The 54971-nt window shown below is 65.8% G+C and carries 54 protein-coding genes and 1 other RNA gene (2 of these 55 running past the window's edge); 24 read left to right on the top strand and 31 right to left on the bottom strand.

Going from position 1 to position 54971, the window contains the following annotated elements:
- The 8 genes from QF118_RS08425 to QF118_RS08390 all read right to left on the bottom strand — a co-directional run.
- Positions 1–833, bottom strand: the 5' portion of a protein-coding gene (locus QF118_RS08425) for a c-type cytochrome (protein WP_282302181.1). The gene continues 430 nt to the left of window position 1, outside the view; 833 of the gene's 1263 nt are visible here — the first part of the coding sequence; its start codon is at positions 831–833; its stop codon lies off the left edge, out of view.
- Positions 834–836: 3 nt separating this feature from the next.
- Positions 837–2036 (bottom strand): formate dehydrogenase subunit gamma, encoded by a 1200-nt coding sequence (locus QF118_RS08420; RefSeq protein ID WP_282302180.1) that lies wholly within the window; start codon positions 2034–2036, stop codon positions 837–839.
- 109 nt (positions 2037–2145) lie between these two features.
- Positions 2146–2739: a formate dehydrogenase FDH3 subunit beta gene (gene fdh3B / locus QF118_RS08415; RefSeq protein ID WP_282302179.1), complete on the bottom strand. Its 594-nt coding sequence runs from the start codon at positions 2737–2739 to the stop codon at positions 2146–2148.
- Between the two features lie 11 nt (positions 2740–2750).
- Positions 2751–5648: a formate dehydrogenase subunit alpha gene (locus QF118_RS08410; protein WP_282302178.1), complete on the bottom strand. Its 2898-nt coding sequence runs from the start codon at positions 5646–5648 to the stop codon at positions 2751–2753.
- A gap of 129 nt (positions 5649–5777) precedes the next feature.
- Complete coding sequence (locus QF118_RS08405; protein ID WP_282302177.1) at positions 5778–5963, bottom strand: twin-arginine translocation pathway signal protein; 186 nt, start codon at positions 5961–5963, stop codon at positions 5778–5780.
- A 53-nt stretch (positions 5964–6016) separates the two neighbouring features.
- The gene (locus tag QF118_RS08400; RefSeq protein WP_282302176.1) at positions 6017–6625 is read right to left on the bottom strand and encodes a TorD/DmsD family molecular chaperone; all 609 of its coding nucleotides are present in this window, start codon (positions 6623–6625) and stop codon (positions 6017–6019) included.
- 18 nt (positions 6626–6643) lie between these two features.
- Entirely contained in the window at positions 6644–7249 is a 606-nt protein-coding gene (locus QF118_RS08395; protein ID WP_282302175.1) for a DUF3306 domain-containing protein, read from the bottom strand.
- A 10-nt stretch (positions 7250–7259) separates the two neighbouring features.
- Positions 7260–7805, bottom strand: a complete 546-nt coding sequence (locus QF118_RS08390; RefSeq protein ID WP_282302435.1) for a DUF3305 domain-containing protein — start codon at positions 7803–7805, stop codon at positions 7260–7262.
- A 192-nt stretch (positions 7806–7997) separates the two neighbouring features.
- Here QF118_RS08390 and QF118_RS08385 point away from each other — a divergent pair, with 192 nt between their 5' ends.
- Positions 7998–9947, top strand: a complete 1950-nt coding sequence (locus tag QF118_RS08385) for a 4Fe-4S binding protein (protein WP_282302174.1) — start codon at positions 7998–8000, stop codon at positions 9945–9947.
- Between the two features lie 24 nt (positions 9948–9971).
- On the opposite strand, the gene QF118_RS08380 is transcribed toward QF118_RS08385, so the two are convergent.
- Positions 9972–10718: a cytochrome c family protein gene (locus tag QF118_RS08380; RefSeq protein WP_282302173.1), complete on the bottom strand. Its 747-nt coding sequence runs from the start codon at positions 10716–10718 to the stop codon at positions 9972–9974.
- Positions 10719–10777: 59 nt separating this feature from the next.
- Between QF118_RS08380 and QF118_RS08375 the strand changes: the two genes are divergently transcribed.
- The 8 genes from QF118_RS08375 (at position 10778) to QF118_RS08340 (ending at position 16708) form a co-directional block, all read left to right on the top strand.
- Positions 10778–10969, top strand: coding sequence for a DUF6494 family protein (locus QF118_RS08375; RefSeq protein ID WP_282302172.1), 192 nt, complete (start codon positions 10778–10780; stop codon positions 10967–10969).
- A gap of 3 nt (positions 10970–10972) precedes the next feature.
- Positions 10973–12031, top strand: coding sequence for an Mrp/NBP35 family ATP-binding protein (locus QF118_RS08370; RefSeq protein ID WP_282302171.1), 1059 nt, complete (start codon positions 10973–10975; stop codon positions 12029–12031).
- Positions 12032–12034: 3 nt separating this feature from the next.
- Positions 12035–12757 carry a biotin/lipoate--protein ligase family protein gene (locus tag QF118_RS08365; RefSeq protein ID WP_282302170.1) on the top strand — a complete coding sequence of 241 codons (723 nt, stop codon included), beginning with the start codon at positions 12035–12037 and terminating at the stop codon, positions 12755–12757.
- Complete coding sequence (locus QF118_RS08360; RefSeq protein WP_282302169.1) at positions 12754–13242, top strand: DUF6505 family protein; 489 nt, start codon at positions 12754–12756, stop codon at positions 13240–13242. The genes QF118_RS08365 and QF118_RS08360 overlap by 4 nt, the downstream gene beginning before the upstream one ends.
- Positions 13243–13347: 105 nt before the next feature.
- On the top strand, positions 13348–14163 hold the full coding sequence (locus QF118_RS08355; RefSeq protein ID WP_282302168.1) for an ABC transporter substrate-binding protein: 816 nt from the start codon (positions 13348–13350) through the stop codon (positions 14161–14163).
- 90 nt (positions 14164–14253) lie between these two features.
- Positions 14254–15075: an amino acid ABC transporter permease gene (locus tag QF118_RS08350; RefSeq protein WP_282302167.1), complete on the top strand. Its 822-nt coding sequence runs from the start codon at positions 14254–14256 to the stop codon at positions 15073–15075.
- Positions 15075–15803, top strand: a complete 729-nt coding sequence (locus QF118_RS08345; RefSeq protein ID WP_282302166.1) for an amino acid ABC transporter ATP-binding protein — start codon at positions 15075–15077, stop codon at positions 15801–15803. Before QF118_RS08350 ends, QF118_RS08345 begins: the two co-directional genes overlap by 1 nt.
- A 50-nt stretch (positions 15804–15853) precedes the next feature.
- Complete coding sequence (locus QF118_RS08340) at positions 15854–16708, top strand: substrate-binding domain-containing protein (protein ID WP_282302165.1); 855 nt, start codon at positions 15854–15856, stop codon at positions 16706–16708.
- A gap of 93 nt (positions 16709–16801) precedes the next feature.
- On the opposite strand, the gene QF118_RS08335 is transcribed toward QF118_RS08340, so the two are convergent.
- The 3 genes from QF118_RS08335 to QF118_RS08325 are packed head-to-tail and all read right to left on the bottom strand — an operon-like array spanning position 16802 to position 19149.
- The gene (locus tag QF118_RS08335) at positions 16802–17629 is read right to left on the bottom strand and encodes an ABC transporter substrate-binding protein (RefSeq protein WP_282302164.1); all 828 of its coding nucleotides are present in this window, start codon (positions 17627–17629) and stop codon (positions 16802–16804) included.
- A 34-nt stretch (positions 17630–17663) separates the two neighbouring features.
- A complete protein-coding gene (locus QF118_RS08330) occupies positions 17664–18431 on the bottom strand; it encodes an ATP-binding cassette domain-containing protein (protein WP_282302163.1) in 768 nt (255 codons plus the stop codon).
- Between the two features lie 10 nt (positions 18432–18441).
- Complete coding sequence (locus QF118_RS08325) at positions 18442–19149, bottom strand: ABC transporter permease (protein WP_282302162.1); 708 nt, start codon at positions 19147–19149, stop codon at positions 18442–18444.
- Positions 19150–19360: 211 nt separating this feature from the next.
- Here QF118_RS08325 and QF118_RS08320 point away from each other — a divergent pair, with 211 nt between their 5' ends.
- From QF118_RS08320 to QF118_RS08305, 4 genes are read left to right on the top strand one after another with little or no spacing between them, the layout of a single operon-like run.
- Complete coding sequence (locus QF118_RS08320; protein WP_282302161.1) at positions 19361–21565, top strand: SH3 domain-containing protein; 2205 nt, start codon at positions 19361–19363, stop codon at positions 21563–21565.
- A gap of 33 nt (positions 21566–21598) precedes the next feature.
- On the top strand, positions 21599–23986 hold the full coding sequence (locus tag QF118_RS08315) for a DUF4384 domain-containing protein (protein WP_282302160.1): 2388 nt from the start codon (positions 21599–21601) through the stop codon (positions 23984–23986).
- A gap of 11 nt (positions 23987–23997) precedes the next feature.
- Entirely contained in the window at positions 23998–24738 is a 741-nt protein-coding gene (locus QF118_RS08310; protein WP_282302159.1) for an OmpA family protein, read from the top strand.
- Positions 24739–24741: 3 nt separating this feature from the next.
- Positions 24742–24942, top strand: coding sequence for a hypothetical protein (locus QF118_RS08305; RefSeq protein WP_282302158.1), 201 nt, complete (start codon positions 24742–24744; stop codon positions 24940–24942).
- A 208-nt stretch (positions 24943–25150) separates the two neighbouring features.
- On the opposite strand, the gene QF118_RS08300 is transcribed toward QF118_RS08305, so the two are convergent.
- The 4 genes from QF118_RS08300 to nudC all read right to left on the bottom strand — a co-directional run bounded on the left by QF118_RS08300 (position 25151) and on the right by nudC (position 28904).
- The gene (locus tag QF118_RS08300; RefSeq protein ID WP_282302157.1) at positions 25151–26551 is read right to left on the bottom strand and encodes an FAD-binding oxidoreductase; all 1401 of its coding nucleotides are present in this window, start codon (positions 26549–26551) and stop codon (positions 25151–25153) included.
- Complete coding sequence (locus QF118_RS08295; RefSeq protein WP_282302156.1) at positions 26548–27342, bottom strand: DUF4198 domain-containing protein; 795 nt, start codon at positions 27340–27342, stop codon at positions 26548–26550. Before QF118_RS08295 ends, QF118_RS08300 begins: the two co-directional genes overlap by 4 nt.
- Positions 27343–27403: 61 nt before the next feature.
- Complete coding sequence (locus QF118_RS08290; RefSeq protein ID WP_282302155.1) at positions 27404–27874, bottom strand: SRPBCC family protein; 471 nt, start codon at positions 27872–27874, stop codon at positions 27404–27406.
- Positions 27875–27935: 61 nt separating this feature from the next.
- Positions 27936–28904 carry an NAD(+) diphosphatase gene (gene nudC / locus QF118_RS08285; RefSeq protein ID WP_282302154.1) on the bottom strand — a complete coding sequence of 323 codons (969 nt, stop codon included), beginning with the start codon at positions 28902–28904 and terminating at the stop codon, positions 27936–27938.
- A gap of 299 nt (positions 28905–29203) precedes the next feature.
- Here nudC and QF118_RS08280 point away from each other — a divergent pair, with 299 nt between their 5' ends.
- Together QF118_RS08280 and QF118_RS08275 are read left to right on the top strand one after the other, a co-directional pair.
- Positions 29204–29449 carry a hypothetical protein gene (locus tag QF118_RS08280; protein WP_282302153.1) on the top strand — a complete coding sequence of 82 codons (246 nt, stop codon included), beginning with the start codon at positions 29204–29206 and terminating at the stop codon, positions 29447–29449.
- Positions 29430–31034: a bifunctional 2',3'-cyclic-nucleotide 2'-phosphodiesterase/3'-nucleotidase gene (locus tag QF118_RS08275; protein WP_282302152.1), complete on the top strand. Its 1605-nt coding sequence runs from the start codon at positions 29430–29432 to the stop codon at positions 31032–31034. The genes QF118_RS08280 and QF118_RS08275 overlap by 20 nt, the downstream gene beginning before the upstream one ends.
- Before the next feature lie 24 nt (positions 31035–31058).
- Here the strand turns inward: QF118_RS08275 and QF118_RS08270 are convergent, their stop codons facing one another.
- The gene (locus QF118_RS08270) at positions 31059–32165 is read right to left on the bottom strand and encodes a THUMP domain-containing class I SAM-dependent RNA methyltransferase (RefSeq protein ID WP_282302151.1); all 1107 of its coding nucleotides are present in this window, start codon (positions 32163–32165) and stop codon (positions 31059–31061) included.
- Between the two features lie 80 nt (positions 32166–32245).
- Here QF118_RS08270 and ffs point away from each other — a divergent pair.
- Positions 32246–32344, top strand: an RNA gene (gene ffs / locus QF118_RS08265) — signal recognition particle sRNA small type.
- A 134-nt stretch (positions 32345–32478) separates the two neighbouring features.
- On the opposite strand, the gene QF118_RS08260 is transcribed toward ffs, so the two are convergent.
- The 3 genes from QF118_RS08260 to QF118_RS08250 form a co-directional block, all read right to left on the bottom strand.
- Positions 32479–33021, bottom strand: a complete 543-nt coding sequence (locus QF118_RS08260; RefSeq protein ID WP_282302150.1) for a protein-tyrosine phosphatase family protein — start codon at positions 33019–33021, stop codon at positions 32479–32481.
- Complete coding sequence (gene ypfJ, locus QF118_RS08255; RefSeq protein WP_282302149.1) at positions 32993–33826, bottom strand: KPN_02809 family neutral zinc metallopeptidase; 834 nt, start codon at positions 33824–33826, stop codon at positions 32993–32995. The genes QF118_RS08260 and ypfJ overlap by 29 nt, the downstream gene beginning before the upstream one ends.
- Positions 33827–33911: 85 nt before the next feature.
- The gene (locus tag QF118_RS08250; RefSeq protein WP_282302148.1) at positions 33912–35441 is read right to left on the bottom strand and encodes an ankyrin repeat domain-containing protein; all 1530 of its coding nucleotides are present in this window, start codon (positions 35439–35441) and stop codon (positions 33912–33914) included.
- A 232-nt stretch (positions 35442–35673) separates the two neighbouring features.
- Here QF118_RS08250 and QF118_RS08245 point away from each other — a divergent pair, with 232 nt between their 5' ends.
- From QF118_RS08245 to recR, 3 genes are all read left to right on the top strand, one after another.
- Positions 35674–37437 (top strand): DNA polymerase III subunit gamma/tau, encoded by a 1764-nt coding sequence (locus QF118_RS08245; RefSeq protein WP_282302147.1) that lies wholly within the window; start codon positions 35674–35676, stop codon positions 37435–37437.
- Positions 37438–37522: 85 nt separating this feature from the next.
- A complete protein-coding gene (locus QF118_RS08240) occupies positions 37523–37867 on the top strand; it encodes a YbaB/EbfC family nucleoid-associated protein (RefSeq protein WP_282302146.1) in 345 nt (114 codons plus the stop codon).
- A gap of 136 nt (positions 37868–38003) precedes the next feature.
- Positions 38004–38600, top strand: a complete 597-nt coding sequence (gene recR / locus QF118_RS08235) for a recombination mediator RecR (RefSeq protein WP_282302145.1) — start codon at positions 38004–38006, stop codon at positions 38598–38600.
- Positions 38601–38663: 63 nt separating this feature from the next.
- Here recR and QF118_RS08230 read toward each other — a convergent pair whose 3' ends face one another.
- Positions 38664–40034, bottom strand: coding sequence for an alpha,alpha-trehalose-phosphate synthase (UDP-forming) (locus QF118_RS08230; protein ID WP_282302144.1), 1371 nt, complete (start codon positions 40032–40034; stop codon positions 38664–38666).
- A gap of 5 nt (positions 40035–40039) precedes the next feature.
- The gene (gene otsB, locus QF118_RS08225; RefSeq protein WP_282302434.1) at positions 40040–40789 is read right to left on the bottom strand and encodes a trehalose-phosphatase; all 750 of its coding nucleotides are present in this window, start codon (positions 40787–40789) and stop codon (positions 40040–40042) included.
- 161 nt (positions 40790–40950) lie between these two features.
- Between otsB and QF118_RS08220 the strand changes: the two genes are divergently transcribed.
- Positions 40951–41628, top strand: a complete 678-nt coding sequence (locus QF118_RS08220) for a hypothetical protein (RefSeq protein ID WP_282302143.1) — start codon at positions 40951–40953, stop codon at positions 41626–41628.
- A gap of 89 nt (positions 41629–41717) precedes the next feature.
- On the opposite strand, the gene QF118_RS08215 is transcribed toward QF118_RS08220, so the two are convergent.
- Positions 41718–42488, bottom strand: coding sequence for a DUF1013 domain-containing protein (locus QF118_RS08215; protein WP_282302142.1), 771 nt, complete (start codon positions 42486–42488; stop codon positions 41718–41720).
- A 153-nt stretch (positions 42489–42641) separates the two neighbouring features.
- Here QF118_RS08215 and QF118_RS08210 point away from each other — a divergent pair, with 153 nt between their 5' ends.
- Positions 42642–43271 carry a ribonuclease T2 family protein gene (locus tag QF118_RS08210; protein WP_282302141.1) on the top strand — a complete coding sequence of 210 codons (630 nt, stop codon included), beginning with the start codon at positions 42642–42644 and terminating at the stop codon, positions 43269–43271.
- Positions 43272–43567: 296 nt separating this feature from the next.
- On the opposite strand, the gene QF118_RS08205 is transcribed toward QF118_RS08210, so the two are convergent.
- Entirely contained in the window at positions 43568–44215 is a 648-nt protein-coding gene (locus QF118_RS08205) for a sulfotransferase family 2 domain-containing protein (RefSeq protein WP_282302140.1), read from the bottom strand.
- An 84-nt stretch (positions 44216–44299) separates the two neighbouring features.
- Between QF118_RS08205 and QF118_RS08200 the strand changes: the two genes are divergently transcribed.
- Positions 44300–45925, top strand: a complete 1626-nt coding sequence (locus QF118_RS08200) for an AMP-binding protein (RefSeq protein WP_282302139.1) — start codon at positions 44300–44302, stop codon at positions 45923–45925.
- Here the strand turns inward: QF118_RS08200 and QF118_RS08195 are convergent.
- The gene (locus QF118_RS08195; RefSeq protein ID WP_282302138.1) at positions 45922–46476 is read right to left on the bottom strand and encodes a hypothetical protein; all 555 of its coding nucleotides are present in this window, start codon (positions 46474–46476) and stop codon (positions 45922–45924) included. The two genes, QF118_RS08200 and QF118_RS08195, sit on opposite strands and share 4 nt — an antisense overlap.
- A gap of 152 nt (positions 46477–46628) precedes the next feature.
- On the opposite strand from QF118_RS08195, the gene QF118_RS08190 reads away from it, so the two are divergent.
- Positions 46629–47654 carry a hypothetical protein gene (locus QF118_RS08190; RefSeq protein ID WP_282302137.1) on the top strand — a complete coding sequence of 342 codons (1026 nt, stop codon included), beginning with the start codon at positions 46629–46631 and terminating at the stop codon, positions 47652–47654.
- Positions 47655–47755: 101 nt separating this feature from the next.
- Here the strand turns inward: QF118_RS08190 and QF118_RS08185 are convergent, their stop codons facing one another.
- The 6 genes from QF118_RS08185 to QF118_RS08160 all read right to left on the bottom strand — a co-directional run bounded on the left by QF118_RS08185 (position 47756) and on the right by QF118_RS08160 (position 53718).
- Positions 47756–49039, bottom strand: a complete 1284-nt coding sequence (locus QF118_RS08185; protein WP_282302136.1) for an SPOR domain-containing protein — start codon at positions 49037–49039, stop codon at positions 47756–47758.
- Between the two features lie 135 nt (positions 49040–49174).
- Positions 49175–49807, bottom strand: a complete 633-nt coding sequence (upp, locus tag QF118_RS08180) for a uracil phosphoribosyltransferase (protein ID WP_282302135.1) — start codon at positions 49805–49807, stop codon at positions 49175–49177.
- Entirely contained in the window at positions 49804–50832 is a 1029-nt protein-coding gene (locus QF118_RS08175; RefSeq protein WP_282302134.1) for an adenosine deaminase, read from the bottom strand. Before QF118_RS08175 ends, upp begins: the two co-directional genes overlap by 4 nt.
- Positions 50829–52040: a phosphopentomutase gene (locus tag QF118_RS08170; RefSeq protein ID WP_282302133.1), complete on the bottom strand. Its 1212-nt coding sequence runs from the start codon at positions 52038–52040 to the stop codon at positions 50829–50831. The genes QF118_RS08175 and QF118_RS08170 overlap by 4 nt, the downstream gene beginning before the upstream one ends.
- Entirely contained in the window at positions 52037–53329 is a 1293-nt protein-coding gene (locus QF118_RS08165; RefSeq protein WP_282302132.1) for a thymidine phosphorylase, read from the bottom strand. The genes QF118_RS08170 and QF118_RS08165 overlap by 4 nt, the downstream gene beginning before the upstream one ends.
- A complete protein-coding gene (locus QF118_RS08160; RefSeq protein ID WP_282302433.1) occupies positions 53326–53718 on the bottom strand; it encodes a cytidine deaminase in 393 nt (130 codons plus the stop codon). The genes QF118_RS08165 and QF118_RS08160 overlap by 4 nt, the downstream gene beginning before the upstream one ends.
- Positions 53719–53926: 208 nt before the next feature.
- On the opposite strand from QF118_RS08160, the gene QF118_RS08155 reads away from it, so the two are divergent.
- Positions 53927–54971, top strand: partial view of an NADP-dependent malic enzyme gene (locus QF118_RS08155; RefSeq protein WP_282302131.1) — the 5' portion only. Its footprint extends 1232 nt past the window's final position; 1045 of the gene's 2277 nt are visible here — the first part of the coding sequence; the start codon lies at positions 53927–53929; the stop codon falls past the right edge of the window.

Raw genomic sequence — 54971 nt, 5'->3', positions numbered from 1 at the left:
GCCGGCGAGAAGGCCAGCGCCCAGACCGGCCCCTGCCGCGCGGCGCGGAAATCGCGGGTGATCTTCCAGGCGCGGGTGTCGATCATCATGATGTAGCCCTGCCCGTCCCCGACCGCCAGAAGCCCGGCCTGCGGGTGGTGGTCCATGGCCAGGATGGGGCGGCGATCGAGGGTGAAGTCGCGCAGCGCTTCGCCGGTGGCCGCATCGACCACCCGGGTGCCGCCATCGACCGCGCCATAGGCGATCCAGCCGTCGCCCATGGCCAGTTCGTTGATGCCAAAGCCGTGGCGGACCATGGTCAGGGGCGCGCCGCCCTGTGGATCGTAGCGCAGCAGATCGCCGGTCATGGTGGCCACGTAAAGCGCGCCGTCCGGACCAAAAGTCAGATCGTTCACGCCGCCGCCGGGGAACGGCAGATCGCGCGGGGTCCCTGCCTGCAGCGGCCAGAGCCGGACCGAGCCATCCCAGCTGCCCGAGGCCAGCCAGTCGCCCCAGCGCGCCAGCGCCGTGACCTTGCCCTGGTGCTGGCCCAGCACCCGGCTTTGAACATTGTCCCACAGCCGCACCGTGAAATCATCGCTGCCCGAGGCAATGCGCCCGTCCGGCAGCGCCAGCACGACCGTCACCGCCGCCTCGTGCCCTTCGAGCCATTGCGGATCGCGCTGCGTCCACAGCCCCACCGAATTGTCGAAACTGGCCGTCACCACCTGGCCTTCGGGTGTGACGTCGATCGCCATGACCGGCCCGCCGTGGCCCTTGAGCGTGGTGAAGTCCTGCGCCGAAACCGCCTCGGCGCAGGTCAGGGCAAGGGCAAGAAACAGGCCCCGCCGCATGGTCTATTCCGCCGGGGTGGCCGATTCCGGGGCCTTGCCCTCGCGGGCCTTGACCTCGTCCAGCCACAGCGAATGGTGCTGATGCGCCCAGGCCTCGTCGACCTCGCCCGAGCCCATGGCGTCATAGGCGCCCTCCATCCCGACCGAGCCGATGTAGATATGCGCCAGGATGATCGCCATCATCACAAAGGCCACGATGGCGTGCCACAGCTGCGCCAGCTGCATTTCCTCTTGCGGGGCAAGGGCGGTGGGCAGCGGCGCCATGTCGACCCAGCCCGGAACGCCGATGTCGTTCAGGATGGCAAAGGTCTTGGCAAACAGCGGCAGTTCGAACGGGAACAGCAGCGACAGGCCGGACACGGAAAGCGAGGCCCCCAGCAACACGACCGACCAGAAGATGATCTTTTGACCGCCGTTGAACTTCTTGGCGGGGGGGTGGTTCTTGCCGATGATGCCGCCCGCCTGGGCGAACCATTTGATGTCGGTCTTGTCGGGAATGTTGTGCCAGACCCACATCACGAAGACCAGAACCAGCGCCAGCATGAAGCCCCAGGCGACATTGTTGTGGATCAGCTTGGAGGCGGTCAGCAGCGTGGCGTTGAATTCCTTGCCCAGGTAGGGCGCAATGAACATGCGCCCGAAGAGCGTCAGAAGCCCGGTCAACCCCAGCAGGATGAAAGACCCGGCCAAAAGCCAGTGCGAGAACCGTTCGAAAAAGGCAAAGCGCGTGACCGTGCGGCCGGTCATCGGTTCGTCCAGCCGGATCTTGCCGCGCAGCAGGTAGAACAGCACCAGCGCCGCGATGGTGCCCAGCAGCAGGTAACCGCCATAGGTGGCCAGCGGGCCCTGGCGGAATTCGTACCAGCGCATGCCGCCATCCTGGACCAGCACCTTGCCGACCTCGTTGTTGGTGCTGACGCGCACGTCGGCCTTGTTGTAGCGCAGCGCGCGCCACAGTTCAGGGTCCGAGGCGCCGCCCAGCGGGCCAAGCCCCGGCGCGGTGATCGCCTCGCCGCCGATGGCGTCCGAGCGGAAGCTGTCGTCGACCGGCAGCCCCTGCTGGCGGCGCAGGATATCTTCGAGCGTTTGCGCCCCGCCGGTGGCAGAGCGGTCGATTGCGGGGGTCTCTGCCTCCTGCGCCACCGAAAGGGCGGGCGCGGACAGCAGGACACAAGTGAGAACAGCCAAGAAATGGCGCAGCATCGGGTCTCTCCTCGATGAGCAGCAACAGGATCTGCGCGGCAGGCAGCCACGCGTTCCGAAAGCGGAAAGCAGGGCGGGGGTTTTCACCCCGCCCTGCCGTCAGACGGGGTCAGCCGCCTTTCTGGTCATAGGCCGTGCCCCAGCCCCAGGCGCCCGAGCCAAAGCCGCGGGCGACCACGCGTTCGCGGTAGATGGCCGACACGACGTCGCCATCCCCCGCAAGCAGGGCCTTGGTGGAACACATTTCGGCGCAGATGGGCAGCTTGCCCTCGGCGATCCGGTTGCGGCCGTACTTGGAGAACTCCGCGTTGGAATTGTTCTCTTCGGGGCCACCGGCGCAGAAGGTGCATTTGTCCATCTTGCCGCGCGAACCAAAGTTGCCCGCCTGCGGATATTGCGGCGCGCCGAAGGGGCACGCGTAGAAGCAATAGCCGCAGCCGATGCACAGGTCCTTGGAGTGCAGGACGACGCCTTCTTCGTTCTGATAGAAGCAGTCGACCGGGCACACCGCCATGCAGGGCGCATCCGAACAGTGCATGCAGGCCACGGAAATCGAGCGTTCGCCCGGTTTGCCGTCCTGGATCGTCACCACGCGGCGGCGGTTGATCCCCCAGGGCACTTCGTGCTCGTTCTTGCACGCGGTGACGCAGGCGTTGCATTCGATGCAGCGCTCGGCGTCGCAGAGAAATTTTGCTCTAGCCATTCTCTATCTCCTTACGCTGGCATGATCTTGCAGAGAGTCGCTTTGGTCTCCTGCATCTGGGTGACACTGTCGTATCCATAGGTCTGGGCGGTGTTGGTGCTTTCGCCCAGCACATAGGGATCAGCCCCATCGGGATACTTGGACCGCAGGTCCTGACCCTGGAAGTGGCCGCCGAAGTGGAAGGGCATGAAGGCCACGCCTTCGCCCACCCGTTCGGTCACCATCGCCATGACCTTGACCTTGCCGCCTTCGGGACCTTCGACCCAGACCTGCGCGCCGTCACGAACCCCAAGGTTGTTGGCGTCACGCGTGTTGATCTCGACGAACATGTCCTGCTGAAGCTCGGCCAGCCAGGGGTTGGACCGGGTTTCGTCGCCGCCGCCCTCGTATTCGACCAGACGGCCGGAGGTGAGGATGATCGGATAGTCCTTCGAGAAGTCCTGTTTCTGGATCGACGCATACAGCGTCGGCAGACGATAGAACTTGCGGTCCTCGTAGGTCGGATAATCCGCCACCAGGTCGCGCCGGTTGGAATACAGCGGTTCGCGGTGGACGGGGATCGGATCGGGGAATTCCCAGACCACGGTCCGCGCCTTGGCGTTGCCGTAGGGGGCACAGCCATGGGCAATCGCGACGCGCTGGATGCCGCCCGACAGGTCGGTTTTCCAGTTGGTCTTTTCGGCCGCCACGGCGTCGATCGACGCGCGCTCTTCGGCGGTCAGATCGCCATCCCAGCCCAGGTCCATCAGCATCTGCATGGTGAACTCGGGGTACCCGTCCTGGATTTCCGAACCGGGGTTGAACACCCCTTCGGCCAGCAGGTTTTCGCCATTGCGTTCAACACCATAGCGGGCGCGGAAGGGCAGACCGCCCTCGGCCACCGGCTTGGAGATGTCGTACAGGTTGGGCGAACCGGGGTGGTTCATTTCCGGCGTTCCCCAGCACGGCCAGGGCAGACCGTAGAAGTCGCCGTCAGCCGGGCCACCGACCGCGCGCAGCGTGGTCTTGTCGAAGGTGTGCTGGTTGGCCATGTGCAGCTTGAGCCGCTCCGGGCTTTGACCGGTATAGCCGACCGTCCACATGCCGCGGTTGATCTCGCGCAGGACGTCCTCGATGTTCGGGGTCACGCCGTCGTCTTCGATCGCGATGTTGCGGAAGAGACGTTCGTGGAAGCCGAACTTCTTGGCGAACAGGCCGATGATCTCGTGGTCGGTCTTGGACTCGAACAGCGGATCGACGACCTTTTCACGCCACTGGATCGAGCGGTTCGACGCGGTGACCGAGCCGTAGGTCTCGAACTGGGTGGCCGCCGGCAGCAGGTAAACGCCATCGGTGCGGTCGTGCAGCACGGCGGAAACGGTGGGATACGGGTCGATGACGACCAGCATGTCCAGCTTTTCCATCGCGGTCTTCATCTCGACCATGCGGGTCTGAGAGTTCGGCGCGTGGCCCCAAAGCACCATGGCCCGAACCTTGTTCGGCTGGTCCATGTTCTCTGGGTCTTCAAGGACACCGTCGATCCAGCGCGACACCGGGATACCGGTTTCGTACATCAGATCCTTGTCCTTGCCGTCGGCGCCTTTCATCTTGGCGAACTGGCCGTTCAGCCAGTCAAAGTCTTCGCCCCAGACGCGCGACCAGTGCTGCCAGGAGCCCTTGGCCAGGCCGTAATAGCCCGCCAGCGTGTGCGACAGCACACCCAGGTCCGTCGCGCCCTGCACGTTGTCGTGGCCGCGGAAGATGTTGGTGCCACCACCCGAGGTGCCCATGTTGCCCAGCGCAAGCTGAAGCACGCAATAGGCGCGGGTGTTGTTGTTGCCGGTGGTGTGCTGGGTGCCGCCCATGCACCAGATCACGGTGCCCGGACGGTTGTTGGCCAGGGTCAGCGCCACGCGGCGCAGCTGGCTGCCCGGCACGCCGGTCACACGCTCGACCTCTTCGGGGGTCCACTTGGCCACTTCCTCGCGGATCTGGTCCATGCCCCAGACACGGGTGCGGATGAACTCCTTGTCCTCCCAGCCGTTCTCGAAGATGTGGTACAGAATACCCCAGATCAGCGCCACGTCCGAACCGGGACGGAACCGCACGTATTCATCGGCATGGGCCGCGGTGCGGGTAAAGCGCGGATCGCAGACGATCAGCGGCGCGTTGTTCTGTTCCTTGGCCTTCAGCACATGCAGAAGCGACACGGGGTGCGCCTCGGCGGGGTTGCCGCCAATGATGAAGATGGCCTTGGAATTGTGGATGTCGTTGTAGCTGTTGGTCATGGCGCCGTAGCCCCATGTGTTCGCAACACCCGCAACGGTGGTCGAGTGGCAGATACGCGCCTGGTGATCGACGTTGTTGGTGCCCCAATAGCGGGCGAACTTCTGGAACAGGTAGGCCTGTTCGTTGTTATGCTTGGCGCTGCCCAGCCAGTAAACCGAATCCGGGCCGCTTTCGTCGCGGATCGTGTTCATGCCGTCGCCGATCTCGTTGATCGCCTGTTCCCAGCTGATACGCTTCCACTCACCGCCCTCTTTCTTCATCGGGTACTTGAGCCGGCGTTCGCCGTGGGCGTGTTCGCGCACCGCGGCACCCTTGGCGCAATGGGCGCCCAGGTTGAAGGGGCTGTCCCAGCCGGGTTCCTGACCCGTCCAGACGCCATCCTGCACCTCGGCCACCACGGTACAGCCGACCGAACAGTGGGTGCAGACGGATTTGCGCAGCTCGACGGCGCCGGTGGCAGCAGTCTGAGCCGTGGCCTGGGTCACGGTGCCGCCGGTTGCGGCGATGGCCGCAAGGCCCCCGATGGCCAGACCGGACCCGCGCAGGAAAGCGCGGCGATCAACCGAAGCGTTCGCCGCCTCGGAAAGGATACTTGTCCGCTGGGGGCGTCGCGCAACCCCGTTGGTCTTTTTCCTAAGCATGTTGTTTCCTCCCGATACGCACCGTCATGATGCGCTGGACTACGAAAGACCGTGGCAGTCGGGCGTCACGCAACCAGTCGCCTTGGTCATGGATTGGCGTCCGGCAAGGCCGGGCGTCACAGGCGCGTTTCAGAAACGGGCGCTGGCCAGGTAGGCGCGGGTATGCGCGGTATCCTGCATCTTGTCCGAAGACAGGTCGGGCTCGGCGGCCTGGGCCGCTGTGCCGCTGGTGGCAACGGCAACGGCGGCGATGGGCGCCGTGGTTGCTGCCACTTTCAGAAAGTCGCGGCGCGTGGCCCCTTCTTCCTTTTTCATCAGGGTTTCCTCCCGTGATGGGTTCCGACGGTGTCCCGCCGCTCGTTTGCGGATCACTCCGCGCTCATCCGAAAGGCTTCGGCCTCGATCTGCATGAACAGCCGGCCGATGGTGCCGACCGGCGCATAGAAGACCGAGTTCTTCGCCCCTTCGAGATCAGAATAGAAATGCGCGGCCCAGGGGCCGATGTGCTTGTTGAAAAAGGTTTTCTGACGGGCCAGCGGCGCCGGGCCGCCAAAGCGGCCGACGATCATCGCGCCCATCATCTCCATCAGGCTGGCGATGTTGTCTTCGGGTTCGAAGACGTTCGGCGCCCGGGCCAGGCCCTGCGCCGTCATGTCCATCCGCAGCTGCGCCAGCGGCTTTTCGTTCAGGAACCCGGTCAGGTAATAGGACGCATAGGGCAGCAGTTCGCCGCGCCCCAGCCCGATGAACAACCGGTTGTATTCGCTTTCCACCGTCTTGGGCTTGGACAGTTTCGCCAGCTTGGCCAGCGTGGTGATCGCCTGCCCCAGGTCGCTGTCATCGCCGGTCAGGCTGGCGGTCTGGGCCAGCATCATGTCATCCGGAGGCCCCGCAAGCACGACACCCAGATAGTTGTACAGATCGGCGCGAAGACGGTCCTCTTCGGCGATCCGGGGGGTCTGGGCTGTGGCGGTCATGCGGGCATCTTCCTTTGTTCAGCTGGTCGCGGTGTCGTCGAAACGAAACCGCATGCGGCGTGCCGTGGACGGGGCATCGACCGGGTCTTCGTCTTGGGGGTGCGCCTCGGCCTTGGCGGGCTGGGCGACAACAACAGGCTGATCGTGAACGGTGTCCGTTTCGTCCTGCGGCTCTGGGTCCGCTTCGGGCAATCCGGGGTCTTCTCCCTTTGCCTCGTCAGCTTGCCGCGCCTTTTCCTCCAGGTCAAGAATATGTGCCAGCATGCCCTTGCCCACCTGGTAGCTGGTTTTCATGTTCTCGACGACGGTGGCGGCGTCGGAATAGTCCTGACCATAGTCCACCAGCCCGTCGAGATTGGCCAGCACCGGGTTCAGTGTCCAAAGCCGGCGCAGCGCCCGCGCCTTGAGCCGCTGGGGCAGCGCGGCGTTGAGGTATTTCTTGATCTGGTCGGGGTCGGTGACGGTTTCGGGCAGCGGCAGGTCCAGTTCTGCCAGGATGTCCTCGTCCGGGCGTTCGGCCAGCGCGGCCTCCTGGGCCTGGCGGGCGCGGTCTGCCTCGGCGTCCCGCTCAGCCTTCTGCTCGGCCTCGACGGCGGCCTTGCGCCTGTCCCAGAAACTGGTCATCCCCGCGCCCTCACTGCAGCCGCCGTTTCCGGAGCGCCGGTGAGGCATAGATGTCGGCGGGCTTGCCGATGCGCGGATCGCCGATGCCGTCTTCCTTCAGGTCCACCCGCTTCTTGTCGCGCTTGCGCTTGATGAACACTTCGTCCTGATGGAACTCCAATGCAAAGTCGCGCACCCAGGCGGCCAGCCCTTCGGGCATCGGCACCTTTTCCACGATCTCTTCGCCACTGTCGGTGTAATCCTGTGCCTCGTAGGGCGAGGCGGTGACCAGCAGCACGTCCAGCGGGCAATCGTCCTGATCGCCGCCGTCGGTCTTGCGCATCACGACAAAGACGCTGGGCACATCGGCGCTGAGCGCTTGCAGATAGGCCTCGGTCTCGGCGCCATGCAGCTCCAGGGTCAGGGTGGCGGCGTGGTATTCGACCGCCTCGCCTTCGCGGCGCAACACCCGCCATTCCGCCGGGCCCGCCCCCGGCAGGACCGCCGCCGCCGTCCAGGCGTACCGCGCCCAGCGGGTCACGCCGGGCGTGCGCCGCAGAACGATGCCCAGGGGCATGGTCCGATACATGGCGGGGTTGTGGATCACGCGGAGCGCACCTCGGAATATTCCTGAATTCAGCGGGTTGACCATATCCTACAAAACTTACGCAAGTTAAGTTAGCTTAAACGGCCACGGCCCACATGCGACCTTGGTCGCATTGCGCAGGCAGGCAAATACCGCCCCGTTTGGCGGCCAAAAGGGGATGAAATGACCAAACGCATACTCACCTGCAGCTGCGAAGGCTCCATGCGCGTCGATGCCGCCCGACTGGCGGAAATGACCGGTCTGGAGGTGGCGGCGCCCTGTCATGCGCTGTGCACGGACCAGCTTGACAAGGCCGCGGCCGACATTGCCAAGGGCGATCTGGTGATCTGCTGCGGTCAGGAAACCCGCCTGTTCGAATCGCTGGCCGAGGATGTCGGCGCCGATGCGCCCGCCTTTGTCGATCTGCGTGACCGCGCCGGATGGCATACCGAAGAGGCGGATGCGACGCCAAAGATGGCCGCCCTGCTGGCCGAAGGGCTGCTGCCCGCCGCCCCGGGCAAGGCGCTGGATGTGATCAGCGAAGGGCTGTGCCTGATTCTGGGGGCGCCCGACATGGCGCTGGCCGCCGCCGAGCAGCTGAAGGATTTCCTGGGCGTGACCGTCCTGCTGGAACGGGCCGAGGACATGCCCGTGACCCGCGGGTTCGACGTGGTTGTCGGACGGCTGCGCGGGGCAACCGGGGCGCTGGGTGGCTTTTCGCTGCGCATCGACGCGCTGCAACAGATGCAGCCAGGCGGACGCGGCGGGTTTTCCCTTGGGGCGCCGCGCGACGGCGCCGTGACGGACTGCGACATCATCCTGGACCTGCGCGGCGGCACCCCGCTGTTTTCGGCGCATGAAAAGCGCGAAGGCTATCTGCGCCCCGATCCCGGCAATCCCGGCGCGGTCTCGGCGGCGATCCTGGCGGCCTCGCACATGGTCGGGACCTTCGAAAAGCCACTGTACATCAAGCTGGAAACGACGCTTTGCGCCCACAGCCGGGCCGAGCAGACCGGCTGCACCCGCTGTCTGGACCTGTGCCCCACCGGGGCGATCACCCCCATGGGCGATCACGTCAGCGTCGATCCGATGGTCTGCGCGGGCTGCGGCGCCTGTTCGGCTGCCTGCCCGTCTGGCGCCATCAGCTATGACGCCCCGCCCGTGGACCTGATCTTTCGCCGGGTGCAGACATTGGCCAAGGCCTATCTTGAGGCTGGTGGCACCGCTCCGCGCCTGTTGGTGGTGAACAACCACGGCGCCGAGATGATCCGGCTGGCCGCGCGCTTTGGCGATGGTCTGCCGGCGGATGTGATCCCGCTGGAGGTCGCCGCGCTGAACGGCTTTGGCCATGCGGAAATCGTCGCGGCGCTGGGGGCGGGGTTCGCCTCGGTCACGCTGGTGCCGTCGCAGGGCACCGACCGCGACGCGCTGGAGGTGCAACTGGCGCTGGCCACGGCCATCGGCGGCGCAGGCAGCGCGCGGATGCTGGACACCCCGGACCCCGATGCGCTGACCCGGGCGCTGTATGACGAAACCGCCCCTGCCCCGGTGGCCCAGCCGGTGCGCCCCATGGGCACGCGGCGGCAGATCACCCGGCAGGCGGCGCGCGCCCTGCATCCGGGCAAGGACAGCCTGCCCCTGCCCGACGGCGCGCCCTATGGCGCGGTGCTGGTCGATACCGGGGCCTGCACGCTGTGCCTGTCCTGCGTGTCGCTGTGCCCGTCGGGCGCCTTGGGCGACAACCCCGACCTGCCGCAACTGCGGTTTCAGGAAGACGCCTGCCTGCAATGCGGGCTGTGCGCCAACATCTGCCCCGAGGATGCGATCACTTTTGAACCGCGCCTGAACCTGGCGGATGCGGCCCTGTCGCAGGTCATCCTGAACGAGGAAGAACCCTTTGCCTGCATCGAATGCGGATCGCTGTTCGGGGTGAAATCGACCATCGAAAAGATCACCGCCAAGCTGGAAAACCATTCCATGTTCGCCGGCGGGGACAAGCTGCGGATGATCCAGATGTGCGACAATTGCCGGGTCAACGCGCAGTATCATTCGGACAACAACCCCTTCAAGGGCGCCGACCGGCCCAAGGTGCGCACCACCGAGGATTACCTGTCAAAGCGCAAGGACCACTGAGGTCCGGTGCCGCGCATGCTGTTCCTACTGGCTTTGGATCGGTGCGCCCAGATCGGCGGGCGCCAGGCGCTGGACATAGGCCAGCAGGGCCTCGACCTCGGCCAGGGTCATTTCGACGGGGGCGATGGGCGACGGGCGGTCGATCGGGAAAGGGTCGGACACATCGGCAATCTGGGTAAAGGCGGGATGCGGGTTCAGAACATAGAAGACGCTGAACCGTTCGGCCCAGTCGGGAAAGCCGCGCAGCACCATGAAGCTGGGGGTCGAGCCGATCGAATTGAAGCGGTCCTCGGGGCGCACCGCATGGCAGCGCCCGCATTTCAGCTGGGCCTGCCGCTGGCCCAGTTCGGAATCGCCGTCCAGCGTGACCGCCGCCACGGTGGCCGCCCTGGGCTGCGGCTGGGTGAACAGCGGCGTGCCATCTGGTGCAAAGCTGGTGACGGTATTGCGCCCCACCTCCGAGGTCAGCCAGTCGGCGAACCGCTGCGTCGGGGCGTGGCCCTGGGACAGCACCGTCATATGCCAGACCTGCCCGGCGCCTTCGAACAGGGCGCGCCCGGTATCGCCCAGAACCATGTCGGCCGGATCGCCGGGGGCAACGGTGCTGACCCTCACTTGTGTCTTGAGGGAAAAGCGCGGAAGAATATGTTTCAGCAAACCGGACTGGTGCAGCGCCTCGGGGGCGGCAAGCCGGACCAGACGTTCCTCTTGCGCCTGCGCCGTAAAGGGCACAAGCAGGGCCAAACAGATCAGGATCCAGCGCGTCACCATGGGCCAAGCCTAGTGCCCATGCCCGCCCCGGATCAAGAAAAACCGAAAGGGAGCAGACCATGAGCGACGATTTCAACATGTCGATGCGCAAGTTTCTCAAGCAGGTGGGGGTCACCTCGCAGCAAGCCATCGAAGAGGCAATGCGCGGCGCCGACACCGACGGCAAGACCTATGCCGTCAAGGCCGTCATCACCATCGAAGCGCTGGACATGACGCATGAAGTCACCGGCGAAATCAAAGGGCAGGACTGACCCTTGGCCCTGACACGCGATGCCGTTCTCACCCTTCTGAAATCCGTCAACGATCCCGCGGGCGGCGATATCGTCAGCTCGGGGCTGATGCGGGCGCTGAATGTCGGCGACGATGGCGCTGTGCGCTTTGTGATGGAGCTGGCCAGCCCCTCGCCCGCCTATGACGCGGTCAAGGTGCAGGCCGAAACCCTGCTGAAAGAGGCCGGCGCGCCGATGGTGTCCATCGTCATGACCGCCCATCAGGACAAGGCCCCGCCGCAGTTGAAACCATCGAAGCCGGCGGCCCCTGCCGGCCCGCAAAAGGTGCCCGGCGTCGACCGGATCATCGCCATTGCCTCGGGCAAGGGCGGTGTCGGCAAATCGACGGTTTCGGCCAACCTGGCCTGCGCGCTGGCGCAGCAGGGGCGGCGCGTCGGGCTGCTGGACGCCGATGTCTATGGCCCCTCGCAGCCGCGGATGTTGGGGGTGTCGGGACGCCCCGCCAGCCCCGATGGCAAGACCATCCTGCCGCTGCGCAATCACGGCGTCACCATGATGTCGATCGGCCTGATGACCAACGAGGATCAGGCCGTGGTCTGGCGCGGTCCGATGCTGATGGGCGCGCTGCAGCAGATGCTGATGCAGGTGCAATGGGGCGCGCTGGACGTGCTGATCGTCGACCTGCCCCCCGGCACCGGCGATGTGCAGATGACGCTGGCGCAAAAGGCCGATGTCACCGGCGCGATCATCGTCAGCACGCCGCAGGACGTGGCGCTGCTGGATGCGCGCAAGGGCATCGACATGTTCCAGCAGCTCAAGGTGCCGATCCTTGGCATGATCGAGAACATGAGCACCCACATCTGTTCCAACTGCGGCCACGAGGAACACGTCTTTGGCCATGGCGGTGTCGCCGCCGAAGCCAAGCGGCTGGACGTGCCGCTGCTGGCCGAAATCCCGCTGCACCTGGACATCCGGCTGGCCGCCGATGGCGGCGCGCCGATCGTGGTCAGCGCCCCGGACAGTCCGCAGGCCAAGGCCTTTGCCCAGGTGGCGGCGAACCTTGTCACCGACGGTCACGCCTGACCCATGAGCGATCTTGACCGCCAGGATGCCCCCACCTTTCCGCCGCTGATGGCGGGCGAAGAGGTGACGGGCCAGCAGGATCCCTTTGAGATCGCCTGCCTGCGCGCCACCCAGGGGGTGGACGCCGGGCTGGTTCTGTACCGACTGGATGCCACCAGCCTCGAGGCGGCTCTGGTCTTTGCTCCCGAGGTGCCGCTGGCCCGGGCCATGGCCATGCTGCCGCTCTGCGGTGTGGGGTTCCAGAACGCGCTTGGCGCGCTGGCCCCGCCCGAGGTCGCGGTGCACCTGGAATGGAACGGCGCGATCCGCGTCAATGGCGCGCGCTGCGGGCAGCTGCGGGTGATGGCCTCGGACCCCGATCCGCAAGCCGTGCCCGACTGGCTGGTGGTGGCGCTGTCCGTGACCCTGCTGCCCAAAGGCGACGCCCCGGGCCTGACCCCGGACGAAACCTCCCTCTTTGCCGAGGGCTGCGCCGATGTCGCCCCGCCCCGCCTGCTCGAGGCCTGGGCCCGGCACACGCTGAACTGGATCACCCGCTGGGAGGTCGAGGGCGCACAGGCGCTGCACGCCGAATGGCGCGGCCTGGCCCACGGCATGGGCGAAGAGATCACCCAAGGCGACCACAGCGGCACCTTTCTTGGCGTCGACGAGGATTTCGGCATCCTGATCCGCGCCAAGGACACCACCCAACTGATCCCCCTGACCACGCAGCTGGAGGCCCCATGAAACTTGCCCGCGCGATCCACTTCGACGAAAGCGATACCCGCGTCTACGCCTCTCCGGCACGGACCGGGGAATGGTGCATCCCCGGCGGTTTCGAGTTTTCCGACTGGGGCGAGACAGACCTGGAAGGCAAGGCACGGCAGGCCTTTGCCAACGGCTGGTTCGGGCTGGAAACCGGCGGGCGGGTGACCTTTGTCGCCGTCACCCAGGTCGAACCCGCCGAGGCCGAAACGCTGGGCCGGATCCTGGCACAGCACTTCGTCACCTACTACGGCGCCCCCTCGATCGACGCGGCGCTGCCCGTGGCCAGGGCCGAAATCGACCACATGGCCGAGCTGTGCGAAGACCATGATCCCAACACCCTGCTGACCGTCGCGCGCGAGCTGACCGAAGCGGGCGTGCGCGAATCCTTTCGCGTGATCGAAGCGCAGGACGCCGGGATCGAACAATTCGCCATCCACGGATCCCTTGACGATCACCATCACTGAGGGGAACAGATTTTTCGGCGAAAAATCTTCTCTCCCCCGAACCCACTGGACAAGACCCGCGCGCGCGGCAACTCTGAACGCCATCAACCCAAGGGGAACCCCAAGATGAAACTCTGGATCTACACCACCCTCGCGCTGGGCCTTGCCAGCGCCGCCATCGCCCAGAACGACTGCGCGGCAGGCAAGACCATCACCGATGGCACGCTGACCATCGCCACCGGCAACCCTGCCTACTACCCCTGGGTCATGGACGACGCCCCCGAAAGCAAGGCCGGCTTCGAAGCGGCCGTGGCCTATGCGGTGGCGGCCGAAATGGGCTTTGCCGATGACCAGGTGACCTGGGTGCGCACCTCCTTCGACCAGGCCATCCAGCCCGGCGCCAAGGATTTTGACCTGAACCTGCAACAGTTCTCGATCACCGAGGACCGCGAAAAGATGGTCGACTTCTCGCAGCCCTACTACAGCTCGGCCATGGCCGTTCTGACCACCCAAAAGGTCGTCGATGCCGGGGCAACCGCCAGCGCCGACAGCCTCAAATCCCTGATCTGGGGCGCCGACGCAAGCACCACCGCCGTCCCGATGCTCAGCGAATTGATCCAGCCCGAAAAGGCGCCGCTTCTGTACGGCGACAACGCCGATGTGACCGCCGCCCTTCAGGCCGGCCAGATCGACGCCGCCCTTTTCGACCTGCCCACCGCGCTCTACCTCGCCGGCGTCGTCGTCGAAGGCGGCACCCTGCTGGGCCAGTTCCCCGCCGCGCGCAGTGCCAACCCCGACCAGTTCGGCATCCTCATGGAGGAAGGCAGCGCCCTGAAACCCTGCGTCGACGCCGCCCTCGGTGCCCTGAAGGACAGCGGCAGACTGGCCGAAATCGAAGCCGAATGGCTGCAACAGGCCACCGCCGTTCCCGTGATCGAATAATCCCGGCTTCTTCTTGGCAAAAATACTCCGGGGGAGTCGCGCAGCGACGGGGGCAGCGCCCCCTGCCCCCCCCGGAGGCAACAAGGCACCATGACACCGCAACCAACCCGCCGCCAACAGTTCGAGGCCCGGCAACGCCGCCGCGCCACGCTGGTCGCCGCCGCCTCGACAGGGGCGGTGGTGCTGGCGCTTGTCCTGCTGATCCCGCTGGCCCCGGGATGGCAGGCCGTCAAACGCAGCTTTTTCAACGCCGAGGTCTTTGCCAAGACCTTTCCCGGCCTGCTGAACGCCTTTGTGATGGACATCGCCATCTTTGCCTGGTGCGCGCCGCTGATCGCCGCCCTTGGCCTGATCGTGGCCCTGATGCGCGATGTCAAAAGCCCGGCGCTTTATCCCTTGCGGCTGGTGGCGGTCCTGTACACCGACATCTTTCGCGGCCTTCCGGTGATCCTGGTGATCTACCTGATCGGGTTCGGCATTCCCGGGCTTGGCCTGCCGCGGCCGTGGAATTCGCCCTACCTCTGGGGCAGCCTCGCGCTGATCCTCGTCTATGCCGCCTACGTGGCCGAGGTGATCCGATCCGGCATTGAATCAATCCACGCCAGCCAGCGCAACGCCGCCCTGTCGCTGGGTCTGTCGCATTCCGACACCATGCGCTTTGTCGTCCTGCCGCAGGCGCTGCGCCGGGTGGTTCCGGCCAACATGAACCTCTTTGTGGCGCTGCAAAAGGACGTGGCGCTCTTGTCCTTCATCGGCCCGGTCGAGATTTTCCGCCAAGCCGGGGTCTACAAATCCCTGCTGGCCAATTTCACCCCCTACGTGGGCGCAGCGCTGATCTTTCTGGCCATCACCATTCCGGCCACGCGCTATGCGGATTACCTGATGAACAAACAGGCAAGGGCGCGATCCTGATGGCCCGGCTGGAACTGTGCGACATCCGCAAAAGCTTTGGTACGACGCAGGTCCTGCAGGGCATCGACCTGACCATCGAGCCGGGGCAGATGATCTGCCTGATCGGGGCCTCGGGGTCGGGGAAATCGACACTGCTGCGCTGCATGAACCTGCTGGAACCGGTGGACGACGGGCGGATCCTTCTGGATGGCGATGACATTTCAGAGCCGGGCCGCGATCCGCAGCCCGTTCGCCAGCGCATCGGCATGGTGTTCCAAAGCTTCAACCTGTTTCCGCACATGACGGCGGCCGAAAACGTCATGCTGGCACCGCGCCGGATCAAGGGGCTGTCCCGCGCCGCGCTGGCGCCGACCGTCTCTGCGCTGTTCGACCGCTTTGGCCTGGGCCAGCACATGCAGCACTATCCCGACCAGCTGTCCGGCGGCCAGCAGCAGCGTGTCGCGATCATCCGCGCCCTGGCGATGAACCCCGAAATCATGCTGTTCGACGAAATCACCAGCGCGCTGGACCCCGAACTGGTGGGCGAGGTGCTGGACGTGCTGCGCAGCCTGCGCGACGAAGGCATGACCATGGTGCTGGCCACGCATGAAATGAACTTTGCCCGGGAGCTGGCCGATACCGTCTGTTTCCTCGATCAGGGGCGGATCTGCGAGGCGGGCCCGCCGGCGCAGATCTTCAACGACCCGCAGCAGCCCCGCACCAGGGCCTTTCTGTCGCGTGTGCTGTGACCGCCCGGGGGCGATTGCCAAACCGCCCCGACACTTCGTACAAAGAGCGCATGAGCGACACTGGCCCAGCCTTTCTGACCACCAAGGAGGTGGCCGACCTTTTGCGGGTAAAGGAACGCAAGGTCTATGACCTTGCGGGCGAAGGCGAAATCCCGCACCGCCGCATCACCGGCAAACTGCTGTTTCCACGCGCCGAGCTTTTGGCCTGGATCGAGGGGCGCAGCCTGGAGCGGCCAGCGGTTCTGGCCGGATCGCATGACCCCCTGCTGGACTGGGCGGTGCGCGAAAGCGAATGCGGGCTGGCGCTGTTGACCGGGGGCAGCCTGGACGGGCTGGCGCGCTTTGCCAGGGGCGAGGCCGCGCTGGCCGGTCTGCACATCCCCGATCAAGGCGGCTGGAACCTGCAGGCCGTGCAGGCCGAGGGGCTGAGCGACTGCGTCCTGATCCACTGGGCCCGGCGCGCGCGCGGGCTGATCCTGTCCGAGGCCATGGCGCCGCGCGTCGCTGGGCTGGCCGATCTGCGCGGCCGGCGCGTGGCGCTGCGGCAGGCGGCGGCAGGCACCGCGCAGCTGTGGCAGCGGCTGCTGGACGACGCCGGGCTGGACGCGGCCGATTTCACCGTCGCGGGCGTGGCGCGCAGCGAAAGCGACGCGGCGGCGATGGTGGCCGAAGGCCAGGCCGACGCGGCGCTGGGACTGGCGGCGATGGCGCGGCAATTCGGCTGTGATTTCCTGCCGCTGATCGACGAAAGCTTTGACCTGCTGATCGACCGGCGCAGCTATTTCACCGCGCCGGTTCAGCGGCTGTTGGGCATGGCCGGCAAGCCCGCCCTGACCGAAAAAGCCGCCACCATGGGCGGCTATGACCTGAGCGATCTTGGCGCGGTGCGCTGGCTTTCGGCCTGATCATTCAGACCGGCCTGCGCAACGCTGGCGACGCGCCGGGGGTTTTGCACCCCCGGACCCCCGCAGGATATTTGTGGCAATTGGAAGCTGCGATCAGCGCGCCGCGTTGGGGAAGAACAGTTGCTGGCCGTCGATCTGGTAGCCGGCGATGGCGGCCTGGCCTTCGTCAGAGAGGATCCAGTCGATGAAGGCCTGGCCCTGCGCGGGTTTGACGCCCGGATGCTTGTCCGGGTTGACGAGGATGATGCCGTACTGGTTGAACATCCTGTCATCGCCCTGCACCGCGATCGCGGTATCGCCCTTGTTGCCAAAGGCGATCCAGGTGGCGCGGTCGGTCAGCACATAGGCCCCCATGCCAAGCCCCGTGTTCAGCGTCGCGCCCATGCCCGACCCGGTTTCGCGGTACCACCCGCCCGAGGCGGCGGTGACATCGACGCCGGTCTGCGCCCAGAGCGCCAGTTCCGCCTTGTGCGTGCCGCTATCGTCCCCGCGCGAGGCAAAGGGCGCCTGCGCCTCGGCGATCTTTTGCAGCGCCGCCACGACATCGCTGGTGCCTGCCACCCCGGCGGGGTCGGCGGCCGGGCCGACGATGACGAAATCGTTGTACATCACGTCAAAGCGTTTCACCCCGTCGCCTGCCGCGACGAATTTTTCCTCGGCCGGTCTGGCGTGCACGAACAGCACATCGCCATCGCCGTTGGCAGCGTTCTTGATCGCCTGGCCGGTGCCGACGGCAACCACGCGCACCTCGATCCCGGTCTTTTGCCGGAACATCGGCAGGATGTGGTCGAACAGCCCCGAGTTTTGGGTCGAGGTGGTCGATTGCACCACGATGAACCCGTCATCGGCCGCCGCGCCCCCCGCAAGGCCAAGAACCGTTCCGGCGGCCGCAACGAGACCAAGAAAATGACGTCTGAGCATTGGAATTTCCTGTGTTTGGGAGTGTGAAACCTGTCTAGGCGCCGTCCTTTGGCAACCACAGCCGGCCTTCGGTCCATGCCCGCAGCGGCCGCGAGCGGGGATGATCGAGCAGCTGCGATACGGGGCCGGCTTCGGCGATCCTGCCGTCCTGAAGAAAGACCAGGTCGTCGCCGACGCGGCGCGCCTGACCCGCGTCATGGGTGACCATCACGGTGGCGATGCCGGTGGCGTTCGCCTCGGCCATCATGCGTTCGACCGCGTCGGTCGAGGCGGGATCAAGGCTGGCGGTGGGTTCATCCAGCAGCAGCATCCGGGGCCGCCCGGCCAGCGCCACGGCCAGCGCCAGCCGCTGTTGTTCACCGCCCGACAGCACCCGCGCCGGGCTGCGGGCGCGGTCGGTCAGGCGGGCGCGGTCCAGCGCCTCGAGGGCGCGGGCGGCGCGGTCGGCGCGGGGAATGCCGCGCGCCTTGAGGGCAAAACGCAGGTTCGCCAGCACCGAGCGGCGCAACAGCACCGGGCGCTGGAACACCATGGCCTGGTCGCGGCAGGACTGGCCCGACAGGGGCTGGTCGTTCCAGGTGACCCTGCCCTGATCGGGCGCGATCAGCCCGTGCAACAGCCGCAGCAGCAGGCTTTTGCCCGCGCCATTGGGGCCAAGGATCACCGTGCGGCTGCCTGCGCGCAGGGTCAGGTCGACCCCGTCGATCAGGGCGCGCCCGCCAGCGCAAAAGCGCAGCCCGCGCGCCTGCAACAGCACCGGCGGCAGCGGCGCTTCGGCGGCCTGGGGCAGCAGGCCCGGCATGTTGCAACCATCATGCATAGGCAGCCCGCACCGCTGTGCTGCGCAGCCCCATGACCGCAGCGTTCACCGCCACCGCGATCGACAAAAGCACGACCCCCAGCGCCAGCGCCAGTTCCAGGTTGCCCTTGGAGGTTTCCAGCGCGATCGTCGTGGTCATCACGCGGGTGACATGGTTGATGTTGCCGCCGACGATGATGACGGCGCCAACTTCGGCCACGGCCCGGCCAAAACCCGCAAGCGCCACCGTCAGCAGGCTGTAGCGCGCGTCCCAAAGCAGCGCGCCGATCCGGTCCAGCCGGCCCACACCAAGCGAATCGAAATGTTCGGCGTATTCGGCATTGAGGTCTTCGGTCACCTGCCAGGTCAGGGCGGCCACGATGGGCGTCACCAGCACCACCTGCGCGATGATCATCGCCGTCGGGGTATACAGCAGGCCCAGCACGCCCAGCGGCCCCGAGGCGGACAGCATCAGGTACACGCACAGCCCCACCACCACCGGCGGCAGGCCCATCAGCGCATTGAGCAGCACGTTCAGCGCCCCGCGCCCGGCAAAGCGGAAGGCCCCGACCACCGCGCCCAGCGGCAGGCCGATCACGCAGGCGATCACCACCGCGCTGAGGGTCACGCGCAGCGACAGCCCGATGATTTCCCACAGGTCCGCGTCGCCTTGCGCGATCAGGCCCAGTGCGGCGATCAAGACTGACGAAAAATCCTGCATCTTTTGCAAATTCCCCCTGATCTGGGAAATTACGCACAAAAATGCAGGGCCGTCCATCATCCATTGGTCCCATGCCGCGCCTTGCCCCCGGCCAAAGTCCTTGATGAGGCCGGGTCTGGTTTTCCTTCGTTGACAGATGCCCCTCCCAGCCCCGAACATGGCGCTCAGTTTCACAAAGACCATTTTTCCGGGGGGATGACGTTTGCGTATCTTGACAGCATTGGCCATTTGCCTTGCCGGTTTGGGCGCAAGCGCCCCCCGCCTGGCGCAGGCTCAGGAATTCGTCGGCTTTGAACGGGGCAGTTTCGGGCGCGTGGTCCTGAGCCGCAAACAGGCCGCCGGAACCGGGGATATCGAGCTTGAACTCTCGGTCGGCCAGTACAACAACGAGTCGATCCAGAATTATTCGCCGCAAAGCGTCTTTGCCCGGATGGGCCATGCGGTGGGGCGGCTGGACATCCTGACCGACGCGGGGATTTTCCCCTGCACCGCCTTTATCGTGTCGGACAAGCATATCCTGACCAACTATCACTGTGTGCCCGGCATTCTGGACAATGCGCAGGCCGAGGCGACGCGCATCGACGCGGTGCAATTCGTCGCCGGCTATACCCAGCAGGGGGTCGAGGACGGCACACGGACCTTTATCGTGTCGCCCACCCCGATCGAGGCGCACAAGGATCTCGATTATGCGGTGCTCGAAGTGCTGGGCGATCCCAGCGCCGAATACGGCATGCTGGCCCTGTCGAACCAGACCCCGCAGGACGGCGATCCCTATTGGGTGATCGGCCACCCGATGGGCGAGGCGCAGCGCATCAGCCGCGAACAGTGCCGCGCCAACCGCCCCGCCCTGTCGGGGCACCAGTTGCTGCACACCTGTGACACGCTGCCGGGGAACTCCGGCTCTCCGGTCATCGACGCATCCTTGCAGATGGTGGTGGGGCTGCACCATGCCGGGTCCAAGCGCGACAGCGTGAACTTTGCCATCCCGATGCGCGATATCCTTGCCCGGTCCAGCGTGCTTGAGGCGGCGTTGAAGCCCGGCCTTGGCGGGCCAGTCACCGATGCCGCACCGGTGCCGCCCGCTGCCGGAGGCGACCAACCGCTGCCCGGCGGCGACGAGCTGGCCGGCAATGCCGCCATGTGCGACGGCATGTACAAAGAGGCCAAGGAACTGGGCCAGTGCTATGCCTATGACGCCTATCTGACGCAGTGTCAGGGCCATCCCTACGCGGTCTTTGCGCAGGGCTATGTCAACAGCCAGTGCGGCGGTGACGATATGGCGGCCGCGCCGATCGCGCCAAGCCCGCCGCAACCGCCCGCGGTGACGCCCACCCCGACACTGCTGCGCCCCTGGTGCGGCGGAACCCTGAACGCGACCGAAGCGGCGATCTGCGCCGACCCCTATCTTGCGGGCCTCGATGCCGAGATGAGCAGCGCCTATAACGGGCAGAGCCACGTGTCGGCCTCGGATCAGAAAAGCTGGCTGAGCGGCACGCGCAATGCCTGTGGCGGCAATGCCTCTTGCATCGGGCGGGTGGTCGTTGACCGCATCGCCTGGCTGAAAACCCCGCCGGCGCCGTCGCGCCCCGAGGCTGGCACCGGCGGCCCGCAGATCGTGCGCGGCAATTACACGCTGGGCAGTTCGAGTTGCTACATCGTGACCGCCTCGCGCACCTCGATCGCCGAGGCGCAGGGCTTTGTCCAGCAATGGTTCCCCGGGCGCAGCGGCGTGCGGATTTTCCAATCCGACAACGGTTACTACGGCGTTGTTGTCGAAACCCTGTCGCGGTCGCGGTCGGACGCGCGGCTGAGCCAGCTGAAGTCGCAAGGCGCCATTCCCGGCGACAGCTATTGTTCCAGCGGCAACCGCTTTGTCGCCGAGGTGATCTATGGCAGCAGCGGCGGTGGCGGTGGCGGCGCGCCTTCGACGACCACCATGTATGTGGACAACAACAGCGACGGGTCGCTGAACGTGCGCTCTGGCCCTTCGACCAACTACGGGATCATCACCGAGGTGCCCTCGGGCTCGACCGTGCAGGTCTTTGCGCGGCAGGGAAAATGGTCGAACGTGATCCTCCCCGACGGGCGGCGCGGCTGGGTCTACAGCCCCTTGCTGACCTCGAACAAACCCTCGGTGCAGCGGGTGTGCTGGGGCAATGTGATCAACCTTGGCCCGATCAGCACCTACAACACCGCGACCGGGGCCGGCTTCCTGGCCGTGCGCGACCAGCCCAACGCCCGGTCCGGCCGCAAGATATCCGAGCTGTACCTGGGCGACCGGGTCAAGGTTCTGGCGCAAAGCGGTACCTGGGCCAAGGTGCAATGCGTGTCCGGCAACTGCATGTCGCCCTACGCGGGGCGCGGCGGGGCAACCGGATGGTCGTCCAAGAAATACCTGTCCATCAATTGTAATTGAGTGCCCCGGCTTGACGGGTGAAGGAGAGTATTTATGAGCACGAAACACATTCTGGGCGCGGCGGTTCTGGCCGCCTTTGGCTGGGCCGCCCCGGCGCTGGCGAACGACGTGATGCCCCTGCCCGCCGATGCCACCGACATGGAAAAGGAAGCCTATGCGATGCTGGACAAGCATTGCGCGCGCTGCCACCAGGACGGCGCGCTGAAGGAAGGCCTGCCCAAGGCCAAGTCGGGCTTTGGCCATGTTCTGGACATCCGCCGCCTGGCGCAGGACACCAAGTTCGTCATTCAGGGCCAGCCCACCGGGTCCAAGCTGTATGACGTCATCGGCCAGTACAGCTTTCCGGCGATGCCCGACGATTGCACCACCGCCGACTGCTTTCCGACGCAGGCGGAAATGATGGCGGTGTCGACATGGATCACCGAACTGGCCAACCAGGCCCCGCCGCCGCGCGAATTCGTGCCCCTGACCAAGATGTTCGAAATGGCGCAACTGGACCTGGCGAAACAGCCCACCAACCGGCGCGACCGCATCCGGTATTTGTCGCTGCGCCCGCTGCACAACGACACCGATGTGACGACCGAAAACCTCGAAGGTTACAAAAGCGCCGCGGTCAAACTGGTCAACGCGCTGTCATGGAACCCGATCCCCTACAAGTTCGAACCGGTGGACGAATACGGCATCCTGATGCGCATCTACCTGCCCGAAATCGCATGGGAGCCGGAAACCTGGCACCGGCTCGAGGCGCAATATCCCTATGCGGTCGAAAGCGCGACAGACCCGCACCTGACCCAGCTTCAGCACATGTCCGGCACCGCCGTGCCGATCATCCGCGCCGACTGGTTCGCCGCCACCGCCCCGGTGTCGCCGCTGTATTACGACCTGCTGGGCCTGCCCGACACGGTCGCCGGGCTCGAGGATCTGCTGAACCTCGACATGATCGCGAATATCCGCAACCAGCAGGTGATCCGCGCCGGGTTTCAGAACTCGGGCGTGTCCACCAACAACCGGCTGATCGAACGCCACGCGCTCAATAGCGGGTTTTTCTGGACGTCTTATGATTTCGCCGGATCGAAAGGGCGGCAAAGCTTTTTCCAATACCCCCTTGGCCCGAAAGAGGCCTTTGGCGAAACCCACGCCTTTTTGCATGACGGGGGCGAGTCGATCTTTACCCTGCCCAACGGCTTTCACGCCTATTACCTGAACACCGCCGAAGGCGAGCGGCTGGACGTTGGCCCCACCTCGATCGTGCGCGACGACGATTATTCCGATGGCACTGGCGAGGTGGTCAACGGGATTTCCTGCATCTCGTGCCATTCCAAGGGCATCCGCCTGAACGAAGACCGGGTGCGCGACGTGGCGATCAACGATTTCTCGCTGCCCGCCGAGGCGCGTCAGGTGGTCGACCAGATCTATCCCGGTCAGGACGAGGTGGCGAAATACCTCGAGGCCGATACCCAGCAGTTCTTTGGCGCGATGCGCAGCGCCGGGCTGGACCCGGAAATCACCGCCGGCGGGCTGGAACCGATCCGCGGGCTGTTTGTCTATCACGTCGACCGCTTCATCAACTTTGCCCAGGCCGCGAATGAACTGGGCATGAGCGAAGACATGCTGCGTCAGCGCGCCGCCTTTGTCGGGCACGATATGGCCAGCCTGATCATGCGGCTGGATCAATCCCCCATCGCGCGCGACGAATGGACGGCGGCCTATCCCGCGATCCTTGAAAAGGTGACGGAATACCGCCCGCTGGTGCCGCAGCACCGCTTTGCCGCCGATCTCAGCCATTCGGTGCAAAAGGTGCTGGCCGATACGCCCTATGCCGCGCCGCCGCCGCCCGCGCACAAACCCGTTGCCCCGGCGCCCCAGCCCACCAGCTATGCCGATGCGACAAAGGCCCCGGATTACGTTCCGACCCAGCACAGCGCCCCGGCGCAAAGCCATCTGACCGTCTACACCGACAAGCCGTCCTACACGGTGGGCGAAGGCATGAAGATCATCGTCGAGCCGCGCCACGATTGCCGCCTGACCCTGATCAACATCGACGATCAGAAACGGTCCTGCGTGCTTTATCCGCACCCCGCCCTGCCCGACGAGGTGATCCCCGGCGGCTCGCAATATGTCTTTCCGCCGCGCGGCTCGCTGAAAACGCAATATGTGGGCGTCGAAACCATCCTTGCCATCTGTAATGGCGGGCACGAGGCGATCTCCAAAGAGGTGCGCGATACCTCTCAGGTGTCTTGCGACGTCTCGCACAACCAATCGGGCGCGGCGCAATACAAAGAGGTCGTGAACGAGGTGCTGGCGCTTGATCTGGGATCGGACGACAAGGCCACGCTCAGCGGCGCGACCTACCGCGCGGTGTCGACCCACAACCCCACCGTGGCCAAGGCGCAGATCTCGGCCCATGTGACGGCGCATTGAAGGGGATGACCATGATCCGCAAGACACTGATCCTCGGGGCGCTCTGCCTGGGCCTGCCAACCCTGGCCCCGGCCCAGCAGGGCGAGATTTTCATCCCCGGCGCGGGCACCGCAGAACCCGCGCCGCCGCCCGCCCCGCGCAGCGCGCTGGCCGCCTGCCTGGCCAACCCCGATGCAGCCAGCTGCGCGGCGGTCAGCCTGGGCGGCGAAGGCACGGCCTTTGAATCGGCCACCGGGGCGCCGACGGTGCAATTCGAAACGCTGGTGCTGGATCTGGACGATGGCAAGGTCCACGCCCAGCCCGAACCGCCCGCCAAGGCCCCGGATTATGCCGGCGCTGCCCCCGCGCCGACCCATGGCAAGGTCGCCCTGCCCTCGGTCGCCATCACGATCGAGTTCGACTATGACAGCGCGCAGGTCCGCGCCGACCAGATCGGCAAACTCGCCAGCCTGATCGGCGCGCTGCAGGACCCGGCCTTGCAGGGCGCGGCCTATGCGGTGATCGGGCACACCGATGCGGTGGGCTCCTACAGCTACAACTGCGATCTGTCGCGGCGCCGGGCCGCCTCGGTCACCTCGGCACTGACAGGGGGCTATGTTACCCTGCCGCTGTATCCGGTGGGCTTTGGCGAACATGTTCTGAAAAACACCTATGACCCGCGCGCACCGGAAAACCGCCGCGTCACCTTCATGCGGCTGCCCGCACAATACGATCACGTGCTGGCCACCACCGGGGCGGTTTGCGGGTACTGAACCATGACCCTGCTTGACCCCCGCCACCCGTTCTTTCGGCCGCTGTGGCGACGGGTGCTGATTGTCGCGCTCTGCTTTGCTTGGGCGCTTTTCGAACTGGTCACCGGCGCCCCGGTCTGGGCGCTGCTTTTCGCCGCATTGGGCGGCTATTGCGCCTACCTCCTGCTGATCACCTTCGACCCACAGCCCCCGGACGACCGCTGACACCCACGGCCAGCCCCGCCGCCCGACAAAAGCCCCTGCCGCGCAGTTTCCTCTTGCTGCAAATATCCCGGGGGCAGCCGCGCAGCGGCCAGGGGGCAGAGCCCCCACCCCCGAGCCACCCGCGCCAGCGGGAGGCGAGACAAAATGCGCGCCAAAGGCGCCCATTTCAACAAACGCCCGGGGCCAAGACAAGACCCGGGACTTGTGGTCAGGGGATGACCTTGCCGGGGTTCAAAATCCCCTTGGGGTCCATCACCGCCTTGATCCCGCGCATGATCTCCAGCGCGACCGGGTCCTTGAACCGCGCCATGGCCGGGCGTTTCGAAATGCCGATGCCGTGTTCGGCGGAAAACGATCCGCCCAGCGCCAGCGCCTCTTCCTCGACCGCTTCCATGATCTGGTTGCGGCCCGCTGCATCGACCCCGATCCAGACCGAGCAATGCACATTGCCGTCCCCCAGGTGGGCGACCACCATCGGCACCGCCTGCGGGTCCAGCGCCGCCAGGCGGGCCTCGGCCCGCAGCAGGAATTCGGACACCTTGTCCAGCGGCACCGCCACATCCGTCAGGACAACGGGCCGCGATGTGCTGACCTCGGCCGCGGCCTCGCGCCGGGCCCAGAACGCACGGCGCTGCGCCTCTGATCGGGCCACCACCGCGTCCAGAACCGCGCCATCCTCCAGCATTCCGGCCAGGACATCCTCAAGGTAGCGCGCCACCGGCACCTGACCGTCCGGGTCCGGATCGACGTCGCGCGGGGCGGTGGCGCCCAGCTCGATCAGCAGGTTCACATCGTGGCCCTGGTCAAAGGGCGGGCGCGTTTCGGGGTGCAGCTTGCCGTATTCTTCCACAAAGCGGCGCGGCATGTATTCAAAGGCCTCGACCTGCCCGCCCGTCGCCTCTTGCAACCGGTTGAGCAGCACCAGAGCCTGGTCCAGCGACGCCACCGCCACCATGGCAGTGGCATAGGCCCGGGGCGCCGGCACCAATTTGACCACCGCGGCGGTGATCACCCCCAGCACGCCTTCGGACCCGATCATCAGGTGGCGCAGGTTCAGCCCGGTGTTGTCCTTGTGCAATTCGCTCATCAGGTCGATCACCCGGCCATCGGCCAGGACCACCTCGACCCCCAGAACCAGATCGCGGGTATTGCCATGGCGCAGCACATTGGACCCGCCCGCGTTGGTCGCCAGAATACCGCCCAAGGTACACGACCCCCTGGCCCCGAAGGTCATGGGAAAGCTCAGCCCGTGGTCTGCCGCGGCCTCGTGCAGGTTTGACAGGATCACCCCCGCCTCGACCACCGCCAGCCGCGCCTCCGGGCGGATTTCGCGGACCGTGTTCATCCGGTCCAGCGACAGCATCACCGCGCCTTCAGCCATGGTGCCGCCGGACAGCCCGGTGTTGCCGCCCACCGGCACCACCGCCACGCCTGCCTGATGGGCCGCGCTCAGCACCGCCGCGACACCGTCGCGATCCGCAGGGCGCGCCACGCACAGCGGGGTCCAGCGGTACTGCCCGGTCCAGTCCCGTGTCCAGGGCGCCATGTCGCCGCCGGTCAGAACCGCGTCGGCGCCAAGCGCCCTGGTCAGGGTGTCAACAAGGCTCATTGCGGTACTCCGAAAGTCAGTGAGGCCCAAAGGCTTTCCCAGGCCGGATCGGTTTCGGCCCCGGGGGTGAGTTCGCGCATCACCACATGATCGACCAGGTAGAAATGCCCCGGCGCGACATCCAGCACCGCGCGCCCGGCGTCATCGGTGCGATATTGGCGCGTTGTCACCGATCCGTCCGGGGCGCGATCGAACACTTCGACCTGCATTTCGGCCTGCGGCTTGCCCTGGTATAGCGCCTGCACGGCAAATCCTGCCGACAGATCGTCGGTATAGGGGTTGGCAAGGGCGACCAGCTCCACCTCCAGCCCCATGGCGCGATCCGCCCCCGCGCCGTCGCCGACCCCGATCAGGCTTTTGGCGTGGCGCGAATATTGTTCGCGCACCTTGTCCCTGGACAAGCCGCGGGCAAGGTGGGCGTCCAGCGCCCAGGCGAAATCCTTTTCTTTGCAGAAGTTTTCGAACTTTTCCCAGCTGTCATAGGTCAGCCGGTAGTCCTTGGTCACGTGGACGACCACGGCCAGCCCTTCGGTCGGGGCGGCCATGTTCAGCGCGGGCTTGTCCCCGGCGCGCCCGTCCACCGGCAGCATCTGGTCGCCCATGACGATGTCAAAGCGGCGAAAATTGGGGGGCACATAGGAATAGGCCGCGCCTTTCAGCTCTTGCCCGACGCGGATGTCGGCCGCCAGCACCCCGCCGGGTGCGACCTGGGTCGCCAACGGATCGATCCAGAATTCATGGGCAGACAGCGGCGCGCCACACAGCGCGAGGGCGATCACAAAGCGTTTCATCAGGCGTCTCCTTTTGCCCAAGGGTAGCGCGCCGCGCGCGGCTGTCACGCCCCCCGGCAGGTCAGGCCCCTTGCTTCAGCTTCAGTTCAAGATCCTTGGCATAGCCGGCCATCTTCTTGCGAAACCGCTTGTCGATGCCGCCTTTGGCCAGTTTGAGCGATTGCACCAAAAGCCGCGCCGACAGGGTCTTGGGCTTCAACTCGGTGGTCACGTTGATCCGGGTGCGGCTGCGCGACAGCGCCACGACCTCGATCCGGGTCGCCGCCTCGAGCCCGCCGGACACGGTGTCAAAGACCATCTGTTCGGGCGCCGTGTAATCGCTGAGCGTGATCTGCGCCTCGCGGGTCTTGCCGCGAAAGGCAAAACCGGTGGTCCAGCCCATGCCCGCCGCTGGGCTGCCGCCGCTATCACCGGTGCGCTTGACCGCCACGCCGCGGCGCAAGGCCTGGCGTTCGATCGCCTCGAAATCCGAAAGTTCCGCGAACACCCGCTCCAGCGGAGCCTCGATATCTTCGCTTGCCGTCAACTGCATCTGTCCCGCCCTCATTTTCCTGGCTTTTGTTCTTTGCGCGAATGCTACAGGAAATCTTGTCCTAGTCCAATCGGTCTGCAAGCCAATTTCGCAACAGGAAATGCGCAATCGCCCCCTTGCGGGCAGGCAGGATATCGGTCCGCAGCCCCGCAAAGACATCCGTCAGCTCTTCGCGGGTGACCCAGCGGGCATCGTCCAGCTCTGAGGGATCGACGGTGATCTCGTCGCTGATCGCCTCGCCGTGGCATCCGAACATCAACGAGGCCGGAAAGGCCCAGGGCTGGCTGGCAAGATAGCGCACCGGGCCGACGCGCACCCCCGCCTCTTCCAGGACTTCGCGGCGCACTGCGGCCTCGATCGGCTCTCCGGGTTCAACGAAACCGGCCAGGCAGGAATACATGCCTTCGGGCCAGCCGTGCGAGCGGCCCAGAAGCGTGCGGTTGCCATGGGTGATCAGCATGATCACCACCGGGTCGGTGCGCGGGAAATGATGCGCGCCGCATTCGGCGCAGATGCGTTCCCAACCGGCGTTGTGGCTTTGACTGGGGGCGCCGCAGCGGGCGCAGAACCCATGACTGGCGTGCCAGCCAAAGATCGCCTTGGCGGTGGCGGCCAGTTCGGCGTCGCGCAGGCTCAGACGCGTCAGCATCGCGCGCAATTCGCGAAACCGCTGGCCCTGCGCCAGCGCCGGGTGGGCCTGTTCGCTGGTGTCGAGGAACCCGCCAAGCTGGCCGTCCTCCAACCCCTCGGGCTGCCAGTGCGATATGTCCTGCGCAAAGATCGCCGCCCCCTGTTCGCGGCCCAGCAGGATCGGCGCATCGCGCGCATCACGCAAAACGGGATGCGTCATCGGCAGGCGCACCAGGTCAAACCCCGTTTCGCCTTCGATCAGCAGTTTGCCGCGCCACAACAGAACGGTGCGCGCGCGGTCGTCCTGCAAGGCTGCCGCCAGCGCCGGAATATTGCTGCGCAGCTCTGCCGCGCGGTCCAGGCCCGATCCGCCAAAGGTCACCTGTTCTGCGATTTTCATGCGCCTGCCTCCCGTGGATTGGCCGGACAATGCCGCCGGGGGGGCCGCTTGGCAATTCGGGAAAGAACGCGAGCGGGAAAAATCAGCACACGCCTGCATTGCAATCGGTTTATTTTCTGGTCATCGTGTCAAGGCATTGGCCTTTTTGCTGGTCGTACGAAAACACCACTCGAAACAATCGTGAAGACCGGGAGAGTCGGCAATCGACCTCAACCCGGCAAAAGGCCTTCGGAGAGACATTGACGATCAAGACTTCCCTCGCTTCCCGGAATGGGGCCGGAAAGTGCCAGCTGCGGATCATGGAGACCACGGATCTTCATGCACATCTGGTTGCCTATGATTACTACCACGACAGACCCAGCGACACGGTCGGATTGTCCCGCACCGCAACGCTGATCCGGCAGGCCCGGGCCGAGGTGGACAACAGTCTGCTGTTGGACAATGGCGACCTGTTGCAGGGCAGCCCCTTGGGGGATGTGCTGTTCGACACCCCCCTGCAACGCGCCGCATCCCGTGATCGCGGCGATGAATGCCCTGGAGTATGACGCGGCCACCTTGGGAAACCACGATTTCAACTTTGGGTTGGAGTACCTGACGGCGACCGTCGCTCAGGCGGGTTTTCCCTTTGTTCTGGGCAATGTCACCCAGGCCGGCGCGGGGGGTGACACGCTGTTGCCGCCCTACGTGCTTTTGCAGCGCGCCATCACGGACGGCGCGGGCGACCGCCATCCGCTGTGCATCGGCGTGCTGGGGCTGACCCCGCCGCAAATCACCCGCTGGGACCGCAGCCTGCTGGACGGGCGGCTGGACACGCAGGACATGGTCGCCTGTGCCAGGCGGCTGGTCCCGCAAATGCGCGCCGAGGGTGCCGATGTCGTCGTGGTGCTGGCCCATACCGGTCTGGCCGAAGACCGCGTCGGCCTGGTCGAGGAAAACGCCGCCCTGCCGCTCAGCCAGATCGACGGGGTGGACGTGCTGCTGGCCGGGCACACGCATCTTGTCTTTCCCTCGGAGGATTTTTCCGGGCTGGCCTACGCCGATACAGCGACCGGGCACCTGAATGGCTGCCCTACCGTCATGGCCGGTTTCTGGGGCTCGCACCTGGGCGTGGTCGACCTTGACCTGCAGCGCGCGCCGGATGGCTGGCGCATCACCGGCAGCCGCAGCGCGGCGCGGCCGATCTTTCACCGCAGCGCGGATGCCGCTGTCGTGGCCTGCGTCCACGACGACCCGGAGCTGGTCACGCTGGCCCGCCCCGCCCATGTCGCCACGCTGGACCACATCCGAAAACCCATCGGTACGACCGATGCGGCGCTGCACAGCTATTTTTCGCTGGTGTGCAGTTCCGCCCACCTGAACCTGATCGCCGAGGCCAAGCGCGACTATGTCATGCGGTGCCTTGCCGGGGGGCCACATGCGCATCTGCCGGTGCTGGGGGCCGCGACCCCCTTCAAGGTGGGTGGGCGTGGCGGCCCGGACTATTTCACCGAAGTCCCCGCCGGCGATCTGACCATCCGTAGCGTCGCCGACATGTACCTGTATCCCAACAACATGCGGGCGGTGCGGCTGAACGGCATCCAGCTGCGCGAATGGCTGGAACGCTCGGCCGGTGTGTTCCACCAGATACAACCCGGCGCGCGGGATGTGCCCCTGCTGGACCCGCAAATACCCAGCTATTTCTTTGACGTTCTGGGCGGCGTGACCTGGACCTTCGATCTGTCGCAGCCGTCACGCTATGACCCCCTTGGCCGGTTCGTCCAGCCACAGGCCCACCGCGTCCAGGCGCTGGCGCTGGACGGTGTTGCGGTCACCGCCGACATGGAGTTCGTGGTGGCCACCAACAGTTACCGGCTGGATGGCGGCGGCGCCTTTCCCGGCGCCCGTGACGGCCAACCCGTGCTGGAAACCCCTGACAGCAACCGCAACGTGGTGCTGGATTACATCCGCCGCAAAGGCGCGGTGCAGCCGCGCGCGGGGCAGGATTGGCGTTTGTCAGCGGTGCCGGGCGCCACGGCCCTGTTCCAGACCGGACCGCGCGCACGCCTGTTCCTGCAGGACCTGCAGGGCATTCGGGTCGAAGATCTGGGCGATGACGAAAGCGGCTTTTGCACCTTTCGCCTGTACCTTTGATCCTGCGCCCTGACCCGGCCGCACTCAGGGCAAGGGGCCGGTCTGGTACAGCTTGATCCCCAGCCCGCCATGCGGGATCGGCGCGCTGGTGCGCACAAAGCTGAGCCCGGTGGATTTCGCCAGCCCCGGATCGCTGGTCACCATGCCCAGGCGCCAGCCGCGAAAATTCGACTTCAGCACCTGGCCAAGGGCGCCGTACAGCGCAAACAGCAGGTTGCGGTTGCCGATCCGCGCGCCATAGGGCGGGTTGACCATGATCAGACCGGGCGGGCCCTCGGGGCGTTTCAGATCGCTGATCGCCTGACGGGCAAAGGTCGTCACTTCGGCAACCCCGGCGCGCTGCGCATTGGCCTGGCTGAACCGGATCGCGCCATCGTCGCGGTCAAAGCCGCGAAAGACCAGGTCGGTCTGCCTTGGCGTCACGTCCGCCTTCATCGCCTGCCAGGCAGCGGCGTCGAAGCTGGCGAATTGTTCAAAGGCAAAGGCGCGCGTGCGGCCGGGGGCCAGGCCCAGCGCGATCTCGGCCGCCTCGATCACGAAGGTGCCCGATCCGCACATCGGGTCGATTACCGGCTGCGTGCCGTCATAGCCGCACTCGCGCAGGAACAGCGCCGCAAGGGTTTCGCGCAGCGGCGCCTTGTTCACCGCCTCCTTGTGGCCGCGCCGGTGCAGCGGCTCGCCGCTGGTGTCCAGGCTGAAGCTGACAAGGTCGTCCTCGATCCGCGCCATCAGGCGGATCGGCGCATCCTCGGCTATCGGCGCACCAAGGGAATCGGTGATGGCGGTTTCGATCCGCTGGCGCGCGGCCCGGTCATGGTAGATTTTCGATGCCTTGCAGGTGACCTCGACCCGGACGGCCAGATCGGGGCGCAGATGCGCCGCCCAGTCGAACTTGCGCGATCGCTTGTCCAGCTGCGCCAGGTGAAAGGCGCGGAATTCCCCGATCCGCGCCAACACGCGATTGGCTCCGCGCAGATGCAGGTTGGCCCGCCATACATCGGGCCATGTACCACGGGTGACGACGCCACCGGGCACGACCTTGGGATCGGGCAGGCCGATGGCCGCCGCCTCGTCGCGCAGCACGGGTTCAAGGCCGGGAGTACCGGCAAGAAAGATTTCAAAGGGCTCCATGTCCCCCGCTTATCCGCAAATTTGCCCCACCGCCAGAGCCGCCCCTTGCAACGCGCCCCCATGTCCACTAAATGACCCCTCGAGAGGTTGGCGCGGGCAAGCGCCTCGCCAACCTGGTCAGGTCCGGAAGGAAGCAGCCACAACGAGCCCCGCTTGGGTCGATGTCCAGCCTCTCACCTTGGACGACTTTGCACGGCAAAGTCTGTCCGGCGACAGGCGCTTTTCCGCGGGGAAAGCTGCCAAAAGCCATCCGAACGATCACCGCTTTTATGCCGCGCCCAAGGCCCCGTCGCCAAGCGACCTGCCGTCTGCGCTAGTCATTGTGGCGCACAAAGACTGCCGGTTGGCGCACCGCGCTCAGCGCCCATTCCATCTGTTCGTCGGTCTCGATCGCGCAGGGGCGCACGTTGCGCAGCCGGGCCAGGGCTTCGTCGGGGGCCTCGCCCGCCTCGATCATCAGCCGCAGCGCCACCATTCCGGATCGCCCGCAGCCGCCCCGGCAATGCACCAGAACGCGCCCCCCGCCCAGCAGCGCGCGGCGGGCGCGCTCGGATGTTTCGGGCCATTTTTCCTCGAAATTGGCATTGGGCACGTCGAAATCCCGGATCGGCATGTGCACCCAGCGCGTCCCGTGATCGACGACATCCTGGCCCAGGTTCTGCGCCCCGGCCTCGAACAGTTCGACATGGGTCACCAGCGACACCACAAAGGCCGGGGTCCATCCCGCGATATGCAGCAGGTCACCCTTGTAGTCCCCCCCCGCCCCCGGCAGGGGCGAGAGCGCCAGGATGCCGCCACCCACAGGCAGGGCGTGGATGACGATGTTCTCAGAGATTTCGCGCTCCGAAGGTATCACAGCTGTGCACGTCGCCGGATTGATACCCGCGCGCAAACCAGCTTTCGCGCTGGTCCGAGGTGCCATGCGTAAAGGTATGCGGTTGCGGCACCCGGCCCGCGCGGCTTTGCAGGTGATCGTCGCCGATCTTGCGCGCGGCGTTCAGCGCCTCTTTCAGATCGCCCGGTTCCAGCAGGCCCTTGACCTTGGACGCCCAGACCCCGGACAGGCAGTCGGCCTGCAATTCCAGCCGGACGGTCAGGGCATTGGCCTCGGTCTGGCCCACGGCCTGCCGTCTTTGGTTCACCTCGCCAAGGATGCCCAATTCGTTCTGCACGTGATGGGCGACCTCGTGGGCGATGACATAGGCGGCGGCGAAATCGCCTTTGGCGCCCAGCTGGCGCGACAGGGTGGCAAAGAATTCGGTGTCCAGATAGGCCTTTTGATCGGCCGGGCAGTAGAACGGCCCGGTCGCCCCCGAAGCCCCGCCGCAGGGCGACGAGGTCTGCCCCGAAAACAGCACCAGAACCGGCGGCTGGTACTCTAGCTCCAGCTGCTCGGGCAGCAGGCGGTCCCAGACTTCTTCGGTGGTGGCCAGCACGCGGGCGGAAAATTCGGCCGCTTGCTGTTCCTCGGCGGACAGTTCGCGCGGGGTGCCTTGTTCCTGCGGCAGCCCCTGCAGCAGCGGGGTCACGTCGATCCCGGCGAAATACCCGATTGCCAAAACGACCAAAAGCCCGACACCGCCGATGCCCGCCTTGCCACCGCCACCGCTGCGGCGACGGTCCTCGATATTCCGGCTTTTGCGGACACCCTTCAGTTTCATGCAACCCCCTAATCCTGCGCAACATCGCGATGATACACGACAAATGCCGGGTGCCTAGCCGATTCGCCCGGACGGCGGGCACGGGTCAGACCACCTGCCCCGGCCGCGCCCCGGCCCAATCCTGCAGGAAATCGGTGACGTCCTTGCGGCCCGATGCGCGCAGGGCTGATGATGGCAGCGCAACCCCCGCGTCAAGCGCAAGGCGCAGGCAGCCGACATAGTCCCGGCCCGCGCGGTCGGGGTTGTTGTCGGCTCCGTGCAGGATGGTCGACAAAAGGGTGCCGCCATAGCCGTTCACATGGCTCAGGTCCGGGCGCAGTTTCAGGAAATAGGCCATGACCTCGGGCAGCCCTTCCCAACCGGCGATCTGCACCGGGGTCACACCCTGCGCGTCGGGCTGGTCATAGGGCAGCCCCAGCGCGACCAGCGCGCGGATCTGCGGCAATCGTCCCGGCAGGTGCAGGATCTCGCGGATCAGGTGGCGGTAGGCTTCGGGCAGTTTTGCCGGGTCGATGTATTGGCCCGGGCTGTCCAGCCCTTCGGCGGCGCGGGCCATCAAGGTTTCTTCCGGTGACAGGTCCACCTGCACGCCGCGCGCCTCGATCGCGCGGATCAGGGCGGTGTTGCCGTGCACCTTGGCAAAACCATAGGCACTGGCCCCCTTGTAGCGCACCGCCGGGTCAGCCCCGGCCGCAAGCAATATCTCGATCATCCTGGCGTCGCTGCCGCGCCGTGCCGCCTGATGCAGCGCAGGCATGACATAAGGCGCCTCGCCGCCGACCTCTTTGGCGTTGAAATCATCGGCCCGCGCGCCGTGATCCAGCAGCATTTGCACCGCCACATGATCGTGAAAATCCATCGCCCGCAGCAGCGCGTTTGTGCCGCGCGGATCAGCCCCCGCCGCCAGCAGCATTTTCAGCCCTTCGTGGTGGCCCAGTTCCGTCGCGTGATACAGCGCTTCACCATCGTTGGGGTTGGCGCCGTGATCCAGCAGCCACCCGCCCAGCACCATGTTGTCCGCATGGCCAATCGCGCCATAAAGCGCCGACAGCAGGTGATCGTCGCCGGGCTGAAAGGGATAGCCGTCGTTCACATCGGCACCATGCGCCAGCAGCAGTTCGGCCACTGCCAGCATATCGGGTTCCAGATCAGGCCGCGCCTTGATCCAGCGCGAAAAGGCAAGATGCAGGATGGCGCTGCGCGGCCCGAACCGTTGCACCGCAAGGCCGGGATCGCGCGCCAGCGCCGCCTTGACTGCGGCGCGGTCATACAGCGCGCATTGCAACCCGAACAACCCGTCAGCCAGACCGGGCGTATCCGCCAGCAAGGCCTGAACCGCCGCGTTTTGACCGTGGAACAGCGCGATCTTCAGCCGCTGCTGTTTCACCGCGCGGTCCAGCCCGGTGGTCTCGGCGGCATGCTTCAGCCTGGGCCAGCTTTCAAAGCCATGCTCCAGCGCCACCACATGCAGGAAATCGGCGCGCACCAGCGCCTGCCCGCCCTTGCGCGGCGGGCGCTGTTTCAACCGCTCAAGCGCCCAGGGTTCGCGCGCATCATGGGCATGGTGCAACCGTTTGGCCGCATGGCGCAGGGTATCAAGGGAAAGATCAGACATGATCGGAATCCTCTGTCAAAGGCCCGCGATCCGCTGCATCGGGCAAGAGAAAACCGAAAAAGGCATGTCGGTCGTCAGACAAGACAGGTGCGGGCGCTTTCCGCGGATCGGGTGGCCCCCTGCCGATGGGCCTGACCGCATCCTGCCCGCGCGCAAGGCGGAAATCAAGCAATCCGGTGGACGGGCCTTGCCACAGCGCTTACCTTACCGCGACTCCAGCCGAAGGACGCCGATGACCGACGCCGACACCCAGACCGAATACCAGGTCCTTGCCCGCAAATACCGCCCGGAAACCTTTGCCGATCTGGTCGGGCAGGATGCCATGGTGCGCACCCTGCGCAACGCCTTCAAGGCGGATCGCATCGCGCAGGCCTTTGTGATGACGGGGATTCGCGGCACCGGCAAAACCACCACCGCGCGGATCATCGCCAAGGGCATGAACTGCATCGGCACCGATGGCAAAGGCGGGCCAACCACGGACCCCTGCGGGCAATGCGAACACTGCGTCGCCATCATGGAAGGCCGCCATGTCGACGTGATGGAAATGGACGCCGCATCGCGCACCGGTGTGAACGACATCCGCGAGATCATAGACAGCGTGCATTACCGGGCCGCCTCGGCGCGCTACAAGATCTATATCATCGACGAAGTGCACATGCTGTCGACCAGCGCCTTCAACGCGCTGCTCAAAACGCTCGAAGAACCGCCGGCGCATGTGAAATTCATCTTTGCCACGACGGAAATCCGCAAGGTGCCGGTCACGGTCCTGTCGCGTTGCCAACGCTTTGACCTGCGCCGCATCGAACCCGAGGTGATGATCGCCCTGCTGCGCAAGATCGCGGCAGGCGAAAACGCCGAAATCACCGATGATGCGCTGGCCCTGATCACCCGCGCCGCCGAAGGCTCGGCCCGCGATGCGACCTCGCTTCTGGATCAGGCGATCAGCCACGGCGCGGGCGAAACCACCGCCGATCAGGTGCGCGCCATGCTGGGCCTTGCCGACCGGGGCCGCGTCATGGACCTGTTCGAACGGATCATGCGCGGCGACGCGGCGGGGGCCCTGACCGAACTGTCGGCGCAGTATTCCGACGGCGCCGACCCGCTGGCGGTGCTGCGCGATCTGGCGGAACTGACGCATTGGATTTCCGTGGTCAAGATCACCCCGGACGCCGCCGAGGACCCGACGATTTCCCCGGACGAGCGCCAGCGCGGGCTGGCCTTTGCCGACGGGCTGGGCATGCGCCCGCTGTCGCGCGCCTGGCAGATGCTGCTGAAGGCGATCGAAGAGGTGTCGAACGCGCCCAACGCCATGATGGCCGCCGAAATGGCGCTGATCCGCCTGACCCACCTGGCCGAGCTTCCCTCGCCCGAGGAAATGATCCGCAAGCTGCAAGACACCCCGCCGCCCCCCGGCCCCGGCCCTTCGGGCGGTGGATTGGGCGCGCAGGGCGGCAGCCAGACCCACGCGCAGGGCCTGCCCGCCCCGACCCATTCCGCACCCTCGGGGCCGACGGCCTCTTATGGTGGGGCGGCTTTGGCGGTTGCGACCGACCAGGCGCTGGCGCGCTATCCCACCTGGGATCACGTGATCGAACTGATCCGCGCCAACCGCGACGTCAAACTGCTGGTCGAGGTGGAAACCTTCCTGCGCCTTGCCGCCTATCAACCGGGCCGGATCGAATTCACCCCCACCGATGACGCCCCCGGCGATCTGGCCCAGCGCCTTGGCACCGCCTTGCAGCGCTTTACCGGCAACCGCTGGGGCGTGACGCTGGTCAACGGCTGCAAATCGGAAACCATCGCCGAAAAACGCGATGCGGCGCGTCTGGCCCTGCATGCCAAGGCCGCCGAGCACCCGCTGGTGCAGGCCGCGCTGGCCGCCTTTCCTGCGGCAGCGATCACCGAGGTGCGCACCGCCGAACAGGCCGCCTCCAAGGCGCTCGAAGAAGCCCTGCCCGAGGTCGAGGACGAATGGGATCCGTTTGAAGAGGACTGACCGCCCGCCCACTTGCCCAAGCCTTTGCCGCCTGCGATAAGCGGCGCAAACGGCCCTTTGGCCCCATCGCACAGGAGACAGACCAATGCTCAAAGGACTAGGCCAGCTTGGCGATATGGCCAAGATGATGAAGCAGGCGCAGGCCATGCAGGAAAAGGTCACCAAGCTTCAGGAAGACCTGAACACCATGATGGTCACCGGCGAATCCGGCGCTGGTCTGGTCAAGGCGACCGCCACGGCCAAGGGTGAACTCAAGGGTCTCGATATCGATCCGTCGATCTTTGACCCGAACGAAAAGGAAGTGGTCGAGGACCTGATCCTGGCCGCCATCAAGGACGCGCAGGCCAAGGCGCAGGACCGCGCCCAGCGCGAAATGGGCAAGATCACCGAGGAACTCGGCCTGCCCGCCGACATGAAACTGCCGTTCTGATCACGGCGCGGCAGGGGCGTCGCCGCGCCCTTGCCTTCACCGCTGTCGGGCCTATCCTGCCCCGAACAGCACGCAACCTTTCGGCCGGGGCGACGATCATGGCAAGGCCACTGCACACCACGGGCAAAGGGCGCCCATGACCCGCCGCAACGATCCGATCGAGGCGCTGATCGAGCTGATGGCGCGGCTGCCCGGGCTTGGCCCGCGCTCGGCCCGACGCGCGGTGCTGTACCTGATCCGCAAGCGCGCACAATTGCTGCAACCCCTTGCCGACGCCATGCAAGAGGTCGCGCGCAGCGCCCGCGAATGTCTGAACTGCGGCAATGTCGGCACCACCGAAATCTGTGAAATCTGCGAAGACACGCGCCGCGCCAACGGGCTGCTTTGCGTGGTCGAGGATGTGGCCGACCTGTGGGCGATGGAACGCTCGGGCGTGTTCAAGGGGCGCTATCACGTGCTGGGCGGAACGCTCTCCGCGCTCGAAGGGGTGGGGCCGGACGATCTGCGCATTCCGGGGCTGATCCACCGCCTCGAAACCGAAGAGATCACCGAGGTGATCCTGGCCCTGAACGCCACCATCGACGGGCAGACCACGGCGCATTACATCGCCGATCAGATCGGCGCACGTGTCGCGCTCAGCTCGCTGGCGCAAGGGGTGCCGATCGGCGGCGAATTGGATTACCTCGACGATGGCACCATCTCGGCGGCGCTGAACGCCCGCAAACGGTTCTAGGCGGCGCCCCGCGGGACGGCGGGTGGGGCGTCTTTTGGCGCAGCCAAAACAGCGCCATCGCCGTCACGCTACCTGCGCCATGTCCCGCCCCGTGAGCGCATTCAGGAAACGGTCGGTCCACCAGCCGATGTCCTGCTCGACGACACTGCGCCAAAGCGCGGCGTGGCGAGCCTTGCGTTCGTCCAGCGGCATGGTCAGGGCCTGTGACAGCGCCTGCGCCATCTCGCCCGCATCATAGGGGTTGATGATCAGCGCCGCGCCCATCTGCTCGGCCGCCCCCGCGAAATGCGACAGGATCAGAACGCCCGGATCGTCAGGGTCCTGCGCTGCCACGTATTCCTTGGCGACAAGGTTCATCCCGTCGGCCAGCGGCGTCACCAGCCCCGCCGCCGCCCGCCGGTACAGACCGGCCAGATCGTCGCGCGGCACAGGGCGGCGGATATAGCGGATCGGAGTCCAGTCGATTTCGCCGTATTCGCCGTTGATGTTTCCGGCGGTCAGGTCCAGCGCCTCGCGCATGTCCTGATAGGCCTCGACATCCTCGCGCGAGGGCGGCGCGATTTGCAGCAATGTCGCCTTTGGATCGCTGTCGCGGCGTGTCTTAACATAGGTGCCAAACCCCTCGAACCGCTGGACAAGCCCCTTTGAGTAATCCAGCCGGTCCACCCCCAGAACCAGCTTTTGGTCCGGCGCCATGGAAATCCGCGCGCCTGCCTGCGACGCCTCGGCCACCGCGCGAAACCCCTTGGCGTCGATCCCGATCGGGCAGGCCAACGGCAGGAACCGGCGCCCCTCGGCGGCTATCGTGCCATCGCCGGAAATGCCCGCGCCAAGGCGCTGTTCGAACAGGATGACGCAGCGGTTCACATCCGCCTGCGTCTGCAGGCCAAAGACATCATGCGCCGCGATCCAGCCCGTCAAGGCATCCGCCTCGGGCAGTGCCGGCACGTCCGAAGCCACGGGAAACGGGATATGCAGGAAGAACCCGATGCGGTTCTGCACGCCCAGTTCGCGCAGACAGGCCGCCAGCGGCAAGAAATGATAGTCGTGGATCCACAGCACATCGTCGGGCCGCAAAAAGCCTTTCAGCATGGCCGCCAGGCGGGCATTCACCGCAAGGTAGCCAGCCGCATGGCCCGGCTGAACCTCCATCAGCTCGGCCCGGCGATGGAACAGGGGCCAAAGCACCGAATTAGCATAGCCAAGGTAATAGCTGTCGAATTCTTCCCGGCTCAGGTCAAAGGCATAGCGGTCATAGTCGCCGCTTGCGATCTGGTACAATCCGTCGCGCGGGTTTTCCCGGGCCTCGCCAGAACTGCCGATCCAGGTGCCGCCCTGCGCTGTCAGGCAATCGTGCAGGGCCACGACCAGCCCGCCCGACGGCTCTGCCTCGGTCGGTATCCTGTTCGATACCATGATCAATCTGCCAGTCATTCCGGTCACCTATTCTGCGTCCATGCCCAAAGCGCGGCCCGCAAGGTTTGAGGATCAGCAACCCGCAGCGGTGCCGCGCTGGGTCCTTCCCCAACCTTGCAGGCTGTTCCCCCTGTCTCAACGCACAACCGCATGGCGGGCTCGTCGGTTGCATCGTCGCCGCAAAAAACGGCACTGCGCCCAGCGAATGGCGCTTTGTTCAGCAGATCGCGGGTGGCGCGATCCTTGCCGATGTCGTCCGGGCGCAGTTCCACCGCCATCTTGGCAAAATGCACGTCCAGACCGTCGAAAGGCGCGGCCAGCGCCGTCATCTCGTGGCGGATGCGCGTCTCTTGCTCGGGCGCGCGGCGATAGTGCAGCACCACCCCGGTCGGCTTTTCTTCGCAGTTCAGCGCCGGGTGCGTGTCGGCCAGCCTTCGGGCCCCCGCGATCAGCCGCGCCAGCGTGTCGCTACCCGCCAGCGGGTGCCGCCATAGGCCCTGCCCATCGCGCCGCTCGGCGCCGTGGCCGCCCAGGATGACCCCGTCAAAGCCGGGCACAAACCGTTCGAGCGCCGCAATCGACCGCCCCGACACCAGGGCCAGCGCCCCTTGCGTGGCATCGCCCAGAGCGCGCAGCAGGTCGGGCAAATCCGCAGGCACCGTGATCGCCTCCGGCGTCGGGGCAAGATCCACCAGCGTTCCGTCGAAATCCAAAAGGACCGCCGCGCCGCCCACTGGGGGCAAGGAAGTGACCAGGGCCTTTTCTGAAATCATCACGACCGCTCCGAACATTCATCTTCAGAAAAAGAATGCGCCCGGGTGCCCCCAGGTTCCAGCCCGCGGCCAAAGGTGACAGGAAAAACCTTGCCTTCGCCCCGTCCATGCCTGTTTTCTGCGCACCCTGAGCAACGACATTCCCCAGAGGTCCCTTTCCAATGAAAACTTCCTTTCTGCTTTCGGCGCTGGCCTTGATGGCCCTGACACAACCGGCCCGGGCGGGCTGTGTGAACTACACGGAAACCGGCTCGGCGCCGCTGGCGGAAATCTGCTTCGACGGAGCTTGCGAAAAGACCTATCAGGAATTCATATGCTCGACCGCGTCGCGGGCCTGGACCGCCTATGCCAACGGCTGGCAAGCGCAGGAAGACGTCGCCAATGGCCAAAGCACCACCACGATCAGCCGATCCGGCCAGGCCCTGCCGCCGCAGGATCATGCCCGCGTGACCTGCAACACCCTGCCCGATGGGCTGCCCTGCGATTTCTTTCCGAACGCCCGCCTGACGCAGGCCAGCCTGGCCTGGATGCCCACCACCGGCCCCTTTGACGGGCTTTGCCTGGACAACGTCGAAGCCGGCTGCAACGATCGCTTCATTCCCTTCGGCGGCCACAGCATCGGCATCTGCGAGGCGACCTGCACGCTGGAAAACCCGGTCAACCTGCGCGCGATGGAGGGCACGTTGTACGACGTCACCTGCCAGGGCGACGGGCCTGAGTACGGCAACGAAATCGGTTCAGACCGGGTACTGGTCCTGAAACAATCCGGCTACGAGGACGGGCCAAGGCTTTCGCTGATCGGCACCAATTACACCCGCGCCATCGTCCCCTGCCCCTAGGCCCGCCCAAGGCCCGGAAGCGCAACGAAAAAGCCCCGGACCATCTGGCCGGGGCTTTGCTTTGGTGACGATGGCAGATGCGCAGCCGATCAACGCTTGCGCTCGTCCTCATCATCGTCGTCATCGTCATCGCCGCCGGGCAGGTTGAAGAAGCTGTCCGCATCCGAGAAATCGCTGGCGGTGCGGGTATCCTCTTCTTCGTCGTCGCCGCGCGGATCGGACAGGCTGAAGGTTTCCAGCCCTTCGATCGCCGACGGCAGACGCGGCTCGGACCCCATCTCAAGGCTCTGCTCGGTCGAAACCAGCTTGCGGCGCTCGTCGTCCGTCATCACCGCGTCCTTGTTCTTGGCGGCCTTGGCAACGGCGGCGTCCAGTTCGGACTGGCGGCACAGACCCAGCGCAACCGGGTCGATCGGCTGCATGTTCTGGATGTTCCAGTGCGTGCGCTCGCGGATGGTCTGGATCGTCGGCTTGGTGGTGCCCACCAGCTTGCTGATCTGGCTGTCGGCCAGTTCGGGGTGGAACTTGACCAGCCACAAGATCGCATTCGGGCGGTCCTGACGCTTGGACAGCGGGGTGTAGCGCGGTCCGCGACGCTTTTCTTCGTCATGGGCCGCGGCGTTGAATTTCAGCTTCATCTTGTAAAGCGGGTCTTTTTCCGCCTTGTCGATTTCTTCCTGAACCAGCTGGTTGTTGGCCACCGGGTCGAAACCCTTGACGCCCGTGGCCACGTCGCCATCGGCAATGCCCTGGATTTCCAGCTCGTGGAACCCGGTAAAATCTGCGATCTGCTTGAAGCTGAGCGTGGTGTTGTCCACCAGCCAGACGGCGGTCGCTTTGGGGTGCAGAAGTTTGGCCATGGTGTGCCTCCGTGCAAAAAACCTTGTCCCCCGGCAATATCTTCTGGCGCGCCAAGGCCGGGGCCAGGGCGGTCCCGGCGCTCCGGGACAAGTTGCCGTTGTAGGGAAACCTGGCGGGTATATAGTCATCTTGGCCTAAAGAGGAAAGAGAAAATGCGTGCTTTGGTGATCTGGTTGTTTACTGCCGTTGCGGCGCTGGCCGAAGGAGAGCCGGCCGGCGAGTTCGATTACTATGTTCTGTCACTGTCCTGGTCGCCCACCTGGTGCGCCCTGGAAGGCGACGGGCGCGGCTCGCCGCAATGCGATGCCTCGGCCGATTTCGGCTGGGTGATGCATGGGCTTTGGCCGCAGTACCACCGCGGCTGGCCGTCCTATTGCCGGACCACACAGCGACAGCCCTCGCGCGCGCTGACCGCCTCGATGGCCGATATCATGGGCACACCCGGCCTTGCCTGGTACCAGTGGAAAAAGCACGGCGTCTGTTCCGGACTCGACCCCGAGACCTACTACGATCTGGCGCGCAAGGCTTTCGAAGGCGTTAACCGCCCCGAGGTCTTTCGCAAGCTCGACAAGCCGGTGACGCTGCCCGCCTCGCTGATCGAAGAAGCCTTTCTGAAGGCCAACCCCGGCTGGGAGCCGGACATGCTGACCATCACCTGCAAGGCCGGCCGCATCCAGGAGGCGCGCCTGTGCCTGTCCCGGGATCTAGCCCCTGTTCCCTGCGGGCGCGACACCGTCAAGGATTGCACGATGCAGGACGCCCTGTTCGACCCGATCCGATAGACACGGCAGCGCGCGCCCGGGGAAAACCGCCTAGGGGGCTCTGCCCCCGCGCTGCGCGCTCCCCCGGGATATTTTTGGCACAAAGAAACCGGATGTTAAGGTTAATGTGCCAGGCTTTCAGGCACGGTACAGGCGGGGACGCCGATGGCCGTGCACGAAGAAGCCCTGCGCTTCCGGCCCGCCTTCGAGAGACTCGAGGCGGGCCTTTTCTTGCGCATTGCGTGTTTCTTTGTGCTTCAAATATCCCCGCCGGAGGCTCCGACAGGGTGGCCTGTCGATCCCGTCAATGGCCGGGGCTAAGGCTCGAACCCATAGCCAAAGCGCGCGATGTCCTGCGCGCAGGTATCGGCCACCACATCGACCAGGTCGTCGGTGTAGTAGCTTTGATAGGCGCGCCGGTTGGATTTGTTCGCGTGCGGGATCTCCAGCGGGATACCGAGCCGTTCGGCAAGCGGCGCCAGATCCTGGTCGAGCTTTTCGAGGCGCAGGTAGACGGCGGCCTGCTCGACCCCGTTGGCATCGGTCATGTAGCGGGCATAGGGCCAGGCCTTGAGGGTGGTGCGGGTGTGTTCGTGTCGCACGAAACCCGCGAAATCCAGCGTCTGCGCGAGGGTGACGGCCGTATGATCAAAGCGCTGCGCCTGAAGCCAGTGGTAGTAGCTGACCATGCGGTCCCATGGGTTGCGCACCAGGGTAAAGCAGGTCATCGCGTCGATCTGATCCGGCGTCAGAACGCCGTCGATATCGGCAAGCGTAGCGTGTTTCCACAGCCGCCCGCGCGCGGTCAGCTTTTTCACCCGGCCGCGGCGTTTTTGCGCCTTGGGCGTGTCGCCGATCAGGATGTCGTCACGGTGCGCACGGTCTTCCAGCGCAAGCGCCATCGAGGTCCCCCCGGTCTTGGGGATATGCACGAAGATATAGGAACGGCCGGGCGAAATGATCATGCGCGCACCCTAACGCAAAACGCTCTTTTCACCAGCCCCGCCAATCGCCATTATCCGCATCGGATCGAGCAAGGGGAGAAGGTCATGGGCTGGATGCAGGACGAAACCGGGTTGGGCAAGAACGCGGCCAATTATGTGCCTTTGACACCCTTGTCATTCCTGCGGCGCGCGGCCGGGATCTGGCCCGATCACATGGCCGTCGTCTACGGGCCCCACCGCAAGACCTATGCGCAATACATCGAGCGTGTCACGCGGCTGGCCTCGGCGCTGGCCCGGCTGGGGGTGCAGCCCGGCGACGTCGTCGCCACGATCCTGCCGAACATCCCCGCCCAGGCCGAGGCGCATTTTGGCGTGCCCGCCTGCGGCGCGGTGCTGAACGCCATCAACACCCGGCTCGATCCCGATACGGTGGCCTATATCCTTGATCACGGCGGGGCCAAGGTCGTGCTGTGTGATCCGCAGTTCCTGCCCATGCTGGCCGAGGCGCTTGACCGGATGGAAGGCCCCGCGCCGCAGATCATCGAGGTGGCCGACGATCATGCCGGGGTCCATGCCCATGGCCATTACACCGGGTATGAGGCGCTGCTGGAAACCGGTGATCCGCAGTTCGACTGGATCATGCCGCAGGACGAATGGGAGAGCATCGCGCTCAACTATACCTCGGGCACCACGGGGCGGCCCAAGGGCGTGGTTTACCACCACCGCGGTGCCTATCTGAACGCCATGGGGCAGATCGTGTCCTGGCGCATGGTGCTGCACCCCAAGTACCTGACCATCGTGCCGCTGTTTCATTGCAACGGTTGGTGCCACACTTGGATGATGCCCGCGCTGGGGGGCACCGTGGTGTGCTGCCGCGACATCACGGCCAAGGCGATCTTTGACGCCATCGCCGACGAGGGCGCGACCCATTTCGGCGGCGCGCCCATCGTGCTGAACGCCCTTGTCAACGCGCCTGCGGACCAGCGCCGCGACTTTGACCATATCGTCGAGGTCTTTACCGCCGGTGCGCCCCCTGCCCCGGCGACCCTGGCCAAGATCGAGCCGATGGGCTTCAACGTCACGCAGGTCTACGGTCTGACCGAGGTTTACGGCCCCGCCACCGAATGCACCTGGAAAGCCGAGTGGGAGCCGCTGCAAGGCGCCGAACGCGCCGCGATCAAGGCCCGCCAGGGCGTGGCCATGCCCTTTATGGAAGAGGTCCGCGTGACCGACGAGGCGATGGAGGACATCCCCCGCGACGGCGCCGCCAAGGGTGAAATCATGTTCCGCGGCAATGGCGTGATGAAAGGTTATTACAAGAACCCCAAGGCCACGGACGAGGCCTTTGCCGGCGGCTATTTCCATTCCGGCGACATCGCGGTGATGCATCCCGACAGCTATGTGCAGATCGCCGACCGCGCCAAGGACATCATCATCTCGGGCGGCGAGAACATCAGTTCGGTCGAAGTCGAGGGCTGCCTGATGGGGCATGACGCGGTGCTGCTGTGCGCCGTGGTCGCCAAGCCGGATGAAAAATGGGGCGAGGTGCCCTGCGCCTTTGTCGAGCTCAAGGACAACCACGACGCCACCGAGGCCGACCTGATTGCCTATGCGCGGGAACGGCTGGCCGGGTTCAAGACACCGAAAAAGGTGGTCTTCATGGAGCTTCCCAAGACCTCGACCGGCAAGATCCAGAAATTCGAGCTGCGCGCGCTGGCCAGGGGGCTTTAGTCCGCCGCGCCTTCCCCGCCTGCGCCTGCTGCGTCGTCTTTCCTGACCGGCACCACAAGCCCGCTGAACAACGTGAAGGTGCCCAGCAGCAGCCCCGACACCGAAGGAACCTGCGGGATGCCCAGCACCGGCAGCGCCTCGGCGCCGATGGCATAGGCCCAGACCAGGAAGGCCAGGCAGCTGACCACCGCGTGCAACTTCCACGTGCCCGTATCGGCGCGCTCGGCGGCCGTCTTGACATAGATGACCACCCCGACCAACGACACCAGAACCGTGGCGACGGCCACGAAATCATCAGGGCTGGCGGACCCGGACCACAGAAGCTGGGGGGCCTCGCCGTTGTCGATCATGGCGTTGCAAAAGATGAAAAAGGCAATGACTTCGAGCGGGATATAGTTGCGCACGCGGTCGATGTAGGTCTGCGTCGAATTGGCGTCGCGCGCGGCCTTGTGCACATCTTGAAGGTTGCGGTTGATCGGCGCGGCGGTCAGGCGCATCAAGGGCCCGCTTGTTTGCCGCTCCGGCGTGATCGCGCGTGTCGCATTAGCCATCCAAGCGTTCCTTTCAGCCTTTGGTTGATCCGTGGGCCCCAGCATGGAACCAAGACAGCCGCTTTGGCAAGGTTTTCAGGCCCGCCGCCAGATTGCCCGGCTGGCAGTCCCGTGTTATCGTCGCCTCAAACAAGGCAGAGCAGCCCCGGCACATGACAGCATTGAAGGAATTCGACCGGCTTGAGGCAACGGGCCTGTGGCGCGCCACACCCGAGGATCAGCGGCGCGAGGTGATCGTGTCGCTGGGCGATGCCACGCTGACGATCACTTCGATCAAGGGCGAGGTGCTGGCCCATTGGTCGCTGGCGGCGGTGAACCGGTCGAACGGCAGCGCCATTCCGGCGATCTACCATCCCGATGGCGATCCCGGCGAAACCCTGGAACTGCCCGAAGGCGAAGAGGTCATGATCAAGGGCGTCGACCGCCTGCTCAAGGCCATCGAAAAACGCCGCCCGCGCCCCGGCAAGCTGCGGCTGATCCTTGGGCTGGGCTTTGGCGCGGTGATCGCGGCGGGGGCGGTCTTTTGGTTGCCTGGGGCCTTGGAGCGTTATGCCGTCAACGTCGTCCCCATGGTCAAACGCGCCGAGATCGGCGAGGCCCTGTTGACCCACATGACCCGCGTCACCGGCCAGCCCTGCCGCGCGCCCGAGGCGCTGCGCTCGCTCGACCGGCTGGCGCTGCGCATTCTTGGCCCCGGCCACGAGGGCGACCTGATCGTGGTGCCCCAGGGCGTCGCCGAAAGCGCCCATTTGCCCGGCGGGATCGTCATGCTGAATCGCTCGGTTGTCGAGGATTTCGAAGACCCCGACGTGGCGGCCGGCTATGTGCTGGCCGAAAAGGCCCGCGCCCGGGCGCGCGACCCCTTGGGCGAATTGCTCGATTATGCCGGGCTGATGGCCAGTCTCAAGCTGATCACCACCGGGCTGCTGCCCGAGGACACCCTGTCGGCCTATGCCGAGACGCTGTTGAAGCGCAAGGACAGCGACCCCAGCTTTGACACCCTGCTGGCTGCCTTTGCTAAGGCCGAGGTGCGCAGCACCCCCTATGCCTATGCCCGCGACATCACCGGCGAAAGCACCCTGCCCCTGATCGAGGCCGACCCGCGCGCCGGACAGGGCAGCCGAGAGGTGCTGAGCGACGCCGACTGGGTGCGTCTGCAGGGGATCTGCGGCGGCTGACCCCCCGCCCCTGACAGCCTGCCCTGGCACCCGGCACGAAAAAGCCCGCCACTGCGGGCGGGCTTTCGTCATGTCCCTGATCCCTGAAAGGGACCGGATCGTCAGTGCAGATAGGCGCGCGGATAGCCCGCCGATTTGGTCGCGGCCAACGCCTTGTTCAGCGCGCCCGCGCTGGCATAGGGGCCAACCATCACGCGGCGCATCGTCTGCCCACCCTTGGTATAGCTGCCAAAGCGCACCGGCAGGCCGGCGGCGGTCAGCCGCGCGGCGGCGGCCTGTGCCTTGGCCTCGGTGGTAAAGACACCGATTTCCACAAAGCGGGCGCCCGATGCGGCAGGCTTGGGCGCCGACCGGCTGGACACGACCGGCACGCGGCCCTTGGTCGACACCGTTGCCGTGCGATACTGCCCCGAGGCGTTGTAGGCGATCACCGGGTCCTTGACGCTGTGGCGGCGCGCCTGCGACACCAGGATGCGCGGCACGGTGTTGGTCCAGACTTGCTGGGTCGCGCGATAACCCGCCACGGTCTGATGGGCGCGGTACGGGTTCAGGCGGTCATCCTCCCAGGCGGGGCGATAGCCTTCGGGCAGGGCCGCGACCCGGTTTTCGGCCTGCTGCTCATAGACATGGCGCGGCACGATGCGGGTTTCCGGCGCAAGCGAACTGCCCTGCCATCCCTTGTTGTAATAGACGTTCTTGCCCGGTCCGGGCGCTTCGCCGCGGCGGATCACGGTCACATGCGGCGCGGTTTGCGGGCCGCAGCGCACAACCAGCGTCTGGCCGTTGTACTGGCGGGTGCGGGTGCCGTTCACGCAGGCGCTGTTGCCATTGTCAAAACGGGGGGCCGGCACGGCGCGCACCGTCGCGCGGGGGGCGGGCGCAGGGGCCGTCACGGTCGGCGCCGGCACACGGCGCACCATGCGCGGCGGCTGGGCGGCAACCGGTTTCGACGCCGGAACGCGGCGGACCTGAGGCGCGGGCTGGCGCGCGGCGGTCTGTGCGGCGGGGGCCGACAGCGCATCGGGCGACCCTTGCAGGACACGGATGCTGCCGGTCGGCTTGGCGGCGGTCACGCCCGGTCTGGGGGCGGCGGCCGTGGCCACCGGGGCCGGATCGGGGGCACCGATCACCACCGGCCGGGCCGAGGGCGCCGGTTCAGGCGCGCGCGCCATGGTGCCGCCAAAGGTCGGCGTCTGACCGCAGATGTGCTGGCGCTGGCGCGTGACGCGCGGCACCCAGGTCACATTGCCGTCAAAGCCCGCCCGGACAAAGACGCAGCCCTTGTTGTCGACGAACTGACGCCCGGTATAGGACGCCGGCGGAAAGTTGGCCGGAACGACCGCGATATTGCTTTGCGCCTGCGCCGGCGCGGAAACAATCCCCATGCCAGCCGCGAAAAGTGCAAGAATCGTGAACGATTTCAAAGTCATGTCTGCCCCCACAGATGAAGCCTTTACCATGCCCGATCCACAGGGGCCTGTAAAGGCGCGAAACTTGCGCCACATCCTGGCACAAGGGTGTTAACGCGTGCCGAACATCCGATCGCCCGCATCGCCAAGCCCCGGAACGATATAGCCTTTTTCGTTCAGCCTTTCGTCCAGCGCGGCGGTGACGATGGGCACGTCGGGATGCGCCTCTTTCATCCGGGCCACGCCTTCGGGGGCCGCCAGAAGGCACAGGAACCGAATCTCGCCGGCGCCGGCCTGCTTTACCAGGTCGATCGCCGCGGCCGAGCTGTTGCCCGTGGCCAGCATCGGATCGACCACGATGGTCAGCCGTTCCCCCAGCTCCTTGGGCAGCTTGTTGTAGTATTCGACCGGTTGCAGCGTTTCCTCGTCGCGGTACAGCCCGACAAAGCCGACGCGGGCCGAGGGCACCAGTTCAAGGATCCCGTCCAGCAGGCCGTTGCCCGCGCGCAGGATCGACACCAGCGCCAGTTTCTTGCCCGCGATCACCGGGGCATCCATCTTGCACAGCGGCGTGTCGATGGTTTCGGTGGTCATGTCCATGTTGCGCGTGACCTCATAGGCCAGCAGCAGGCTGATTTCACGCAGCAGGCGGCGGAACTTGCCGGTTGAACAATCCACCTTGCGCATCTGCGTCAGCTTGTGTTGCACCAGCGGGTGATCGACGATGGTCAGGTGATCGGTCATGGCCTCTCCAGTCTTTTCAGAATCGCGTCGCGGGTGGCGTCATCGCAAAAGGCAGCCTGCATCGCGGTGCGGTTGATATCGGTGAACACCTCTTCGTCCCATCGAAAGGTCTTGGCAAGGTTTTCATATTCATCGGGCATGGTCGTGTGGAAGAACGGCGGATCATCCGTCGACACCGTCACCCTGACGCCCCGGTCGCGCAGCGCGTCGATCGGGTGTTTATCCAGACTGGGAAAAACCCCCAGAAAGACGTTGGAGCCGGGACAGACCTCAAGCGTGATCTCGCGTTCGGCCAGCATGTCGACCACCGCCAGATCGCCGATGGCGCGCACGCCGTGACCGATGCGGGCAACGCCCAGATCCTCGACCGCCTCGCGCACCTCTTGCGGGCCGCGCCATTCGCCCGCGTGGCTGGTCAGGTGCAACCCCGCCTCGCGCGCCATGTCGAAACTATAGGCAAAGTCGCGCTGCTTGCCCTTGTTCTCGTCCCCCGCCATGCCAAAGCCGACCAGCCAGTCGTCCTTGGTCTCGGCGGCGCAGCGCGCGGCGGTCTTGGCCTGTTCGGGGCCAAAGTGGCGGATGCAGGTGATGATGCCGCGCAGGGTGATGCCGTGGGTCTTTTCGGCGGCCTCGGCGGTCTCGCGGATGGCATGCAGGTATTCGCGCCAGGCCGCCACATCCCCGCCGCCACAAAAATCGGGACTCAGGAAGGTTTCGGCATAGATCACGCCCTGTTCAGCGCTTTCCTCCAGCACGGCGGCACACAGCCGCGCGTAATCCTCGGGGGTTTTCAGAACGCTGGTCGCGGCCTCGTAGACCGACAGGAAATGCACGAAATCGCGGTAGGCATAGCTGCCGTCGGGATTGAAGATCCGGCTGATGTCGACGTGTTTTTCCTTGGCCAGCCCGCGGATGAAGTCGGGCGGGGCGGCGCCTTCGAAATGCAGGTGCAATTCGGTTTTCGGCAGGGCGCGAATGGCATGCAGCCGTTCTTCGCCCAGCGGCTCGCGGTCTTTGAAGGTCATAGAAAGCTCTTTCCCGGCCCTTGCGAGGGCACGCCCAGATGCGCCGCGATGCTGGCGCCCACATCGACAAATCCGACCTGTCCGACACTGCCTGCACCCAGCCCCGCGATCACCACCGGCACCCGTTCGCGGGTGTGGTCCGAGCCGTGCCAACTGGGATCGTTGCCGTGATCGGCGGTCAGCAGCAGCATGTCGCCCGGCCGCAGCCGTGCCAGCAGCTTGCCCAGTTCGGCGTCGAACCATTCCAGGTGCCGCGCATAGCCCGCGATATCGCGGCGATGGCCATACAGACTGTCGAATTCGACAAAATTGGCAAACGTCAGGCTGCCATCCTCGGCCTCGTCCACCAGATCCGACAGATGGCGCATCAAGACCTCGTCCGGGCCTTTGCGCACCTCGTCGATGCCGGTCATGGAAAAGATGTCGCCGATCTTGCCCACCGCATAGACACGGCGACCCGCGTCCTGCACCCAGTTGGTCAGCACCGGGGCGGGCAAGGCCATGGCATAGTCGTGCCGGTTCGGCGTGCGGATGAAATTCCCCGGCCCGCCGACAAAAGGCCGGGCGATGACCCGGCCCAGCCGCAGCTTGTGCAGATGCGGGGCCAGCGTTTCGCACAGCTGCAACAGGCGATTCAGCCCAAAGGTTTCTTCGTGCGCGGCGATCTGAAAGACGCTGTCGACCGAGGTATAACAGATCGGGTAGCCGGTTTTCAGATGCTCTTCGCCGTAAACGTCGATCATCGCGGTGCCCGAGCCATGGCAATTGCCAAGGATGCCGTCGACCCCGGCGATCTCGCAAACCAGATCGGTGATCTCTTGCGGAAAGGCGGGGGTGGTTTTCGGGAAATAGTGCCAATCCCACGGCACCGGCAGCCCGGCCAGTTCCCAATGCCCCGAGGGCGTGTCCTTGCCCTTGGACACCTCGGTCGCGGCACCCCACCGACCGGTGGGGGACGCGGGGCACAGCCCCGCTTTGGGCGTGCCGCAGCCCAGCTCCAGCGCATGAAACAGACCCAGGGCCCCCATGTGGGGCAGATGCAGCGGGCCTTGCCGGCCGTCGTCGGAGCGGCCCTGCGCGCAGGCGTCGGCGATATGGCCAAGGGTACAGGCCCCGGTGTCGGGCAACCCGTCGTTGAAATACTGGTCGGCGTCCGGCGCGCCGCCGATGCCGACCGAATCCAGCACCACCAGAAAGGCGCGGCTCATGCGATCCGCTCCCGCACCAGATCAACGGGCTTTGGCGCCTTGCCAAAGCGGATGGCGGCGCGGATCACGCGCTCGGCCTCGTCGGCCTCTTCGACGCGGGCGGCATGGATGCGGCACAGCGGCTGGCCCTTGTCGACCTTTTCGCCCAGGCGCACCACCTCGGACAGGCCGACCATCGGGTTGATCTGGTCGCTTTCGACCTGCCGCCCGCCGCCCAGCGCCACCACCGCCAGCCCCAGCGCCTCGCCGTCGATGGCGGCCACCGTCCCGGCGCTTTCGGCGTCGACCGCGCGGATCACCGGGGCCTCGGGCATGTAGCGCCGCCAATCCTCGACAAAGCCGATGGGGCCGCCAAGGCCGTACACCATCTTGCCAAAGGCTTCGGCGGCGCGGCCCGATTCCAGCGCCTCGGTGATCTTTTTCGTGCCGTCCTGGATGCCGACATTGGCCAGCACCTCGGCCCCCAGCGCCACCGACAGCGTATACAGCGGGCCCTTGTCGCGCCCGGTCAGCGCGCACATGGCGGCGTCGACCTCCAGCGCGTTGCCCAGCGACGGCGCCAAGGGTTCGTCCATCCCGGTGATCAGCACCGTAGTCTTGCAGCCCGCACCATTGGCGGTATCGACCATGGCGCGGCTCAGCGCGCGGGCCTCGTCCGCGTGTTTCATGAAGGCCCCGGTGCCGACCTTGACGTCCAGCACCAGCGCCTGCAGCCCCGCCGCCAGCTTTTTCGACAGGATCGAGGCGCAGATCAGGTCCAGGCTTTCGACCGTTCCGGTGACATCGCGTACCGCATACAGCCGCTTGTCCGCCGGGGCGATGGCCGCGCTGGCACCGACAATGGCGCAGCCCGCCTCCTTGACGACGCGGCGAAACCGCGCCTCGTCCGCGGCGGTGGCATAGCCCGGGATGGCGTCCAGCTTGTCCAGCGTTCCGCCCGTGTGCCCCAGACCGCGCCCCGAGATCATCGGCACATAGACCCCGCAGGCGGCCAGCGCCGGGGCCAGCACCAGCGACGTGCAATCGCCCACCCCGCCGGTCGAATGCTTGTCGGCCACCGGCCCGTCGAGATCCCATTGCATCACATGGCCGGAATCGCGCATCGCCAGCGTCAGCGCCACGCGTCCCTCTTCGGACAGGCCGCGCAGGCAGACCCCCATCGCAAAGGCTCCGGCCTGCGCATCGCTGACCGAGCCATCGGCCAGCCCCTTGGCGAACCAGCGCAATTCATCAGGCGAAAGCGCTTCGCCCTTGCGAAGATGGGCGTTGATTCTGCGCGCGTCGGTCATGTCCGCTCCATGTGATCTTTGCCAAAGGCGCCGGGCAGCAGCGCGGCAACCGTCGTGGCCTGTTCCAGCCCGTCCACCGTGGCCAGCGTCACCGGCACCGCGCCCTTTGAAAACTCCGCCAGTTTCTGACGGCACCCGCCACAGGGCGGCACCGGCGCCGGGCTGTCGGCGATCACATAGGCTTCGACGATCTCGGTTTCGCCCGCCGCGATCATGGCGGCAATCGCCCCCGCTTCGGCGCAGGTGCCTTCGGGATAGGCGATGTTTTCGACATTGCACCCCACGTATACCGCCCCCGACGCCGTGCGCAGGGCGGCGCCCACCTTGAACCGCGAATAGGGGGCATAGGCGTTTTCGCGCACCGCGCGGGCCGCATCGGACAAGGACATGGACAGACTCCCTTCAGGCATGCCCCATGTTGCGAAGCGCCCGCCCCGAATGCAAGGGGCAGCGCGACGGCACCAAGGGGGAATTGCCGCGCAGATTGCGCTATGGGATTTTCAAGCCCCGTGCAAAGCTGCTATGGCGCGCGTGTCGCACAAGGCCAACGGGAAAGATGGTTTAATACTAAACCACACCCAACGGGAGGGATCGGAAATGTCGGATATTGCCAAGGAAGCGCTGCGTCAGGCAGCCCTGTTCTATCACGAGAACCCCAAGCCCGGAAAACTCGAAATCCGCGCGACCAAGCCGCTGGCAAACGGCCGCGACCTGTCGCGCGCCTATTCCCCCGGCGTCGCCGAGGCCTGTCTTGAAATCAAGGCCGATCCGGCCAACGCCGCGCGCTATACCACCAAGGGCAACCTTGTGGGCGTGGTGTCGAACGGCACCGCCGTTCTGGGGCTTGGCAACATCGGCGCGCTGGCCTCCAAACCGGTGATGGAGGGCAAGGCCGTCCTGTTCAAGAAATTCGCCAACATCGACTGTTTCGACATCGAACTGGACGAATCCGACCCCGAGAAACTGGCCGAGATCGTCTGCGCATTGGAACCCACCTTTGGCGCGATCAACCTTGAGGACATCAAGGCCCCCGACTGTTTCATCGTCGAAAAGATCTGCCGCGAGCGGATGAACATCCCGGTGTTCCACGACGACCAGCACGGCACCGCCATCGTCGTCGGCGCGGCCGCCACCAACGCCCTGCATGTGGCGGGCAAGAATTGGGCCGATATCAAGATCGTCAGCACGGGCGGCGGCGCGGCGGGGATTGCCTGCCTCAACATGCTGGTCAAACTCGGCGTGAAACGCGAAAACATCTGGCTGTGCGACATTCACGGGCTGGTCTACGAAGGCCGCGCCGAGGATATGAACCCGCAAAAGGCCGCCTTTGCCCAGGCGTCCGACAAACGCACGCTGGACGATGTGATCGACGGCGCGGACCTGTTCCTTGGCCTCTCTGGCCCCGGCGTGCTGAAGGCCGAACAGGTTGCGAAGATGGCCAAGCGCCCCATCGTCTTTGCCCTTGCCAACCCGACCCCGGAAATCATGCCCGATCTTGCGCGCGAAGTGGCCCCCGATGCGATCATCGCCACCGGGCGCAGCGATTTCCCCAACCAGGTCAACAACGTCCTGTGTTTCCCTTTCATCTTCCGCGGCGCGCTGGACGTGGGCGCGACGGAAATCAACGACGAAATGCAGATCG

The sequence above is a fragment of the Tropicibacter oceani genome (genome assembly GCF_029958925.1).
Classification (GTDB): Bacteria; Pseudomonadota; Alphaproteobacteria; order Rhodobacterales; family Rhodobacteraceae; genus Pacificoceanicola; species Pacificoceanicola oceani.
This window is presented reverse-complemented; position numbering and strand designations above follow the sequence as displayed.

What these genes read in the sequence shown, in the direction of transcription:
- QF118_RS08420 (WP_282302180.1), bottom strand. Translation starts at nt 2,036, where the DNA reads ATGCTGCGCCATTTCTTGGCTGTTCTCACTTGTGTCCTGCTGTCCGCG.
- fdh3B (WP_282302179.1), bottom strand. Translation starts at nt 2,739, where the DNA reads ATGGCTAGAGCAAAATTTCTCTGCGACGCCGAGCGCTGCATCGAATGC.
- QF118_RS08410 (WP_282302178.1), bottom strand. Translation starts at nt 5,648, where the DNA reads ATGCTTAGGAAAAAGACCAACGGGGTTGCGCGACGCCCCCAGCGGACA.
- QF118_RS08405 (WP_282302177.1), bottom strand. Translation starts at nt 5,963, where the DNA reads ATGAAAAAGGAAGAAGGGGCCACGCGCCGCGACTTTCTGAAAGTGGCA.
- QF118_RS08400 (WP_282302176.1), bottom strand. Translation starts at nt 6,625, where the DNA reads ATGACCGCCACAGCCCAGACCCCCCGGATCGCCGAAGAGGACCGTCTT.
- QF118_RS08395 (WP_282302175.1), bottom strand. Translation starts at nt 7,249, where the DNA reads ATGACCAGTTTCTGGGACAGGCGCAAGGCCGCCGTCGAGGCCGAGCAG.
- QF118_RS08390 (WP_282302435.1), bottom strand. Translation starts at nt 7,805, where the DNA reads ATGCCCCTGGGCATCGTTCTGCGGCGCACGCCCGGCGTGACCCGCTGG.
- QF118_RS08385 (WP_282302174.1), top strand. Translation starts at nt 7,998, where the DNA reads ATGACCAAACGCATACTCACCTGCAGCTGCGAAGGCTCCATGCGCGTC.
- QF118_RS08380 (WP_282302173.1), bottom strand. Translation starts at nt 10,718, where the DNA reads ATGGTGACGCGCTGGATCCTGATCTGTTTGGCCCTGCTTGTGCCCTTT.
- QF118_RS08375 (WP_282302172.1), top strand. Translation starts at nt 10,778, where the DNA reads ATGAGCGACGATTTCAACATGTCGATGCGCAAGTTTCTCAAGCAGGTG.
- QF118_RS08365 (WP_282302170.1), top strand. Translation starts at nt 12,035, where the DNA reads ATGAGCGATCTTGACCGCCAGGATGCCCCCACCTTTCCGCCGCTGATG.
- QF118_RS08360 (WP_282302169.1), top strand. Translation starts at nt 12,754, where the DNA reads ATGAAACTTGCCCGCGCGATCCACTTCGACGAAAGCGATACCCGCGTC.
- QF118_RS08355 (WP_282302168.1), top strand. Translation starts at nt 13,348, where the DNA reads ATGAAACTCTGGATCTACACCACCCTCGCGCTGGGCCTTGCCAGCGCC.
- QF118_RS08350 (WP_282302167.1), top strand. Translation starts at nt 14,254, where the DNA reads ATGACACCGCAACCAACCCGCCGCCAACAGTTCGAGGCCCGGCAACGC.
- QF118_RS08345 (WP_282302166.1), top strand. Translation starts at nt 15,075, where the DNA reads ATGGCCCGGCTGGAACTGTGCGACATCCGCAAAAGCTTTGGTACGACG.
- QF118_RS08340 (WP_282302165.1), top strand. Translation starts at nt 15,854, where the DNA reads ATGAGCGACACTGGCCCAGCCTTTCTGACCACCAAGGAGGTGGCCGAC.
- QF118_RS08335 (WP_282302164.1), bottom strand. Translation starts at nt 17,629, where the DNA reads ATGCTCAGACGTCATTTTCTTGGTCTCGTTGCGGCCGCCGGAACGGTT.
- QF118_RS08330 (WP_282302163.1), bottom strand. Translation starts at nt 18,431, where the DNA reads ATGCCGGGCCTGCTGCCCCAGGCCGCCGAAGCGCCGCTGCCGCCGGTG.
- QF118_RS08325 (WP_282302162.1), bottom strand. Translation starts at nt 19,149, where the DNA reads ATGCAGGATTTTTCGTCAGTCTTGATCGCCGCACTGGGCCTGATCGCG.
- QF118_RS08315 (WP_282302160.1), top strand. Translation starts at nt 21,599, where the DNA reads ATGAGCACGAAACACATTCTGGGCGCGGCGGTTCTGGCCGCCTTTGGC.
- QF118_RS08310 (WP_282302159.1), top strand. Translation starts at nt 23,998, where the DNA reads ATGATCCGCAAGACACTGATCCTCGGGGCGCTCTGCCTGGGCCTGCCA.
- QF118_RS08305 (WP_282302158.1), top strand. Translation starts at nt 24,742, where the DNA reads ATGACCCTGCTTGACCCCCGCCACCCGTTCTTTCGGCCGCTGTGGCGA.
- QF118_RS08300 (WP_282302157.1), bottom strand. Translation starts at nt 26,551, where the DNA reads ATGAGCCTTGTTGACACCCTGACCAGGGCGCTTGGCGCCGACGCGGTT.
- QF118_RS08295 (WP_282302156.1), bottom strand. Translation starts at nt 27,342, where the DNA reads ATGAAACGCTTTGTGATCGCCCTCGCGCTGTGTGGCGCGCCGCTGTCT.
- QF118_RS08290 (WP_282302155.1), bottom strand. Translation starts at nt 27,874, where the DNA reads ATGCAGTTGACGGCAAGCGAAGATATCGAGGCTCCGCTGGAGCGGGTG.
- nudC (WP_282302154.1), bottom strand. Translation starts at nt 28,904, where the DNA reads ATGAAAATCGCAGAACAGGTGACCTTTGGCGGATCGGGCCTGGACCGC.
- QF118_RS08280 (WP_282302153.1), top strand. Translation starts at nt 29,204, where the DNA reads ATGGAGACCACGGATCTTCATGCACATCTGGTTGCCTATGATTACTAC.
- QF118_RS08275 (WP_282302152.1), top strand. Translation starts at nt 29,430, where the DNA reads ATGAATGCCCTGGAGTATGACGCGGCCACCTTGGGAAACCACGATTTC.
- QF118_RS08270 (WP_282302151.1), bottom strand. Translation starts at nt 32,165, where the DNA reads ATGGAGCCCTTTGAAATCTTTCTTGCCGGTACTCCCGGCCTTGAACCC.
- ypfJ (WP_282302149.1), bottom strand. Translation starts at nt 33,826, where the DNA reads ATGAAACTGAAGGGTGTCCGCAAAAGCCGGAATATCGAGGACCGTCGC.
- QF118_RS08250 (WP_282302148.1), bottom strand. Translation starts at nt 35,441, where the DNA reads ATGTCTGATCTTTCCCTTGATACCCTGCGCCATGCGGCCAAACGGTTG.
- QF118_RS08245 (WP_282302147.1), top strand. Translation starts at nt 35,674, where the DNA reads ATGACCGACGCCGACACCCAGACCGAATACCAGGTCCTTGCCCGCAAA.
- QF118_RS08240 (WP_282302146.1), top strand. Translation starts at nt 37,523, where the DNA reads ATGCTCAAAGGACTAGGCCAGCTTGGCGATATGGCCAAGATGATGAAG.
- recR (WP_282302145.1), top strand. Translation starts at nt 38,004, where the DNA reads ATGACCCGCCGCAACGATCCGATCGAGGCGCTGATCGAGCTGATGGCG.
- QF118_RS08230 (WP_282302144.1), bottom strand. Translation starts at nt 40,034, where the DNA reads ATGACTGGCAGATTGATCATGGTATCGAACAGGATACCGACCGAGGCA.
- otsB (WP_282302434.1), bottom strand. Translation starts at nt 40,789, where the DNA reads ATGATTTCAGAAAAGGCCCTGGTCACTTCCTTGCCCCCAGTGGGCGGC.
- QF118_RS08220 (WP_282302143.1), top strand. Translation starts at nt 40,951, where the DNA reads ATGAAAACTTCCTTTCTGCTTTCGGCGCTGGCCTTGATGGCCCTGACA.
- QF118_RS08215 (WP_282302142.1), bottom strand. Translation starts at nt 42,488, where the DNA reads ATGGCCAAACTTCTGCACCCCAAAGCGACCGCCGTCTGGCTGGTGGAC.
- QF118_RS08210 (WP_282302141.1), top strand. Translation starts at nt 42,642, where the DNA reads ATGCGTGCTTTGGTGATCTGGTTGTTTACTGCCGTTGCGGCGCTGGCC.
- QF118_RS08205 (WP_282302140.1), bottom strand. Translation starts at nt 44,215, where the DNA reads ATGATCATTTCGCCCGGCCGTTCCTATATCTTCGTGCATATCCCCAAG.
- QF118_RS08200 (WP_282302139.1), top strand. Translation starts at nt 44,300, where the DNA reads ATGGGCTGGATGCAGGACGAAACCGGGTTGGGCAAGAACGCGGCCAAT.
- QF118_RS08195 (WP_282302138.1), bottom strand. Translation starts at nt 46,476, where the DNA reads ATGGCTAATGCGACACGCGCGATCACGCCGGAGCGGCAAACAAGCGGG.
- QF118_RS08190 (WP_282302137.1), top strand. Translation starts at nt 46,629, where the DNA reads ATGACAGCATTGAAGGAATTCGACCGGCTTGAGGCAACGGGCCTGTGG.
- QF118_RS08185 (WP_282302136.1), bottom strand. Translation starts at nt 49,039, where the DNA reads ATGGGGATTGTTTCCGCGCCGGCGCAGGCGCAAAGCAATATCGCGGTC.
- upp (WP_282302135.1), bottom strand. Translation starts at nt 49,807, where the DNA reads ATGACCGATCACCTGACCATCGTCGATCACCCGCTGGTGCAACACAAG.
- QF118_RS08175 (WP_282302134.1), bottom strand. Translation starts at nt 50,832, where the DNA reads ATGACCTTCAAAGACCGCGAGCCGCTGGGCGAAGAACGGCTGCATGCC.
- QF118_RS08170 (WP_282302133.1), bottom strand. Translation starts at nt 52,040, where the DNA reads ATGAGCCGCGCCTTTCTGGTGGTGCTGGATTCGGTCGGCATCGGCGGC.
- QF118_RS08165 (WP_282302132.1), bottom strand. Translation starts at nt 53,329, where the DNA reads ATGACCGACGCGCGCAGAATCAACGCCCATCTTCGCAAGGGCGAAGCG.
- QF118_RS08160 (WP_282302433.1), bottom strand. Translation starts at nt 53,718, where the DNA reads ATGTCCTTGTCCGATGCGGCCCGCGCGGTGCGCGAAAACGCCTATGCC.